Origin of the sequence: Mucilaginibacter gynuensis, assembly GCF_039541195.1 — a bacterium.
GTDB classification, from domain to species: domain Bacteria; phylum Bacteroidota; class Bacteroidia; order Sphingobacteriales; family Sphingobacteriaceae; genus Mucilaginibacter; species Mucilaginibacter gynuensis.
On the sequence record NZ_BAABFT010000001.1, the window covers coordinates 1 to 57,671 of the forward strand.

Annotated in this window: 37 protein-coding genes (1 of these 37 running past the window's edge); 34 read left to right on the forward strand and 3 right to left on the reverse strand. The window is 41.3% G+C overall.

All coding sequences use genetic code 11. The annotated features are described in order from the left end of the window. Window positions 1–176 precede the first annotated feature (176 nt). A complete protein-coding gene (locus ABD894_RS00005; RefSeq protein WP_345208912.1) occupies window positions 177–971 on the forward strand; it encodes a M90 family metallopeptidase in 795 nt (264 codons plus the stop codon). Between the two features lie 10 nt (window positions 972–981). Here the strand turns inward: ABD894_RS00005 and ABD894_RS00010 are convergent, their stop codons facing one another. Beyond that, window positions 982–2,283 (reverse strand): DEAD/DEAH box helicase, encoded by a 1,302-nt coding sequence (locus ABD894_RS00010; RefSeq protein WP_345209587.1) that lies wholly within the window; start codon window positions 2,281–2,283, stop codon window positions 982–984. A 194-nt stretch (window positions 2,284–2,477) separates the two neighbouring features. Between ABD894_RS00010 and ABD894_RS00015 the strand changes: the two genes are divergently transcribed. From ABD894_RS00015 to ABD894_RS00050, 8 genes are all read left to right on the forward strand, one after another. Beyond that, complete coding sequence (locus tag ABD894_RS00015) at window positions 2,478–4,832, forward strand: DUF7133 domain-containing protein (protein ID WP_345208913.1); 2,355 nt, start codon at window positions 2,478–2,480, stop codon at window positions 4,830–4,832. Between the two features lie 387 nt (window positions 4,833–5,219). Continuing rightward, window positions 5,220–9,368 carry a CshA/CshB family fibrillar adhesin-related protein gene (locus ABD894_RS00020; protein WP_345208914.1) on the forward strand — a complete coding sequence of 1,383 codons (4,149 nt, stop codon included), beginning with the start codon at window positions 5,220–5,222 and terminating at the stop codon, window positions 9,366–9,368. 38 nt (window positions 9,369–9,406) lie between these two features. Beyond that, complete coding sequence (locus ABD894_RS00025) at window positions 9,407–10,372, forward strand: PorP/SprF family type IX secretion system membrane protein (protein WP_345208915.1); 966 nt, start codon at window positions 9,407–9,409, stop codon at window positions 10,370–10,372. A 54-nt stretch (window positions 10,373–10,426) separates the two neighbouring features. After that, a complete protein-coding gene (locus tag ABD894_RS00030; protein WP_345208916.1) occupies window positions 10,427–12,391 on the forward strand; it encodes an OmpA family protein in 1,965 nt (654 codons plus the stop codon). Window positions 12,392–12,496: 105 nt separating this feature from the next. Continuing rightward, a complete protein-coding gene (locus ABD894_RS00035; RefSeq protein ID WP_345208917.1) occupies window positions 12,497–13,750 on the forward strand; it encodes a cystathionine gamma-synthase family protein in 1,254 nt (417 codons plus the stop codon). An 86-nt stretch (window positions 13,751–13,836) separates the two neighbouring features. Then, complete coding sequence (locus ABD894_RS00040; protein WP_345208918.1) at window positions 13,837–16,092, forward strand: GH92 family glycosyl hydrolase; 2,256 nt, start codon at window positions 13,837–13,839, stop codon at window positions 16,090–16,092. 126 nt (window positions 16,093–16,218) lie between these two features. Further along, window positions 16,219–16,674, forward strand: coding sequence for a DoxX family protein (locus tag ABD894_RS00045; RefSeq protein ID WP_345208919.1), 456 nt, complete (start codon window positions 16,219–16,221; stop codon window positions 16,672–16,674). Between the two features lie 44 nt (window positions 16,675–16,718). Continuing rightward, window positions 16,719–17,168, forward strand: a complete 450-nt coding sequence (locus ABD894_RS00050) for a hypothetical protein (protein ID WP_345208920.1) — start codon at window positions 16,719–16,721, stop codon at window positions 17,166–17,168. Window positions 17,169–17,170: 2 nt separating this feature from the next. On the opposite strand, the gene ABD894_RS00055 is transcribed toward ABD894_RS00050, so the two are convergent. Continuing rightward, window positions 17,171–18,226, reverse strand: coding sequence for a response regulator (locus tag ABD894_RS00055; RefSeq protein ID WP_345208921.1), 1,056 nt, complete (start codon window positions 18,224–18,226; stop codon window positions 17,171–17,173). A 157-nt stretch (window positions 18,227–18,383) separates the two neighbouring features. Here ABD894_RS00055 and ABD894_RS00060 point away from each other — a divergent pair, with 157 nt between their 5' ends. The 19 genes from ABD894_RS00060 (at window position 18,384) to ABD894_RS00150 (ending at window position 50,797) form a co-directional block, all read left to right on the forward strand. Next, window positions 18,384–19,274: a hypothetical protein gene (locus ABD894_RS00060; RefSeq protein WP_345208922.1), complete on the forward strand. Its 891-nt coding sequence runs from the start codon at window positions 18,384–18,386 to the stop codon at window positions 19,272–19,274. Window positions 19,275–19,411: 137 nt separating this feature from the next. After that, window positions 19,412–21,865, forward strand: coding sequence for a glutaminase family protein (locus tag ABD894_RS00065; protein WP_345208923.1), 2,454 nt, complete (start codon window positions 19,412–19,414; stop codon window positions 21,863–21,865). 949 nt (window positions 21,866–22,814) lie between these two features. Beyond that, complete coding sequence (locus tag ABD894_RS00070; RefSeq protein WP_345208924.1) at window positions 22,815–25,817, forward strand: SusC/RagA family TonB-linked outer membrane protein; 3,003 nt, start codon at window positions 22,815–22,817, stop codon at window positions 25,815–25,817. Window position 25,818: 1 nt separating this feature from the next. Further along, window positions 25,819–27,357, forward strand: coding sequence for a RagB/SusD family nutrient uptake outer membrane protein (locus ABD894_RS00075; RefSeq protein WP_345208925.1), 1,539 nt, complete (start codon window positions 25,819–25,821; stop codon window positions 27,355–27,357). Between the two features lie 32 nt (window positions 27,358–27,389). Continuing rightward, the gene (locus ABD894_RS00080) at window positions 27,390–28,478 is read left to right on the forward strand and encodes an ATP/GTP-binding protein (RefSeq protein WP_345208926.1); all 1,089 of its coding nucleotides are present in this window, start codon (window positions 27,390–27,392) and stop codon (window positions 28,476–28,478) included. Between the two features lie 3 nt (window positions 28,479–28,481). Further along, window positions 28,482–29,606 carry a DUF5007 domain-containing protein gene (locus tag ABD894_RS00085; protein WP_345208927.1) on the forward strand — a complete coding sequence of 375 codons (1,125 nt, stop codon included), beginning with the start codon at window positions 28,482–28,484 and terminating at the stop codon, window positions 29,604–29,606. Window positions 29,607–29,627: 21 nt separating this feature from the next. Then, window positions 29,628–32,780, forward strand: a complete 3,153-nt coding sequence (locus ABD894_RS00090; RefSeq protein ID WP_345208928.1) for a SusC/RagA family TonB-linked outer membrane protein — start codon at window positions 29,628–29,630, stop codon at window positions 32,778–32,780. Window positions 32,781–32,791: 11 nt separating this feature from the next. Next, entirely contained in the window at window positions 32,792–34,315 is a 1,524-nt protein-coding gene (locus tag ABD894_RS00095) for a RagB/SusD family nutrient uptake outer membrane protein (protein ID WP_345208929.1), read from the forward strand. Between the two features lie 20 nt (window positions 34,316–34,335). Then, entirely contained in the window at window positions 34,336–35,073 is a 738-nt protein-coding gene (locus ABD894_RS00100) for a hypothetical protein (RefSeq protein WP_345208930.1), read from the forward strand. A gap of 38 nt (window positions 35,074–35,111) precedes the next feature. Further along, the gene (locus ABD894_RS00105) at window positions 35,112–36,728 is read left to right on the forward strand and encodes a DUF5008 domain-containing protein (protein ID WP_345208931.1); all 1,617 of its coding nucleotides are present in this window, start codon (window positions 35,112–35,114) and stop codon (window positions 36,726–36,728) included. Window positions 36,729–36,773: 45 nt separating this feature from the next. After that, on the forward strand, window positions 36,774–38,474 hold the full coding sequence (locus ABD894_RS00110) for an alkaline phosphatase family protein (protein ID WP_345208932.1): 1,701 nt from the start codon (window positions 36,774–36,776) through the stop codon (window positions 38,472–38,474). 29 nt (window positions 38,475–38,503) lie between these two features. Continuing rightward, a complete protein-coding gene (locus ABD894_RS00115) occupies window positions 38,504–39,949 on the forward strand; it encodes a PA14 domain-containing protein (RefSeq protein WP_345208933.1) in 1,446 nt (481 codons plus the stop codon). 34 nt (window positions 39,950–39,983) lie between these two features. Next, entirely contained in the window at window positions 39,984–40,814 is an 831-nt protein-coding gene (locus ABD894_RS00120; protein WP_345208934.1) for a PKD domain-containing protein, read from the forward strand. A gap of 266 nt (window positions 40,815–41,080) precedes the next feature. Further along, window positions 41,081–44,296, forward strand: a complete 3,216-nt coding sequence (locus ABD894_RS00125) for a SusC/RagA family TonB-linked outer membrane protein (protein WP_345208935.1) — start codon at window positions 41,081–41,083, stop codon at window positions 44,294–44,296. Window positions 44,297–44,306: 10 nt separating this feature from the next. Further along, window positions 44,307–46,187 carry a RagB/SusD family nutrient uptake outer membrane protein gene (locus tag ABD894_RS00130; protein ID WP_345208936.1) on the forward strand — a complete coding sequence of 627 codons (1,881 nt, stop codon included), beginning with the start codon at window positions 44,307–44,309 and terminating at the stop codon, window positions 46,185–46,187. Window positions 46,188–46,205: 18 nt separating this feature from the next. Next, entirely contained in the window at window positions 46,206–47,282 is a 1,077-nt protein-coding gene (locus tag ABD894_RS00135) for a DUF3823 domain-containing protein (protein WP_345208937.1), read from the forward strand. 64 nt (window positions 47,283–47,346) lie between these two features. Continuing rightward, complete coding sequence (locus tag ABD894_RS00140) at window positions 47,347–49,191, forward strand: glycoside hydrolase family 2 protein (protein ID WP_345208938.1); 1,845 nt, start codon at window positions 47,347–47,349, stop codon at window positions 49,189–49,191. 2 nt (window positions 49,192–49,193) lie between these two features. After that, window positions 49,194–50,207: a glycoside hydrolase family protein gene (locus tag ABD894_RS00145; RefSeq protein ID WP_345208939.1), complete on the forward strand. Its 1,014-nt coding sequence runs from the start codon at window positions 49,194–49,196 to the stop codon at window positions 50,205–50,207. Between the two features lie 128 nt (window positions 50,208–50,335). Then, complete coding sequence (locus tag ABD894_RS00150; RefSeq protein ID WP_345208940.1) at window positions 50,336–50,797, forward strand: DUF4268 domain-containing protein; 462 nt, start codon at window positions 50,336–50,338, stop codon at window positions 50,795–50,797. Between the two features lie 23 nt (window positions 50,798–50,820). Here ABD894_RS00150 and ABD894_RS00155 read toward each other — a convergent pair whose 3' ends face one another. Continuing rightward, window positions 50,821–51,501, reverse strand: a complete 681-nt coding sequence (locus tag ABD894_RS00155; RefSeq protein ID WP_345208941.1) for a metal-dependent hydrolase — start codon at window positions 51,499–51,501, stop codon at window positions 50,821–50,823. 133 nt (window positions 51,502–51,634) lie between these two features. Here ABD894_RS00155 and ABD894_RS00160 point away from each other — a divergent pair, with 133 nt between their 5' ends. The 6 genes from ABD894_RS00160 to ABD894_RS00185 form a co-directional block, all read left to right on the forward strand. Then, on the forward strand, window positions 51,635–52,417 hold the full coding sequence (locus ABD894_RS00160; RefSeq protein WP_345208942.1) for a HipA family kinase: 783 nt from the start codon (window positions 51,635–51,637) through the stop codon (window positions 52,415–52,417). After that, on the forward strand, window positions 52,407–52,790 hold the full coding sequence (locus tag ABD894_RS00165; protein WP_345208943.1) for a DUF3037 domain-containing protein: 384 nt from the start codon (window positions 52,407–52,409) through the stop codon (window positions 52,788–52,790). The genes ABD894_RS00160 and ABD894_RS00165 overlap by 11 nt, the downstream gene beginning before the upstream one ends. 221 nt (window positions 52,791–53,011) lie before the next feature. Then, window positions 53,012–54,235: a Pycsar system effector family protein gene (locus tag ABD894_RS00170; RefSeq protein WP_345208944.1), complete on the forward strand. Its 1,224-nt coding sequence runs from the start codon at window positions 53,012–53,014 to the stop codon at window positions 54,233–54,235. Continuing rightward, window positions 54,222–56,258: a polyphosphate kinase 1 gene (ppk1, locus tag ABD894_RS00175; protein ID WP_345208945.1), complete on the forward strand. Its 2,037-nt coding sequence runs from the start codon at window positions 54,222–54,224 to the stop codon at window positions 56,256–56,258. The genes ABD894_RS00170 and ppk1 overlap by 14 nt, the downstream gene beginning before the upstream one ends. Beyond that, the gene (locus ABD894_RS00180; RefSeq protein WP_345208946.1) at window positions 56,255–57,145 is read left to right on the forward strand and encodes an SdiA-regulated domain-containing protein; all 891 of its coding nucleotides are present in this window, start codon (window positions 56,255–56,257) and stop codon (window positions 57,143–57,145) included. Before ppk1 ends, ABD894_RS00180 begins: the two co-directional genes overlap by 4 nt. A gap of 9 nt (window positions 57,146–57,154) precedes the next feature. Then, on the forward strand, window positions 57,155–57,671 hold the 5' portion of the coding sequence (locus ABD894_RS00185; RefSeq protein WP_345208947.1) for a phosphatase PAP2 family protein. It continues 116 nt past the right edge of the window; the window shows 517 of its 633 coding nt (coding positions 1–517); the start codon lies at window positions 57,155–57,157; its stop codon lies off the right edge, out of view.

The window sequence follows — 57,671 nt, forward strand, 5'->3', positions numbered from 1 at the left end:
ACAGTTGAAAGCTGATGAACAACTTTTCCTGGTGGCTTTTCTTCCCTTGCATATTACAAGATAAGAAACACCTCGCCTTTCATTATTAATGTCTTTTCAACATTGTGTTAGTTGTGCAACAGCCACGTTATCTGTCAGTATAAATTTGTAGCATTGGCTATTAATTTTTCTGTGAAATGAACATCGTCCTCATCATAGCAATAGTTGCCTTAATCGCTTACCTGTTTTTACGCAAAAAGGCCAAGCCGGAAGTGGCTGCTGCTGAAGCACAGCCTGCTAATTACAAAGAACTTCTGGAAACGCATATTTATTATTATCGTAAGCTTGATGATACGGCAAAATCCCGCTTTGAGCAATATGTAAACAACTTTTTAGCAGAAACCCATATAGAAAGTGTAGGCACAGAGATAAATGATATTGACAGGGTAATGGTTGCCTCAAGCGCGGTAATACCGGTTTTTGGTTTTGGCGAGTGGCGGTATAAGAATCTTACCAACGTAATTGTTTACCCCGATACTTTTGATAATGAATTTCAATTTGAAGGCGGCAGCCGCAATATTATGGGTATGGTAGGTTCGGGTTACATGAACGGACAAATGCTGTTGAGCCGCGCCGCGCTTATCAAGGGGTTCTCCAAAAACAACGGAAAGGAAAATACGGGAATCCACGAGTTTGTGCACCTGCTTGATAAATCTGACGGGGTCACGGATGGCGTCCCCGAAAACCTGATAGCACACGAATACGCCATGCCCTGGCTGCAAATGATGCATAGCGAAATGCGCCGTATTGAAGCCGGAAAATCAGACATCAACCCTTACGCGCTCACCAACGAGGCCGAATTTTTAGCGGTAGCTTCCGAATACTTTTTTGAAAAACCGGAACAGTTGGAAAGCAAGCACCCGGAACTATACAAACAGCTAAGCCGCATGTTCGGGCAAGACCCTGCATCCCCCGAAAATATAATTACTTAGAATAACCGGGTTATCGGGCTATATCTATTTTTACCTTTTTATTCTTGATCTTTTCACCCCTGATCTCCTTCACAACATCTTCAATACGGTCGCGTTTTACAGCAGCGTAGGATGAAAAGTCGAGCACTTCAATCAGCCCCAATTCATCTTTAGCCAGTCCGCCTTTTTTAAGCAGTAGGCCAACAATATCTACCTTGTTTACCTTGTCTTTTTTACCGGCGGCAATGTACAGGGTAGCCCACGGGGCAGGCGGCGGTAGTTTAGGTTTAGCAGGCAACTCTTCGGCAGGTGGCAGGTCTTTTAAATAAACAGGTTTTTCATCCGGATTGAGCAGCAGGTACGATGTGCCTGTGGCATGCATGCGCGCGGTACGACCATTACGATGCAGAAAAGCCTCCTCGTTATGCGGCAGCTGATAATGTACCACGTGTTTTATTTCGGGGATATCCAGCCCACGGGAAGCCAGATCGGTGGTGATAAGCAAATAGTGACTGCCGTTCCGGAATTTAAGGAGGGCGCGTTCGCGGTCTTCCTGTTCCATACCACCATGAAAAATATCGTGCTGTAAGCCCCAATCCCATAACATATCGCTGATGCGGTCAACCGCCTCGCGGTGGTTACAAAAAACAAGCGTTGCCTCGCCGCCTATTTTACACAGCAGCGCGAACAGCGCCTCCAATTTATCGGTCGATTCCGCTATTACTACCTTATGTTTAATATCGGGGCTTGATGAGCGATTGTTGAGGTAATTGAGTTTGGTGGCGTTACGTATCCCGGTAAATGAAGGGATCTCGTCCATTTGCGTGGCCGATGTAAGGATGCGTTTTTTAATAGCAGGCAATTGCTTTATAATGAAAGCCATATCTTCCTGAAAGCCAAACTCCAGCGCTTTATCAAACTCATCGAGCACTAATGTTTGTATGGTATTGGTAGTAAAACTTTCGTGGCGTAAATGATAAGCGATACGGCCGGGCGTGCCAATCAGCACCGCGGGTGGTTGCGACAGGTTATTCATCTCCACCTTTACCGGGTGACCGCCATAGCAGCAGTTCACCTTAAAGCCTGTACCCATGGTTTTAAAAACCTGCTCAATTTGCAGCGCCAGTTCGCGCGAGGGTACCAGTATTAAAGCCTGCACAGTCGGCACGGTAGCATCAAGCGTGGCCAGTAGCGGCAGCAAAAAGCCCAGTGTTTTACCCGAACCCGTTGGCGAAAGCAATATGATATCGTTCTTTTTAGCTGCTTCAATGGCAGCTTGCTGCATTTCGTTCAGGGTATCTATCTTCAGATTTAACAGGGCTTGCTTTATCATGGCTACACAAATTTCAAAAAGCAAAGATAGCTTAAATATACCGCCGCCGCTTTGTTTATAGTAATCGCCGTTAACTACTATCAACACAGGTTAATACGTAAATTATCAATCATGTTACATTCATTTACTTCGTGTTATCGCATATTTTTGGAACTTTACGGTGTTTACTATAACCTAATTACAAGCACAGGGGAATGACCACATCCAACAAAAAAGATAGAACCAAAATATTTCGCAATCCTTTTTCAAAAAAAGCCTATATCTGTATGGCGCTGGTCATGGTAGTTTTTACTTTATACCGATGCCAAACCTACAAACCCGTAACCAGCGTAGTGCAGCCGCCTGCACCTAAAAAAGATACTCTAGATTTTAATACGTCGAAAGTTTTGTCTGCCGGGGAGTCGCTTGGCAAAATGAAATTGGAGCCCGGTTTTAAAGCCGAACTTGTAGCGGCCGAACCAATGGTAAGCACCCCCGTGGCCATGACCTTTGATAACCGCTGGCGGATGTGGGTGGTAGAAATGAACGGCTACATGCCCGATACGTTAGGCACCGGCGAAGACGCGCCCAGCGGAAAAATAGTGATACTGGAAGATAAGAATAACGATGGCATAGCAGATGAACGCAAAGTATTTATTGACTCGCTGCGTTTACCACGGGCATTGTGCCTTATTGAGGATGGCCTGTTAGTGGCCGAACCGCCATACCTGTGGTATTATAAAATAAATGGCGATAAGCCGGGCAAGCGCACTTTAGTTGATGCCCATTATACCGAAGATGGCAACGTAGAGCATCACCCCAATGGTTTGTTACGTGCGCTGGATAACTGGATATACAATGCCAAATCGAGCAAGCGTTACCGCAAATACGGCGATAACTGGGTGATTGAAAAAACGCATTTCAGGGGGCAGTGGGGTATAAGCCAGGATAATTACGGCAGATTGTATTATAATGACAACTCGACTAATTTACTGGGCGATTATTTTTCGCCGGGCTTAGGTTTAACCAATTCCGATCAAAATAACGTAGCCGGTTTTATTGAGCGCATAGTGCCCGATAACCGTGTTTACCCCATAAGGCCTACACCGGGTGTTAACCGTGGCTATGTAACCGGTACGCTGGATGATAGTCTGCGCCTGATCAACTTTACCGCCGCCTGCGGGCCACTTATTTATCGTGGCGACCTGTTCGGGCCTGCATATTTACAAAACGCTTTTGTGGCAGAGCCTTCAGCCAATCTCATTAAGCGCGATGTGTTGAACGGGCAAGGCAATGTGATGAAAGGTATAGAAGCCTACAAAGGCCGCGAGTTTTTGGCCAGTACCGATGAACGTTTCAGGCCGGTGAATTTATATGATGGCCCGGATGGTGCCTTGTATGTGCTGGATATGTATCGCGGTATCATTCAGCATAAAACCTATCTTACAGATTATCTTAAAAAGCAGATCAATAAGCGTGAACTTACGCAGCCATTATCCTGCGGTCGTATTTATAAAATAGTGCCGACAGGTAAAGGAACCTTCAACCGTATCCTGGCTACAAATGGGATACAATTGGCAGAGCAGTTAGGCGACCCTACCGGCTGGATCCGCGACAAGGCGCAGCAAACCATTATTGATAACAAGTTAACCGATGCCATACCTTACTTACATGCGGCCTTAAAAACAACCGATAATAACCTGAAAGTAATACACGCCTTATGGACGCTGGAAGGTTTGCACGTGCTTAAAACCGACGAAGTTATTGCAGCCATCAACAACCCGGATTGGGACATACGCACGCAGGGTTTAAGCGTAATACCATCGGTTATCACCAAAACAAATTATAAACAATATGTAGCAGCGTTACAGCAGTTACTGCTTAAAAATGATGATCAGGCTGCGCCATACATAGCTTTTGTGTGTAATGCCATTTATAAATTTGATAAAATAGCCGCCAATAAACTGTTAAAAGATGTAGCGAAAACTTACCCCTCAAATGTTTTTGTTGCCGATGCGGTGATCAGTAATTTGCAGGATAGGGAAGTGGCTTTTCAAAAGGAGCTTGCCGCCGTTGTTCCTGATAGTACGCTTGCCATCAACAAACGTCTTAAAAAAGTAATTGCCAACAGGGCCGAAAAACTCCGCAACCACGATCCCTTACAATTGAAAAAAGAGTTCCCGAAAGGGGCCGCTATTTTTGCAAGTACCTGTCAAACCTGTCACGGAGCAGATGGTAACGGCATCAGGTCTTTAGCGCCGCCTTTTAATAAATCCGAATGGATAAATGGCGATAAGAAAAAGCTGATCTCCATAGTGCTTTATGGTTTGACCGGTCCGGTACAGGTAGATGGTCACCTGTATAAAGCGCCCGAAATTACAGCCGATATGCCGGGCATTGGTAACAATACCGAGTTTGCCGATGAAGATATCGCGCAAATACTAAGCTACCTGCGCCGTTCATGGCAAAATAATGGCGATAAAGTATTGGCCAAAGAAGTAGCCGAAGTACGCGCAAAAAATAAAGGCCGCGAAAAGGCATTTACTGTGGATGAGCTGAATAAGCTGTAGATCTTACTGCCTGATAATAGTTTAGGAAATGCCATACCGAATGATCGGTGTGGCATTTTGCATTAAATGTGTCTCTAAATATGTATAGGGCTATTTCTTGAAAAATAGGCGCAACATTTTTTTTAGTAAAATAGTATAAGGAACTATCAAAAATTGAAAAAATATTAAACTTAAACTATATTTCGCCTGAATTATAACCTAATCATCTCAACACAGTGTCTTCATTGCAACAACACTGAAACCCTGAATAAAATGGATAACCTTAAACAGCCCGGGTTACCTTTATTTGGGTATTTTGCTGATGTGTTTTTCGGCTGCAAAGCTATGGCTATAACTGATGCGGTATGCAGGGTGCCTGCGTATATTAAAACGATGTAATAATACACTATGACCAAACGATACTTATTCAAAGTAATTTTACTGTGTGTTTTGCTTTGCCAGTTCTTTACAAAGGCGTCGGCCCAGTATGCTATTGGCGGTAGCGCGGGTACAAGCCTCGCTCGCTCGGTATACTGGCTCACCTGGGATAAGCTGGCCAATGGTTCAACACTTATTACCCAGCCCGTAGGTGCCGATGCTTCCAATATCATCAATGGTACTTACGTATGGCAATTTTCGCCAACGGTAAGGATAACCGCGGTTATCAGCAATGAGGTGTCGTCAAATAGTCAGCACATGTCGGTTTATACACCGGGCAGTTACAGTGGCGATGGTTTAGATCTTATTTATTCGGGCAATAACCAGCCCAAGCCCGATTCAAGAGGTGTACCGTCATCGGGCTTAGCAACACCTTACGGCCAAACAGTAAAGTTTGATATCGATATTAAAGTAGCCATACTCATCAACAATGTATGGACTAACGTGGCCTATCCGGGTATGATCATTGCCGATGCCGAATCTATCGATGCGGGCGGCGAATTTATCTCCGGCGATACCCCTAATTCTATTGCCTGGCAGCTGCTTAACAAACGTACTCAAAACAGCGCGGCCGATGATCATTACAAGTTAGATCTTTCTAACGGCGGTAAATCATTTAAACTCTATGCAGATCTGCTTCCGGGTAACTTTGGCGTGCAGGCGGTAATGTTCGCGCATAATGCCAGCAAGCTGAACAATGTATCGATGAAAGGTTCGGGACTTACGGCTATGGCTATAGGTTTCGTTTTACCGTTCGATTTGGGCGATGCTCCGGTTGGCTATGGTACTACCGGGCATTATATCGACAGCTTCCAGATCACCGATTATTATGCAGGCGACGGCACTTACGCCGTGGTTGATTATAATACCACACCGCTTGTACCGCAAGCTACCGTTTACATAGGCGCCAACAATGTTGATGCCGATGGTTTGCCTAATGGCACCCCGACCGCCGACAGCGATAATTTGATCGGTAATAATGATGAAAATACATTCACCCCTGCCAGCCTGCCCGATGTACGGGTAAACCAGGCCGGCGATATCGTATTTAATATTCCGGTAACCAATACCAAAGGCGTACCGGCCACGCTGCGCACCTGGCTCGATTTTAACGGCGACGGCGTTTTCGGTGCCGATGAGGTGATCAGCGTTACGGTGCCTGCCAATACGGTCAACAAAACATTTACGGTTACTTTTCCTAACGCGTTCTTTGTTAATAAAATAAAGGTGGGTAACCTATATGCACGTATCCGTGTTACTACCACTAACCTTATTGATGATATTGCTACCACGCAAGACGAGAGAAGCATCTCTTTCGCGGCTGACGGCGAGGCTGAAGATTACAAGCTGAAAGATATATTGGGCATTACCATTTCGGGTACTGTGTTTAATGATGGCAATGGCGGTTTAAATAATGTTATATCGGGTACCGGTATCAATAACGTAAGCGGTAGTCCGTTGTATGCTTATTTGGTAGATGATAAAGGCGTTATCGTCAATAAATCAGCTGTAGGCGTGGGCGGGACTTATTCATTTCCTAATTCAAATAATGGTACCTATACCGTGGCTATTTCTACCAATGATGTAGTAATAGGCGGAGCGCTTGCAGAAGTATCGGCCAATTTGCCTGCCAACTGGAAACCATCGGGCGCGGCCTACGGTGTAAACAATGCCGAAAATACAGGCATACAAACCGGAACGCCAAACTTACAGATCAAGGTTAAAACACCGGGTACCAGTCTGAATGTAACAGGTGTAAGTTTCGGGTTGAACCAGATACCATTGGCGGTTGACGATAACGGTACCACCACAGCCGGACAGGCTATTACGCTTACCATCCCGGCAAATGATACGGACGCCGATGGAACAATTGATAAAACCACCGTACTGCTGGTTGATCCGGTAGATAATTTGAAGAAAACATCGGTTACTATAGCAGGGCAGGGTACTTACACGGTAAATACCGCTAACGGCAATGTTACCTTTACGCCGCTGCCTACTTTTGCAGGTAAAGCTATACCGGTACAATATTCTATAAAAGACAATTTCGGGTCGGAGAGTGTTAACGCGCTTATCTCTGTAACCGTAAAACCAACCGGTGTAAACGATACCGATTTTACCGCCATAGGTGTACCTGTAACCACCGCTGTTAAAGCTAACGACGGACAGGACGCGGTTGCTACCACTGTTACCCCTTCGCCGGGGGCGCATGGTACTACAGCGGTTGATGCTACAGGCAGGGTAATTTATACACCTGCTGCCGGTTACGTGGGTACTGATACTTACACTTACATTTTAACCACAGCCGATGGCGTGGTGTCTGATCCGGTTACGGTTACCATCAGCATAAAACCAATGGGTGTAAATGATGATGTAACAACGCCCATTAACACCCCGGTTACCACTACTGTTACCGCGAATGATGGCCCAAGCGGCACAGGCGCGACCATTACACCAACTAACGGATTACACGGCACCACTACCGTTGATGCTACAGGTAAAGTAACTTACACGCCAAACACGGGTTATATAGGTAAAGATACCTACACGTATACGATCACCAAAGGCGGTGCAACATCTGATCCGGTTACGGTAAATGTGAACATTAAGCCTGTGGGTGTTAACGACCAAGATGCTACGCCGATAAACACGCCGGTAACCACTGCTGTAAAAAGTAACGATGGTGCCAGCGGTGTTGGTACTGTAGTGAAAGCTACGCCGGGCGCTAATGGTGTTACCACTGTTGATGCCGATGGTAAGATCACCTATACACCGGTTGCCGGTTTTGTAGGCAATGATAAATATACATACACGCTTACTACGCCTGATGGTGTGGAATCTGACCCTATTACGGTTGATATTACGGTGTACTCATCATCAATGACCTTAACTAAGCGTGCCACCAACACGGGCAGCAAAGCAGGTGATATAATTAATTACACCCTGGTTGTAACCAATACAGGTACATCTATCCTAAACAATGTTAAGGTGGCCGATGCGGGCGTGGATGCAGGCAGTATCAGTCCGGCAAATATCGCTTCGATAGCGCCGGGCGCGACGGCTACCGTAACGGCAAGATATACGCTTACGCAGGATGATGTAAACGTTGGCAGGTACAGCAACCAGGCATCAGTATCAGGTACCGATCAAAATGGTAAAGCCATCAGCGATCCTTTATCTGATGATCCTACAACCTCTACTACTGATGATCCTACAGTAGTGCTTATTACGCAGGGTGGCAAAATTGAAGTAGTAAAAACAGGCGTACAAACCGCCAACTATATCAGCTATACCTTCGTGGTGAAAAACACAGGTAACGTTACCCTTACCGATGTTACCCTTACCGATGGCAACCTTGGCCTTACCAATACGCCGCTAACTATACCGGCAGGTGGTTTATTACCGGGTGCGAGTATCACTACACCTGCATTCAGGTATACGTTAAGCCAGGCCGACAGAGACGCGGGCGTGGTAAACAATACGGCTACGGTTAGCGGTTTAGATCCCGTAGGGGCTACGGTTTCAAACAGCGCGGGTATTGCCACTACGGTGCCTGCATCACCGGTAGCTATTAATGATGCCGCGCAAACCAGTCTGAATAAAGCGGTTAATATAGATGTATCTAAAAACGATGATCCTAAAACTACCGAGTTTAATTTAGGTTCGGTTGAAATAACTAAACTGCCCGAACATGGTACGGTAGAGGTAAGTGCCAACGGTATTGTAACCTACAAACCAAATGCGGGTTATACCGGGCCTGATACATTTAACTATCGCGTGAAAGACCTTTATGGTATTTACACTAACGAGGCTGTGGTAAATATTACCGTTACCCCAACTGCCGAACTTAAAATACCTACGCTGTTTACGCCTAACGGTGACGGCATAAACGATGTGTTTGAGATCCGTGGGTTGGATGGCAGTCTGCAAAATAAACTGACAATAGTAAACCGCTGGGGCAATGAGGTTTATAAGCAAACCAATTATCAAAATAACTGGGCAGGCGACGGCCTGAATGAAGGTACTTATTACTACTTATTGCAGGTTAGGGGAAGCGACAGTGATAACTGGATAGTTTACAAGGGATATATAACATTAATGCGTTCGTTGAAAAAATAAGCCGGCACATAACCGGGCTATTATAACATATATAAAGTATGAGAAGATATTTAACATTATTAGCGCTGATGCTAAGCACCAACTGGTTATACGCCCAGCAAGATGCCCAGCAAAGCCAGTATATGTTTAACGGGATATACATTAACCCTGCGTACGCGGGCTATAAAGAGAACCTTAACCTGCACGCCTTTTACCGTTCGCAGTGGACGGGGATTGATGGCGGGCCGGTAAGTATGTCGTTAGCGTTAGATGCTATTGCCAATGATGGCAATGTGGGTTTGGCTTTGCAGATCTCTAATGATAAGTTGGGCGCGCAAAGCAATCTGGCAGCGTATGCTAATTATGCTTATCGCCTGCGTATGAACGCCGATGGCAGTTCGAGGCTGGCTTTGGGTTTTGGTATAGGGGTGGTTCAGTTAGGTATTAACGGAAATCTGTTAAATCCTAATGATCCCGAGCCGGATATGTTCGCGGGAACGCAAAGCACCATAGTGCCTGATGGCCGGGTGGGGGTATATTATTCTGATAATAAGTTTTACGCGGGTTTATCTGCCGATAACCTGATATCACAATACATTAAAGTACGGCAGGATGGTTACATCCCGCAACCTAAACCTCATTATTATTTAACCGCCGGTGTGTTGTTGCCGCTATCGGAGGATATTAAGTTTAAGCCAAGCATCCTGGTAAAGGATGATCGTGGCGGTCCAACCAGTTTGGATATTAACGCGTTTATTTTACTCGGCGAAAAGCTATGGGTGGGTGGTTCGTATCGCCAGCGTGTAAAACTGTACAGCAAAGATTATTTGCAGCGCGATTTGAGCAGCCTTAACTCTGCCGTAGCGGCATTGGAGGTATTTGCCATGAAGAATTTACGTGTAGGCTACTCGTACGATTTCTCGGTAGGGCCATTGAAAGGCTATAGCGGCGGTACGCACGAAATATCAATAGGCTTTTACTTTAAAACAAGCAAAAGCCGCATGCTAACGCCAAGGTATTTCTAAAAACAGCTGTAATTATTGAAGTTTCAGATTCTTGAATAAAAGAATTAGTATAACATGAAAAGAATTTTAACCGTTGCCAGTTTAATTGCATGTGTAATGCTGCTTAGCCTTAATACAAGGGCACAGTCGGCATTAAAACAGGCCGATGAGCAATATAACCTGTATAATTATAGCAAGGCTGTAGGCTATTACCTTAAAGCTTATAAGAAGGACTCTACCCTGTACATTGCCGAGCATTTGGCGAACAGCTACCGCCTGATGGACGATTATAACAATGCCGAAACATGGTATGCAAAAGCGGCGGCAACAAAAGGCAGCGGTGCCGATGTGTTTTTGAAATATGGCGATATACTAAAAAGCAACGGGAAATACATTGAAGCCAAAGTACAATATACACGTTATTATGTGCTGCGTACTGATGTTGACAAGAACCAGTTACGTGTATTAACCGCGGGCTGCGACTCAGCTGTTAAATGGATGAAGTCACCAACCGGTGTCGATTTAAAAAATGAGCAAACCCTGAACAGCGCTGAATCTGACTGGGGCGCGAGTAATTATGGCAATAATATTGTATTTACTTCCGACAGGTTTGGCAAAAAAGGCGGGCCACAGCATCCACGTAAAAAAGGTCTGTTGTATTTCGATCAGCATAAAGGACCCGATACCGAAATTTATGGCTGGACAGGCGATAACTATCTGAAACTTTACCAGGCCGGTAAAACCGGGAACTCTACCGATACGGTTAACTTCTTCCCGTTTTCGGCGGGTACCGAATACCATGTAAGCGCGCCCTCTTTTACCGCTGATGGCAATGAAATGTACTTTACACTTACCAAAATACCGGCTCAGTGGAATGATACAGCGCGGATAAAAACCATTAAGCTGGAGATCTATTCGAGCAAAAAGAACGCGGGTGCTAACACTTGGAGCGCGCCTGTTCCGTTTAAATACAATAATCAAAACCAATATTCGGTTGGCGATCCGTTTATTACCCCTGATGGCAAAACGCTTTACTTTGTATCAGACATGCCGGGTGGCTTGGGCGGTACTGATATTTATTACAGCCAAAAAGATTCTGAAGGTAACTGGGGCGGCCCGGTAAATCTAAAGTCGGTAAACTCGACAGGTAACGAGCGTACACCGTTTATTGATGAAAATAAGGATATCTATTTTTCGAGCGATAACGGCATCACATTAGGCGGACTGGATATATTTAAAGCCATCCATACTACTGATGATAAATTCGGCCCGAAACAAAACCTGCGTTACCCGGTAAACTCACCGAGAGATGATTTTGCTTATGTTGTTTATGGCGGCACTACGGGCTACCTTTCATCGAACAGGTTAGGTGGTGTAGGCAGCGATGATATTTACAGCTTTACGCAAAAGCCTGTAGCTGCTATCCGTTTAGAGGGTGTTGTGTATGATAAGAAGAGCCGCCAGCCCGTTGCAAATAGTTTGGTTACCTTAAGTAAAGTTGGCAGGGTTACCACCAATGCAACCGGCAGGTTCAGCTTTAATTTACAGGAGAATGCAGATTATACCTTAAGAGGAGAGAAGGCTACTTACTTGAGCGATAACCAATTAGTTAGCACAAAAGGCATTACAGAAAATAAAACCATCCGCAAGGATCTTTATATAGATAAGATAGAGCTGAACAAGGCGATCAAGATTGAAAATATCTATTATGATTTTGATAAATCGAACATCCGCCCGGATGCCGCTGTGGAATTGGATAAGCTGATAAAAGTGCTGAAAGATAACCCAAATATCGATATAGAGATAGGCTCACATACAGATAGTAAAGGTAACGATGCTTATAATATGGCCTTATCACAACGCCGTGCAAATTCGGTTGTACAATACCTTATTACTGTTGGTGGTATAGATGAAAGCCGTTTAAGTTCACGTGGTTACGGCGAAAGTCGGTTGCTGAACCGTTGTTCAAACGGTGTTGATTGCAGCCCGGCCGAACACCAATTGAACCGCCGTACGGAGTTCACAATTGTAAAAATGTGATTTTAGTAATATTAATAGCGATTTAAGTATTAATTATTCTGTATTGTTTCGTTATTTTGAGGATTGAAGATGAAAGGCATGCTTATGCCTGCAAAATAACGCTACATGAACGATAACGAGAAAAAAGGATTCACTACAACTATACTACATTCCGACCGCCTGCTTAAACCGGAGCACGGCGCATTACACCAACCAATACATACAGCGGTTACCTGGGGATTTGAAGATGTGCAAGGGCTGGTAAACGTATTTCAAAATAAAGCAAAAGGTTACGCCTACTCACGCCAGGGTAACCCTACCGTTACCGCTTTAGAGCATAAGGTAACGCAAATGGAGCAGGGCATAGCTACCATAGCTTTCTCTACAGGTATGGCCGCCATTACGGCTACCATTATGGCGTTGATAAAAAGCGGCGATCATATTATTGCCAGTTCATACCTTTTTGGTAATACCCGCAGCATACTGCAAACCTTTACTGATATTGGCCTGGATATTTCTTATGTAGATGCTACATCGGTAGAGAACATTAAAGAAGTATATACCGATAAAACCAAAATGGTATTGGTAGAAACCATTGCCAATCCGGCCACACAAGTAGCCGATTTGATTGCTATCGGTGATTTTTGTGAAGACAAGAAACTCTTATTTGTAGTAGATAACACCATGACCTCGCCGTACCTGTTTCGCCCGGTAACGGTTAAGGCAAGCTTTGTTATCAACTCCCTAACAAAATATATTGGCGGCCATGCCAACGCGCTTGGTGGCAGCGTTACCGATACCGGTTTGTTCGATTGGGCAAACTATCCTAATATCGCCCAAATACTTCGCGATTCTATAAAACCGCAAATGGTGGGTATTACCCAAATACGTAAACGCGGTTTAAGGGATGGCGGTGGTACATTGGCTCCCGAGGCTGCGCACAATATCTCTGTAGGTTCTGAAACTTTGGCTTTACGCCTGGAACGTGCTTGCAGTAATGCTGCCGCGCTGGCCGCTTTCCTGGAGCAGCACCCGCTGGTAAGTAAGGTGTATTATCCGGGCTTAAAAGATCACCCGCAGCATGAGCTGGCTTCTCAATTATTTCATCGTTATGGCGGTTTAATGAGCTTCGCGCTGGTTGATGGCGTTGATCTATTCGCTTTCCTGAACAGGCTGCAACTGGTGATCAAATCGAGTAATTTAGGCGATACACGTACGCTGGCTATCCCGGTGGCACACACCATTTTCTTTGAGCTTGGTGCCGAGCGCCGTGCCGAAATGGGGATCCCTGATTCGATGATCCGCCTGTCGGTAGGTATTGAAGATCAGGAGGATCTGATCGGTGATTTCCGCCGCGCGCTTGAAGCATCAGCCATATAATCAGCCGGATTTAATACAGTGCTTGCAATAAAGAAATATAGCACTAACTTAGCAGTACATCTGTTAAATTATAACCGCTTGCCTGTATGAAATTTCTTAAACTTAGCTTCCTGTTATTAATGGGCCTGCATTGCTCTGCCCAAACTGTAAATAACCAGTCACCGGTTGTTGATCATGTAAATACCATTATAGGCACGGCGTTTAAAGGGTTTAAGGAAGGGCTTGAAGGCGGCGGTACCATGCCCTTTGTGAACAGGCCTTACGCCATGACCAACTTTTTGGCGCAAACCGCCGAAAATAAAATGGGCATCATGTCGTACCTGTACGAGAATAAATCCGTTATCGGTTTCCTGGCATCGCATCAGCCTACCGTTTGGATGGGCGATTATGGCTACGTATCGGTAATGCCGCAAATAGGCAAGTTGAGCGTGTTGCCAAAAGATAGGGCACTCAATTTCAGCCATGATAATGAGGTTACCCGCCCGTATTACTATAAGGTAACTATGGATGCCAAAAACGGGCAAACCATTGATGCCGAAATAACCGCGGCCAGCAAATCGGGCATATTCCGTTTCACATTTCCTAAAACGGATACGGCACGCATCATTCTGCAAGGCATCAACCTAAACCCCGAACTGAACGACTGGGCAAATGATGTGGGCGCACGCCTGAAAAGCCTCAAAGGTTACGTTAGCATAGATGCTATCAATAACGAAATAACAGGTTACAATCCCGATAGGCAATCAGCCCAATTAGGGCCCGAACTGCCTAACTTTAAAGGCTACTTTGTAGTTAAGTTCGATAAAAAGTTCAGCTCGTATGGCACATGGTCGGGTTCAGAAATACACCCGGGCCAAGTTGAGCAAACAGGTACCCGTATGGGCGCTTACTTTAACTTTGCCGGCGAAACTCAAATACAGGTTCGGATAGCTACCTCGTTCATCAGTATTGAGCAGGCGCGTAAAAACTTACAGCAGGAAATTCCCGACTGGAACTTTGAGCGTGTACAAAATGCCACCAAGGCCGTTTGGGAGAAGGAATTAAGCCGCTTTACAGCCAAGGGAATGGATAAAGACCATAAAGCGATATTCTACACGGCTTTATACCATTGCATGCTTTTCCCGCGTGAGTTTTCAGAGGATGGACACTATTATAGTCCGTTTGACGATAAGATCCATGAGGGAACATCTTATACCGATTATTCTTTGTGGGATACCTTCAGGGCATTGCATCCGCTGTTAACCATTATTCAACCTAAAAGGGTGAATGGCATGGTGAACAGCCTGGTGCAAAATTACCAGGAAGGCGGCTGGCTGCCCATGTGGCCAAATCCAACCGAAACCAATATTATGATAGGCACCCATGCCGATGCCGTAATTGCCGATGCTTATGTAAAAGGCTTCAGAGGCTATAATGTAAAAGCCGCTTATGATGCCGTTCGTAAAGATGCTTTTGTAGCGCCTGAAGGAGACACCCTAAAAAAATGGGGCGACCGCGACTTGTGGACGAGCTACGAAGCACGCGGTGGTTTAACTTACTACCATAAATTGGGCTATATCCCTGCCGACAAGGTGAAGGAATCGGTATCGCGCACTATTGAGTACAGCTTTGATGATTACTGCGTGGCGCAAATGGCTAAAGGGCTTAATAAGATGGCAGATTACAAGCAATTGATTGCCTGGAGTAAATATTACAAGAACCAATACAATCCCACTACCGGTTTTATGGCACCTAAAAACTCGGCAGGCGAGTGGCTGGCTAATACCAACGAGGGCTTTACGGAGGGCACTAACTGGACGTATACCTTTGGCGCCTTGCACGATGTGCCGGGTATGATCGCTATGATGGGCGGGAAGGATAAGTTCAACAAAAAACTCGACGAAAACTTTAATGAAGGTCACTATCGCTCTGATAATGAGCCGGGGCACCATTACATCTATATGTATAACTATAGCGGTCAGCCGTGGAAAACACAGGCATTGGTACGCGAACATACCTCGCAACAAAACTACCGCAATGCCGCCATCGGTATTAACGGTAATGACGATTGCGGACAAACATCTGCCTGGTATTTATTCAGCATAATGGGGTTTTACCCGGCAGTGCCTGCTTCGGGTGTTTATGCTTTGGGCGCGCCGCAATTTCCGGAGATCAGTATTAAGTTAGAAGACGGTAAAACGTTTACGGTTAAAGCCGTTAATTTATCTGATGCCAACAAGTATGTAAAATACGTTACGCTGAATGGCAAACGCCTTACCTCATTTGAGCTTAAACACGCCGATGTAGTAAAGGGCGGAACGCTTGTTTTTTACATGGCAGCTACGCCTCAAAAAACCTTTTAAAAACAGGTTGGCGGTCAATGTAGTGCTAAGGTAAGTTTTAATGATATAACCTGGTGTTAATATGGTTTTTAAGTGGAGAGATGCTTATATTTGATCAGGCAATTCTCCACTGCCTGTAAACCAATTATGAAACTCATCAGCAACATTGAAACATGGGGCGATAGTCATCACCCTAAGTTACTCGATTTTATTCGGATACTTTTAGGTATATTTTTAATGCTTAAAGGCGCGGCCTTTTTTCACAACATGCCCTTTCTGCGGGATATTATTGTTGAAACACGCAGCATCAACGCCTCTGCCGATACGGTGGAGTATATGTTATACTATATCACCTTCGCGCACCTGGCTGGCGGTGCACTGATATTTTTAGGCCTTGTAACGCGCCTTGCCGCCCTTATACAGCTGCCGATAGTATTTGGCGCGGTATTCTTTGTAAACGTGCTTAAATCAACCGTAAATTCCGAATTGTGGCTTTCTATAATCGTACTGGCATTGCTGGTGCTGTTTATCCTCATTGGTTCGGGGCCGTTATCGCTCGACAGAGTTTTATCGATAGATAGAAATAAAGATGAGGCGGTTTAATGATGTTAGCGTTAAGATGACATATTTGTGTAAACCATATCTGTATGCGCTTAAGTAACCTGCTCATTATCCCTGTAGTATTATCGGCATGCAGCCGCCCTTCAAGCCAAAACGATCAACCCATATTAGGCACCTGGCGGTTGGTAACGGCCAAAAATATCACAAAGGGTGATACCGTAACCACTTTCCCGGTGGCAGGGCAGGAGATGATCAAGATGTTCAATAACGAGCGGTTCTCATTTTTTAAGCATGACCTGAAGCAAGGTAAAGACACAGCCAACGCTAATTTTGAGTCGGGTAACGGTACTTATAAACTAACAGGGCAGGACTACAGTGAGCACCTGGAATATTGCAATTACCGTGAATGGGAAAACCACGATTTTAAGTTCACCGTCAGCATAAAAAATGATACTTTAATACAAAAGGGTATCGAGCGAATTGACAGCCTGAATGTTAACCGCGAAATAGTGGAGACTTATGTCCGCTTAAAATAGCATCAGCTTTTTATCTTCTTTAACTCCTCGCTGTTAATAATTTTAATGGTGCTGCCTTTTTTGGTAATGAGGCCTTCGTTCTTAAAATCGGTAATAATGCGGCTTACGGTTTCTGAAGCCATACCGGCAATGGCGGCAAGGTCTTCGCGCGAGATCTTTATGGTGCTATTATCTTCATTGCCCAGTTGCTTTAAAACACGCAGCAATACATCGGCCATACGTTTACGTACCGAGTTGTAGGCCAACTGTAACAGTTGCTCTTCCTTTTCCCGAACATTGTTCGAGAGTATCCTGATGAACATATTGGCCAGGCCAGTATTCTTACTCAACAGGTAATCAATAATATCCTTCGGGATAATGCATATCGTACTATCTTCAATGGCTTCAGCCGTTTCGCTGTAAGGTTCGTTAAGTAGCAGTGCCTGCATTCCTAAAAAATCATCCGGGTTATAAATACCCGTTACCAGTTCGCGCCCGTATTTAGTGATCTTTATGGTTTTAAGCCTGCCGCTAATTACAAGGTATAAGGCAGGGGCGTTATCGCCCTCGTAATACAGCAATTGTTTCTTTTTTACTGCCCTTATTTTACGCTCCGAAAACAGGTTGCGAATTTCAGTCAGTTCTTCTGTTTTCGAAATGAGTGTATTTAAGTTATCTAAACACTTGCTGTAAAACTCCTGTTGTTTTTCCTTTTTTGTGAGTCGGCTTTCAATAGCGTTCAATAACTCATCCTCGTCGAAAGGTTTAGTAAGATAATCGTCGGCACCCATTTCCATGGCGCGGCGCATATCAATACGTTCGTTTTTGGCTGTAATAAAAATGAAAGGTGTGGTTGCAATATCAGGGTTCTGATTGAGGGTGTATAAAACGCCATAACCGTCGAGTTCTGGCATCATTATATCGCATAATATTAAATCGGGCTTCTGAAATTGTGCCTGTTCAACCCCCTTGCGACCGTTTTCGGCAAAAATTACATCGTAGCCTTCAAGCTCCAAAATTTTGCCCGTAGCTTCCCTTATATCAATACTATCTTCTATAATTAATATGCAACCTTTCATTTAAATCAGGGAAATTGGCAGAAAATTATCAAGTTCGTAAATATTCTTCAATTATACTAATAAATTAATAAATGTACACAATTTCAATTTGTGACCATCGTCATATTTTAATCAAAGCATTTTTGTAACATTTACGTTATCACGACCCCTGATAGCTATGAAAACTATTGTATACCTAACCGATGCAGATGAGATTGCATGTACCGTAGCCAAATACGCCCTCGCCACGGCGTATAAACTAAAAGCTAATTTATTATTATACAGTTCCATTTCAATAGACGAAAGATACCCCATTCCGGATGAACAAACGGATGAATACGTGGCTTGTAAAAAGTTAAAAAAAGCGAATATAGAGGTCGGGTTTACCATACTCCGCAGCCAGTTAGAAGTAGATCTTCAGCAGAATTATCCTGCTGATGGTTTTATACCGGCAATTGATTATGCCTGCTGGGAGGGGAGCTTCACCGAGAGTGTTAGTGTGCTTAGTTATAATAAAGACATCCTGATGATGGTATTAGCGAATAATGAGCACGAAACGCTCTATGGATATGTAAGCGATGCTGATTTTCAGCAAACGCTTGATGCTGCGAAATTGCCATTATTAATTGTGCCTGAAAATAATGCGGTTGGTGGTTTTGATAAGATACTCTTCGCAACAGACGGCCGCTATAACGAGATTGATTATATACAATCGCTAACAGGTTTTGCCAAATATTTTGATGCCTCTATCATAGTAAGTGCTATTGGTGGCAAAAATAAGCTCACAAGCAATCAAAAAGCACTTAAACTGTTTATGAGCGATCTTGCCTTTAAGCTCAACTTTGGCCGGGCAAGTTATTACGAATTACCTGATAATGTAGATGCACCCTTGGAGTGGCTTATCGATAACGAACAGGTAGATCTTATTGCGGTAGCTCATCGCAAAGGAATTTTTGCCGACAGGTTGCTATCTATGGGTATCAGTAAAGAAAAAGTATCCCAACTCAATATTCCTATGCTTGTTTATTCGGGCGATAAAGCATCAGTATTCAGCACGGTTAACCTGTAATACTTATCATATATACTGTAGTGTAAGGGGCTGTACAATTGCCGAAATTTATGTTGAATATTTAATCTACATAAATTGTATAGTTTACAAATAAAGTGTTTAATTTGCTGAGCCAACTAAACGTTTTAGCACATTGCATGAAAAAAACCTTACTCTTTATCTTATTTAGTTATTCTACAGTATTTGCCCAGGAACGTAAGGCACCTGCCTATCCCTTAGTCACTCACGATCCTTACTTCAGCATTTGGTCAACCACCGATAAGTTAAATGAAAGCACTACCCAACACTGGACTGGAGCTAACCAATCGTTAAACGGTTTAGTAAGTGTAGATGGTAAAGTGTACAGCTTTTTAGGTAAGCCCGAAAAAGTGTTTAATACCATATTACCGGCCGCCGATGAAAAACCTTTGCCATTAAGTTATACAGAAACCAAACCGGCCGATCATTGGACCACTATTGATTTTGACGATACCCAATGGCAAACAGAAGTCGGCCCGGCAGGCAGCGAACCTTCACAGGCAAAAACCCTGTGGAAAAAAGATGAGATATGGGTAAGGCGCGTATTTACCCTTAGCCAGATCAACAGCAATAAACTTTACCTTAAAATAAGGCACGATGATAATGCTACTGTTTATTTAAATGGTAAAGAGATATATAACGTTAAAAAACTTGCAGGCAGCTTTGTATATATCCCTATTGATGCCACTGTAAAGAAAGCGCTGCATAAAGGCAAAAACGTGTTAGCGATATATGCGTTAAACACAGGTGGCCCATCGTACCTTGATGCAGGCCTGGTTGAAGAACCTAATAATAAGGACGCCGTGAAGTTTGTTGATGCCGTGCAGAAAGGCTTCCAGGTTAACGCCACGCAAACCAGCTATCAGTTTACCTGCGGTAAAATAAACCTCGATGTTACTTTTACATCGCCATTGCTGATGAATGACCTTAATCTGTTATCGAGGCCTGTTACCTATATTTCTGCCAGGGTTAAATCTAACGATGGTGCAACGCACCAGGTGAAGCTTTACTTCGGTGCATCAGGTAACATCGCTACCCACCGCGATTTTCAGGAACTGATGGCTGATAAGTATACAGCTAAAGGTTTATCCATACTAAAAGCCGGTACTGTAGAGCAGCCATTGCTTAAACGCACAGGCGACGATGTACGCATTGACTGGGGATATATGTATGTGGCCGTGCCCGCGCAATATAATAGCATACAAAGCATCACGACCTCCGCAGATGCTTTAAAAACCTTAGTAGCTAAGCCAGTAAAAAAAACAGCACACGTTACAGGCGAAAAATTGATATTGAATACTGTTATACCGATGAGGGCAGTTGGCAGCGTGGCCAAAGAGCAGTTTATACTGTTGGGTTACGACGATTTGTATGCTGTACAATACTTTAAACAAAACCTGCGCCCGTGGTGGAATAATAGCGGAAAAGAAAAGATAGAAAACCAATTGGCACTTGCCGCCAAAGAATACAAACAAGTAACGCAAAAGTGCGTAACTTTTGATAAACAACTTTATGCCGATGCGCTGAAGAGTGGGGGAGATGTATACGCTAAACTTTGCGTATTAGCTTATCGCCAGGCTATATCAGCGCATAAACTGGTGAAGAGCCCGGAAGGGGAAATCCTCTTCCTGTCGAAAGAAAATTTTAGTAATGGCTCAATAGGTACGGTAGATGTAACCTACCCGTCGGCCCCGTTGTTCCTGGTATATAACCCTGATCTGTTAAAAGGTATGATGAACGGCATTTTTTATTTCAGCGAAAGCGGTAAATGGAATAAGCCTTATTCATCACATGATTTAGGTACATACCCGGTAGCGAACGGACAAACCTATGGCGAAGATATGCCGATTGAAGAATCGGGTAATATGCTGATACTCGCGGCAGCCATTGCCAAGGTTGAGGGTAACGCCGATTATGCCAAAAAGCATTGGAAAACCATAAGTATCTGGGCCGAGTATTTGAGCAAGAACGGGCTCGATCCGGCTAATCAATTATCAACCGACGATTTCGCGGGGCATTTGGCGCGCAATGCCAATCTTTCGGTAAAAGCTATTGTGGCATTAGGCGGATACGGCATGATGGCCAGTATGCTTGGTGAAAAGGCCACAGCAGATAAATATACCGCCATGGCTAAAGATATGGCGAAACAATGGATGACATTGGCTGATGCTGGCGATCATTATGCCTTAACGTTTGATAACAAAGATACCTGGAGCCAAAAGTATAACATGGTTTGGGATAAAGTGCTTGGCCTTGGCTTATTCCCGCAGGAAGTGTATGATAAAGAGGTGAAATACTACCTTACTAAACAAACACAATATGGCATACCGCTGGATAGCCGTAAAACTTATACCAAGTCTGATTGGATATTGTGGTCGGCAACGCTGGCCACCAACATTGACGACTTTAAAGCATTGATAAAGCCTGTGTATACTTACGCGCTGGAAACCCACGACAGGGTGCCCATGAGCGACTGGCACGAAACCAAAGATGCCCACAGAATGAACTTCACCGCACGTAGTGTTGTAGGTGGTTTTTACATCAAAATGCTCGAGCAAAAGCTGAAGAAATAATACCCGTTTTACATAAAAATAATACCTATTATAATAGGTGTATAATAAAGGCCCTGATACAATTGAACTTTCAAATTGTTTTAGGGCCATTTTTTGTTGATAAAGATGGTATTTATGACCATGTTTTATACCTCCTTATTTACGCTGTTTAGCAAGTATAAAACATGATTTATTATGCTTCTTAAATAAGCAATAATCTAATGTCAAACATTCAAGTTGTATTGACAACTTTTTTAGATGCTACTTAATTGAAAATACGTTTTATCTGCTGTGCACAACTGATTTAGCCTTACTATACTATTTTAATACGGTTGTTAAATTAATGACGAATGCATTTGGCTTTTAGCGATAAAATATAGTAGTTAAACAATCAAAATATACATAATAATGATACCTATTTACCGTGTAAAAAGTGGTGCTTCGCTGCTAAATTGTTTAAGTGCTTTTGATGGATAATTTTGGCAGAACTGTAAAACCTACATTTTAGTATATCAAAATTGATACAGAAAGGTAAAAAACATGCTACAATAAGCCCAAATTAGCTTGCTAAAACCTTTAATTTTGGCATTTGTAATTGAAATATTACTATTTAATGACATGCTTTTTTGCAAAGTTTAATGGTTGAAATGGGGTATTATGATGAATATTTTAAATTTTTTAAGCCCAATAAATAAATTTTGATAAATCAATTTTGTTAATATATATTTGTTAAAACCGATTATAGAATATCATAATCAATTGAATTGTTTGACGGATTAGTGAGCAGTTTTTTATTGATGACAATTTCCTTTTTTAATATAAACTTAAATGATAGAGTATGACTAAACTTTTTACATTACACCACTTCTTCTGGACATCCCACAATCGCATAAATAGCTTGCTGTTTTCGTGATGTTATAATCTTCTCAACAATTTTTTTTTATCTAATCAATTTAAAGATCGATTAATTATGCGATACTTATGGCTGTGCTTTATAGTTTTCACTGTAATTATAAATGCATCTACTGGCTTAGCTAAGGGTAATGGGGTAGGGGGAAGCAGAACAGAATTTTCAACCTTTGTTCACAAACCTAAATCCAAATCGTCTCTCCGTAAAGACACCACGGTAAAAGACACCTTACTAAAAGAAAATGCTAATGCTGTAAAAAAGAAAACTGTTTATAACAGTTTAACTGACAGCGTTACCAAAAAACCTACTGACCTTTACTTATTCCCTGCTGTATCATTGCAGCAGCTTATTAAAGGCTCATATGCAGGTTTGTACGTTCAGGAGCCGTCAGGCGAACCTGGTAGTGTACAAAATATGTTTATTCGCGGTGCTCCTATGCCGTTACTATCAAAAAAGGATGTTTATCAATCACAACCTCTTGTAATATTGGATGGTGTTCCGCTTATAGGTGAACACCCATTTGCGTTTGATATACAGCAATACGATTACAACCGTATTGGTACTGCAACAAACCCTTTAGCAAATATTGATATGGACAACATTGGTTCAATTCAAGTTTTAAAGGATGTTGCAGCAACTGCTATTTATGGACCACGTGCTGTAAATGGTGCTATTATATTAACCAGCAGAACGCCTGATGTTGCACGTAGCATTACTTTTAACACATACATAGGTATGGTTCAAAGGCCAAATGTTACAACTATCAATGGTAAATACGAAAACGCTTTCAGACAAAGATTTTATGATCTGTACACGACCAACGGAAGGTATTCAGACGATGAAAATTATCCTATTTATTTGAGCGATTCGCTTAATACAGTATACAGCGGTAAATCTGACTGGACAGACCTTTATTACCGTAATGCTATGATCTACGGTATCAATTTCGGTATCACCGGTGGTTCTGATCGTGCTAACTTCCGTTTCTCTTTAGGTAATATGAAAAACCAGGGCGTTGCTGACAATACCGGTTTAGACAGGTACAGTGCAATGTTCGGTATTAACATGAAACCTTTAAAATGGTTGTTATTCTCGGCAATGGTTAACGCAAACAGAATAGAGCGCGACAGAAACAGAAACTTGCGCGACCGTTTTGCACAAATCAACTACTTTCCGGATTTGAGCGCTCCGCTTGCACCTAATAAAGATTACTATATCAATTACCTTGATCAGTTCAAGAAAGGTTTTGACGATAACAAATCAAATATTATTGAAGGCTACGCCAGAATAGGTATTGAGTTAGGTAACTTTAATTACAGCAGTACATTCTCTGTTGATTACAACGAAGGCTACCGTGATATATTCTACGCGCGTACTTTATTGCAAGGTAATAGCTATGCATCAAACTACTATGGCTTTAACCAACGCCTTAACTTTGAAAACAAGGCCACATATGACCTTACCTTAAATAATATACACGAGTTTCATTTTACTGTAGGGCAATCCCTTCAATGGGACACTTATAAGTATAGTAATGCCTATGCTTATAAAGGCGCCAATGATTACATAAAAATCAACTTGTTACAATCCGATCCGCTTAGAAATGATTATTTAACTCCGGTGGCATTTCCTCGTGAGCTTACCTATCGTTTCCTTGATAAAACCGGTGATAATCTTGTGTCTTTTTATGGTAAAGCTGATTATACTTTTAATAACAAGTATTCATTTACCGGAACGTTACGTGCAGATGGTTCATCAAACGCGCAACCTACTGATAGGTGGTTTTATTCACCAACTGTTGGATTTGGCTGGAGTGTTAAAAATGAGTTTCTGAAAAAGAACGAAACAGTAACCGACCTGGTATTCCGTATCAGTGCAGGTCGTATCGGTCGCCTTAATGTATATGACAATTATGCACAAGGTCCGCAATACACAGCATCAGTTGGTTACACAGGTAATTTAACTGTACCCGGTTACAACGCCTTTGGTGTGTTAACCAGGCCATATACTGCCGGCTGGATAGGTTATGGTATTCCATGGGCTTATTCAAATCAACTTAACATTGGTTTTGATGGTGGCTTATTTAATAACCGTTTACAATTCTCGGTTGATCTGTACTCTAAAACTGATAAAGATCAATTGTTAGCTATCCCATCATTTGCTGAATATGGTTACAAGCAATCAATTGAAAGCGGTATGGCTGTAAACAACAGAGGTATTGATGTTACCATTAAAGCAGAAATATTGAAAAAGAAAGATTTTTCATGGTCATCTGCAATCAACCTTAATCACAACAGTAATAAATTGAAGGCTTTGCCAAGAGGACTGGATGAAATTATTATAGGTAACAGATTCTTTAAAGTTGGCCAACCGGTTGATCAGTACTGGCTTTTAACTAATGATGGTATTTACAACGCAAACAGCGAAATTCCTGTAGTTAACGGGCAGCCTTTGAAATACAATGGTACAGCTTTACAAGCAGGCGATCCGCGTTGGAGAGATTTAAATGGTGATAATGTTATCGATAATAACGATAAATCATTACAAGGACACTCTCTGCCAACACTGTCTGGCGGTTTGGATAATAATTTCAAATACAAACAATGGAGCCTGAATACCAACCTGTACTTCAATTTAGGCAGAAAACTGATTAACCAGGAAATGGCAAACAGGTTTGACTTTATTAACCGCGAAGGTAATGCAGATGTAAACTCGGTAAAGGAAATCACATTTTGGGAAAAGCGAGGTGATTACACCAAATATCCGCTATATAATCCATGGAGTACGGTTATACCTTACCGCGTAGATCAGGATCTTTTCCTTGAAAATGCATCATTCCTGAAATTACGTTCGGTATCATTAGGCTATGACCTTACCGAATTCTTAAAGAAAAAGAAAATTGGCATCAAGAGGTTATTTATTTACGGTAGTGCAAATAACGTATTAACAATTACTCCTTACACAGGTCAGGATCCTGAATTGGTAAGTTATGATGGTTATGATACAGGTTATGGCCAGCCTCTGCCGAGAACATACACATTCGGTGTTAAAATGGAATTATGATATGAAAAGTAATTACAAAAATATCCTGAATATAAAGATGAAAAAGATACTATACATAACCCTTATGTCGCTGGTGGTTTTTACCGGTTGTAATAAGGTGCTTGATAAAGAGTCGGTGAGGGTAGTAGGTGAGGTGAATATGTGGAACACCGTAGAAGATGCCCGTGCAGGTATCATGGGTGTTTATGCGCTTACCCGTGCTGCCCTGTCAGATAATAACGGCCATTGGATATACGGCGATGTACGTACCGGTGAGTTTATGAGCCCCAACAGGCAAGATCTGAAAGCAGTGCGAACTAACACGCTAAATGCTTCGTATCCTGTAGTTGAAGCACTGTCTGACTGGACAAGGTATTATGCTATTGTTAATGGCGCAAATATTTTTCTTGAACGTATTGCCGAGGTTAGGGCCAAAGACAAGCGTTACACTGAAAATAACATGACAGTAGATATTGCACAAGCACGTTTTCTCAGAGCGTTCGCTTATTTCTACATGGTACGTATATGGGGAGATGTTCCTTTTATAACAGCTTCACACGATGGCCAGTTTGAGGATAAACCACGTGAAGACAAGAATAAAATACTTACCTGGGCCGAGCAGGAAATGCTAAAAGCCGCTGCTGATTTGCCTTTTGCTTACAGTCGTGGCGATATTCAGCAACAGGGTGACTACTATAATGAGGGGAGTGGCCGATGGGGAGGAGCCCTTGCTACTAAAAATACAGCATATGCGGTATTGGCTCATTTAGCTGCATGGCAAAGTGATTATTCAAATGTGGCTACTTATGCCAAGTTTGTAGAAGACAACTATGGCAGAAGCGATATTGGCTATACAGGAACAGCTGACCTAACCAATTCTAACGGGTTCTTTTTTAATAAAAATCCCCGCCAAATGTTTGGGTTTAACTCGGATTGGGGCCATATAGATGGTTCAGTAACCGGCCACATTGAGGAACTTACCCTGGCAGAGCCATTAACAACCAAAAAAGTTCCGGATATTTTTATGCCAAAGGATACGATATTAAAGATTTTTGATGTACCTAATGATGAACGCTTTAGTATCGATACTTTAGGACAAGCCCGTTCTGAACGATATTTCACAAACTTTAATGGTAAGTATCCTATTTTCAGCAAGATAAAAGCAATACAAGGCGGCACGAATGATCCTAACTTCAGATATTTTACCAGTGCACTTGTTTTTACCAGGTTGGAAGATATCGTACTGCTTCGCGCCGAGGCGTTGGCTGTTCTGGGTGATCGGAATGGTGCTTTAAATGAATTGGTGAATGTAATGGCTAGAAGAGGGATAACTACTATTAATATAGGTGATAAGGAAATGATAGATATGGTATTTGAAGAGCGTCATCGTGAATTACTTGGCGAAGGACAAAGATGGTACGATTTGATCCGTTATAACAAGATCAAGCAAAATAACCCAGGCTTCCTTAATCTCATAAATTCAGGTGGTATTTATTGGCCGGTTTCTCGTAAGCTTCTTTCACAAAATAAACTGCTAACTCAAAATCCTTATTGGAAATAAACCAAGCATATATGAAAATGAGAACACGATATATGAAAACTTTAAAACTATTATTGGTTTTATCGGTACTGGTATCTGCCTGTAAAAAGGATGGCGGGTACTTCAAATCTACTGATGGCAATCGGAAATTTAATGGTACAACATTACAATATCTGCAAAGCAAGCCGGGGGTTTATGATTCATTGCTGTCTGTTGTAAAGAGAATGAGCTTGGAAGAAACGCTTACTGACAGTAACGTTACACTGTTTGCGGTTACAAATCCAAGCTTTCAGTTAGCACTTACCAACTTGAATACTTTAAGGCGCCAGTCTGATAAAGATCCTTTGTTTCTGTCAAACATTGATGGGATACACTTGGATACAATGGCCTCTTATTACATTATAAGAGGTAAAAAAACTTCAGACTCATTATTACTGCAAGATGGTTTAGACCTGGAGGGCGTTAGATATGGTTATCCAATGCACGCTAAAGTTACCAGGGCATCAGCTTCGGGATATACTGAGGGCGGGCCTGAAGTTATTGAATTTAGCAACACTAAACACAGTAAGTTTGTCAGGTTTTGGTCAACCACTACAACCGGCTCAAATAATATTCAAACTAATAATGGTATAGTTCACGTAGTGAGCCCCGATCACATCTTTGGTTTCGATGAGTTTGTTAAACGTCTAACCTTCGTTCCACCTCCACCAAATTTAATTACATTAATAGGTGGTAAACTTAAAGTATTACGTGATAACGGCGGCGGTCCAGACAATGGCGAGGGTTCTAAAAAAGTTATTGATGGTGATGATCATACTAAATTTCTTGCTGAACTGCAAGGACGTTTATGGATACAGTATGAGCTTAATACTCCCGAAGTATCAGGTGTTTATACACTTACATCAGCAAACGACGCAAATGAGCGCGACCCAAGAGCATGGACTTACGAAGGTTCACAAGATGGTGTTGACTGGACAGAACTTGACAGGGTGAGTAACTTCTTCTTTGAAGAAAGATATCAAACTAAAGTATTCAGATGCTCTAATACCACAGCATACAAATTTTATCGTATAGATATAACAGAGTTGAGAAACGGTGGACTTTTCCAACTGGCTGAGTGGAGTATTAATAAAGCTAAATAAGCAATGGAATATCAAAAAATTAAAACAATTCGAAACATGCGAACATATTTTAAAAAAGAGTTTATCTGTCTCTTGTTTGCTGTAGTCGCTATAAGTAGTGGCTGTAAAAAAATATTTAATTTACCCGATCAAAAAGAATACTTAAGTTCAAATGTTAACTTCAATAATAAACTTCTTGAACCAATAATAGGGCGTGCTAACCTAATAGGGGGTTTTAATGGTGATAACTCTACAGCGCCAATCACTTTTGAAATTATAAACGCACGTTATGGCGATGGCCGTCCGGTTACTGATATTTTTACAAAACAGCCAACCTATGTATGGACGGCTGCTTATACAGGTTTAGAAACAAGTATTGAAGAAATTGAAGCAAAAAGAAAACTTGAAGAACATTCCATATTTGAAATAAGATCATCCGGAGAGTTTATTTTATGGCCATCGGCAACTAATGAATTATTAACGCCAAGGCCCACCGATAGTACCAATTATCCGCAAGACACACGATTTTTTGATGTAAGGATCACAAATTCAGGTGGTAGTACAGTTATTAAGGACATTCAATTACGCCCTTACAGAGAGCGCCCTTATGAACCATCGAATGATTTTAATGCCTTTACAGGTGGTGTAGCGCCAGACCCTAAAGCACCTAACAACAAGAACGGACGTGATTATATCAGGCCTTTTCTTAACAATGTAATAGGAGAAGTTACTGATAGGCCTCTGGAAAGTAATAATGATAGAAAAGATGTGGTGGTGTATATACGTCCTTTTACAGGAGGTACAGGCAACTCGCTACGTTTCAAATTTTTAGATAAAGATTCTTTAGCAATTAATCCAGCACGGTTTGGTGAAACAAGATGGGATAAAATTGTGCATGGTTTTAATATGCAAAAAACAGATGAATATGTGCAGTATGATGTTGCATATCCAATTCCTCTTGTCGAGATATCAACGGTTTATGCACCCGGAGGTTCAAGAGACCATGCCGAGTTCAGATATTCGAGGATAGGCTTTGGCGGGTTGAGGTCAACATCAACGTTCGGGATAGATTTTGCCTTATATAAAAAAGGCGACTGGGAAATTGTATTCCATTTTAAAACAGACAATCCAAAATTCAAGGACGAATAAGAGACTATTAAAGCCAACACAATGAGAAGACATATACTATATTATGCAATGCTTATTGTTTGCATGATCTGCTGCACAGATCTGTATTCGCAAGCACAAAACGTCACTATTACCGGCTCTGTTATTGATAAAGCAACAAATACAGAATTTCCGGGCGTAACAGTGGTGATGGAAAAGCCATACAAAGCACTAACCCAAACAGATGCAAAAGGTAAATTTACAGTGACAGCGCCAGTAAATTCAACGCTTGTATTCACGTTTATCGGTTATGTTTCACAAAAGGTAAAAGTTGAGGCTAACATGAAACCGCAAACCGTATTTTTATCTGAAGATAGAAAGGCGCTTGAGGAAGTTGTTATTGTGGCCTATCAAAACAGGCAAAAAGAAACAACTACAGGTTCGGCTGTTACTATCAGAAGTAAAGATATTCAGGATATTCCGGTATCAAACGTTGAGCAATTACTGCAAGGTAAGGTTGCCGGTTTGAATATTCAGAATAATACAGGTGCACCTGGTTTCAGAGGATCGGTGCAAATACGCGGGTTATCTACCCTGAGTGTTACCGGTAGTGGCAATGAATCATTTTTGCAGCCAACATCGCCATTATATATTATTGATGGGGTGCCTTTGGATGCTGATAAGGCGGCCGAATTTGGTTTTCAAACCCAAGGCCCGGGTGTTAGTCCGCTATCACTTATACCACAAGAAGATATTGAAAGTATACAGGTATTAAAAGATGCCCAGGCAACTTCAATGTACGGTTCGCGTGGTGCGTATGGTGTAATTATCATTACTACCAAACGTGGTAATTCAAAAGTGCCAAGGGTTAGATACACAGGTAACTATTTCGTTGATCAACCACCAAAATTGCGTGAAACTTTGGGTGGTAATTCTGAAAGAAGTTCGAAAATAGCACAGATATTGTACAACGCAACCAATATTGATGAAATCAGAAGAATAGGTTTAACCTCTTTCCTGGCTGACAGTTTGAATGCTTATTACAATAACTCTACTAACTGGCAAGATGTATTTTATGCTACTACCTACAATCAAAGTCATAACGTTGGTATGGATGGTGGCGATCCTAAATTCAACTACAAAGCCAACGTTGGTTATTTCTCTCAAAAAGGGGTTATCAAAAATACAGGTTTTGACAGGTATAGCTTAAACATGAACATGCAGGTTAGGCCAAATGATAAATTTGAGTTTAACGGATTCCTGTTCGGTTCGGTAGGTAGCCAGGCAAAAGGCGATGGTTTAGGTATACTACAATCAGGTGTTGCAGCTAATGGCCAGGCATCTTCATTATTGCCTCCTCCATCATTTTATCAGGCTTCAACAGGTGTGTTATCGGCCCTACGTACCGACAATAGTAACAGTACCCGTAACTTAAGAACAAACGTAAGCGGTCGCTATGAATTTATTGCCGGCCTGGCTGTTTCTTCAAGCATTAGCTACGATTACACTTCCAATGCCGAATCAACATTTACACCGGCAGCTGCCAATGGGCAATTTGCGAAAGTCTATGATTTTGAAGGTCGCGATTTTACACTATACAATCGTAATGCCATAACATATGCTAAAACATTTGGTACTGATCATAACATTTTCGTTAACACATTCAATGAAATTTACAAGCAAGGCTCTCAGGCAGGTATCATCCGCCAGGAAAGAACCCCTAACGATCAGTTACAGGGCCCTATCGGTTATGACTCGTATTACTCAAGAGGTGGTGGTGTGTTATCAACTTATAGAAATGCTACAATTGCTTCATTTGCAGGTTCATTCTCTTACGACTTTAAAAAGAAATACGTTGCAGAGTTGTCTTATCGCTTAGACGGTACCTCATCAAATGGTTTAGAAAATCCATACTCTAAAAACCCTTCGGTAGGTTTGCGTTGGAATTATAGTAAAGAAGATTGGTTTAAAGATTCACAATGGCTATCATATGGTGGTTTGAGGTTAACATGGGGGCAAAATATCAACCCATCAGGTAACCTGCAAAGTATCTATGGTATTTACAACCTAAACGGTAACTTCAATAATAATCCAACCATTGGTATTAATTACGATATTATACCTAACCCTTTCTTAAAACCTACTACAACCACGCAGTGGAACTTAGGTTTTGATATGGGTTTATGGCAAAGTAAAGTGGAAGTTAACTTTGATACCTATTACAAAAAGGTTGACAATATATTGTTTGACAGAGGGTTATCAAATATCACCGGTTTTGGTAAATTGGTTAGTAATGGTGTTGCACTTGCCAATTACGGTTACGAGTTAATGATTACCGCAAGACCGGTTCAAACTAAAGATATAACCTGGAGCATTTCAGTTAACGGAGCAATTAACCGCGATATACTATTGAAATTACCTGCCGAATATAACGGGCAGTATATTAGATTTGAAACTGGTGATTACCGCCAACACAATGTATACAGGGTAGGTACTAATACATTATCAAATTATCTCCGCATCAACGAAGGCGTATATTCAAGAGATACAGATGTACCTGTTGACCCGCTTACAGGTAAAAAGTACCAAACTAACGGTACATTCTTTCAGGGAGGCGACCCTAAATTTAAAGATGTTAACGGCGATTATATACTTGATGACCGCGATTATCAAATTACCGGAAACTCACAACCATTACTTACCGGTGGTTTTTCAACCAACTTTGTGTATAAAAGTATAGGATTAAATGTGTATGGTACATTCACAGCTAACAGAACGATTTTAAATAATGCGCTTTCTGATCGTATGGCCATAATGCGTGATCCTTATGATTTGAAAGCCGTTGTACCACTGGGTAGCTATAACATCTGGCGTCAACCAGGCGATCAGGCAATTTATCCAAACTTGTATGATTATTCAAGATTTGGCGCCATACAACCGCTCAGACCAGATCAAACCCTTTGGCAGGAAGATGGTACTTATTTCAAGATCAGCAACGTAACACTATCCTATACCTTTAGCCGTAATTTTGTGAAAAGATTTGGTTTTAATAACGTAAGGATTTATGGATCAACCAACAACCTTATTACATTCTCTGGCTATTCAGGCCCTAACCCCGAAAACGTAACTACGCTTGGTCGTGATATTTCTAACGGATATCCTGTACCGCGTACTTATAACTTCGGTTTAAACTTAGAACTTAATACAGGTAAATAAAGCAGAGGATCATGAAAAAAATTGTAATTTACATTTTAGCAATTGCAGGGGGTTTAAGTTTACCTTCTTGTAAAAAGTTTTTAGATATACAACCCATTGATAAGTTAACAGGTAACAACTTTTATCAATCAAAAGATGATGTTATAGCTAATATATACGATATGTCTCGTATACTGTTTGGTAAGATCAATGAAACCCATTATGCAGGCGCTGTAGGCGAATATCGTTCGGGGGAGGTTTTGTATGAAACGCAGGCAGATGGCGGTGTTTCCCGTTCATATGTTGAGGTATTAGGCAGAAACGACCTTTTGGAGCTACTTCGTGGCGGCCGTCCCTGGGATTTTTACAACTTCCGCGCTATACCCGATTGGACCGGATATTACAAAGTAATACAAGGGGCAAATATTCTTATCCAAAAATTAGATGCCGGCATACCCGGTGTAAGCGCTAATGATATAAAGCAGTTTAAAGCCGAGGCAGCATTTATACGTTCATTATCTTATTTTATGATGGTGAGGTTATATGGTGATGTAGTTTACTACACAGATGCTTTTCATACTGAGCCGTTGCCTCGTGAAAATATGGTATCGGTATTAAATAAATGCATAGCTGATCTTAAGCAATATAAGGACGATGTTCCTTTTACGTACGGCGACCCTGCACTAAGAGGCGTAAGGGCAAGCCGGGGCAGTATTATTGCATTACTGATGGAAATGAACATGTGGAATGCCGGTTTTGACAGGGCACGTGCAAATCAGTATTATGAAGAAACTGCTGCATACGGTAAAGAACTGGTTGAAAGTAATGCTTACAAATTGCTGAATATTGAAGATTGGGCAACTGTAATAAAAGGCAGGTCAGAAGAAAGCTTATTCGAATTTTACCGAAGCGTTAACTATGGTGATGAAAATACAAATGTTGCGCCAATTGGTGATATGTTTTTGCATTATCCATATAAAAGACCAGAATATACCCACCGTGTAAGTTTTGCTTATTTCAGAGCTGAATACATGCAAATGCTGTATCCTCAAAATGGTGATAAACGTGCCTCAATATGGTACAACGAGGATATATACGCTGACAATGGCAGATTTATGATGACAAAATTTGCAGTTAACTCATTTGCTACAGGTGAAGAAGATAGAAACCCTGATAATACATTCATGATTTTCAGGTATGCTGGTGAAATATTACTGGCTGCAGAAGCAATGGCAGAGTTGGGTGACCGGGATGGTGATGCTGCTACCTATTTAAACATGGTACGCCTAAGGGCAGGTGCCCCCCTTTTTAACGGTACAGGCCAGGAATTAAAAGATTTCATTTTCCTTGAACGCTCACGTGAGCTAATGGGCGAAGGACATCATTATTTTGATTTGGTACGCACCAGGAGGATACTAAGCAGTACATGGTCATATAACGTTTTAACTTTAGATAAGTTTAACCGTGGTGCATGGACATGGCCAATTGATGGTAATGCAATAATTAATAACCCATTTATGGTTTTAAATACTTATTGGGTTAACGGTGGTAATTAATTAACACATACATTATAGTAGTGATGATAAAAAATATGAAAAATCTGATTATTGTTTGTGCTTGTTTGTTGCTGGCACTCAATAGCTGCAAAAGAGATGGTTATTACGAAGATGGAGGTAAAGCAAATCCTAATTTTAATGGGGATATGCTTGCTTATCTTGAATCAAAACCGGTGCCGTTTGATACTATTGCGCAAATAGTTAAGCTTGCCGGTTTAGAAGAAACATTTCGTACCTCAGAGTTTACCTTTTTTGCACTTGATGATGATGTTATAAAAAGAACCATCGGTGATAAAAATGATGTAGGTTCACTAAACTGGCAGTTGTTTTTTGTTGGCAAGGATACGGTTAAAGCGCTATCTGATATCAACCCTTTAATCTGGAAGAAATATTTGCAACGTTATATGTTTACCGGTGTAAACAGGCTTAAAGATTACCCGCAGATAGATTTAGGCTTGCAAAGTCTTTATCCGGGTGGGTTGTATTACTCGCTAAGCGGAACTGTATGTAATATAGGTGCCGTATATAATGATGTAAATGGTGTTAAATATTTAGGTTACAGAAACTTATCTTTAAGTTATGTGTATGATTTATCTAACCCTGATGATAAGAGCAATCCAATAAAGATCTCCTCATCAGATATTAAACCTAAAAACGGAATTGTACATACACTGTCTTTTAGTTTTGGATATTTCGGTTTTAATCCTAATGATTTTATGCTCGAAGTATATAACTCAGGCCTTACTACATCTAATTAAAGCGATGGTATAATTGTTTACATACAATGAATTTGAAGATGAGAAAATTAAAATTTATAATAACCATAATTGCTTTATCCACTGTAGCGATACAAGGGTGTAAAAAGGAGCAAACGACTTTTGAAGACCCCTATGCTGACGCTAAATCACCATTGGGTATAGAAATTAACCGCAGTTTGGCACCTGTACCTGCAAACGGCGAATCAGGTACTGTAGTTACCTTTCAGGCAAGGGGTTTGAAACAATATGAAGGTAAATTAAAGTTTATGTTTAACGGTGAAGAAGGTGAAGTTACCGAAGTTACCGAATCAACCATAAAAGTTAAGGTTCCGGATGCAGGTAGTACAGGTGTAACTTCTATATCGGTATCTGATCAATTAGTTATAGGGCCAATATTTACAGTTAACGGATTGGTAAATATTGATCCTTCTTTTAGAGCTACAGCGGGTACAAACGGTGTAGTTAACCAGGCATATCCATTGGCTGATGGCAGGTACTTTGTAATTGGAGGTTTTAATAATTATGACAATAAGGGTACAACCACACCTTTAAACAGAATAGTTAGGGTTTCTGCCGATTTTGAATTTGACCGTACCTTCAGAACTGGCAAAGGTGCTAATGGCCAACTATCAAAAATCATTGAAATTAGTAATAATAAATACGTTATTTCAGGTGGTTTTAGTGGTTATGGCGGCAGACCTGATAACATAAGCAATATCACTACTTTAAATATTAACGGTAGTATTGATACTATGGGGATTAAAACCTACAGAAGGCCCGGTTTGCTTGATACTATTAAATTTTTCCCTCGGTTTAATGGCGGTACCAATGAGTATATTGATAAAATATACAAGCATCAGAATAAGATATTGGCAACAGGCCGTTTCAGGTATTATGTAACCAGAACTTATACCGAAGCCAGCTATGATTTTCAACGTGATACCGTAATACTTGATAGTACAGAAATACGTCAGATAGTTCGTTTTAACCTTGATGGCTCACTTGATAAAAGCTTCCGTTTTAATGCAACCACCAATAAAGGTTTGCCGGCAGCAAATGGCCCGATAGATTCATATATGCACACAACGGGTGCTTTAAATGAAAAGCTGGTTATTTTCGGGAATTTTACAACTTTTGATTCAAGCCCTGCAAACCGTCTTGTACGTTTAAACGTAGATGGGGGTATTGATAATACATTTAATGTAGGATCAGGAACCGATAACTCAATCAATTATTTAACTTATAACAGCGTTACAAAAAAGTATCTGATTACAGGTGCCTTTAGGTCATACAATGGTAAACCGGCTTTGGGCATTGCATTGCTAAATGAAGACGGTACCCTTGATGAATCATTCCAGGCAAAATCATATGAAGGTGGCTTTTATGGTTTTTCAAAACAGTTGGATAATGGCTGGATAGTAGTAAGTGGCAGTTTCAAAAAATACAATAATGTAACGCGCAGCGGCTTCATGATCATAGATAACAAAGGCGACTTTGTTCCAAAATATAATGCAACAGGTCCGTTTGGAGGATACTTAACAGATATTGTTGAAACCAAATCAGCCGACGGTAAAAAAGCACTGTTACTATTAGGTGGTTATTACCGCTTTGATAACCTACCGGTTTACAATATAACCCGGGTAACTATAGAATAAATAGTGAACAGACAGACTAAATCATTAAATTAAGAGATGAGTGATATGAAAAAATTCCAATTATTATTTCTTTTCCTCCTTGGTGCTATACTTACAACAACTATAATATCTTGTAATAAAGATTTTGTAAGAACATTGCCCGGAGATAAGTATCAGGATACGGCCACGGTAAAATATGGTAACCGAAAGGTTTTATACCTGATAGTTGATGGCGCAAGAGGTGTATCAGTGCAAAATGCCAATACTCCAGTTTTGCATGCTTTAACTAAAAACTCTATTTACACATGGGTTGGCTTGAGTGATCCTGACGCTACGGCACAGGCCACTAATTGGGCCAGTATGCTAACCGGTGTTAAAAAAGAAAAACACTTTGTTTTAACCAACGATTTTTTAAACAGCAATCTTCAAAACTATCCGGTTCTTTTTGAAAGGATAAAAGAGATCAATACTAATGTAAAAGTTGCTTCTTACACATCATCTGCAGCATTTAAAAACAACCTTACCGATGGTGCTGATGTAAGCGAATTGGTAACTACTGATGCAGAAGTTAAAGATGCCGTTATCAACAATCTTAAAACTGATACAGCTTCACTAATTGTTGGTCAGTTTGGTGATGTTAATGCTGCTGGTGCTCAATATGGCTACGATAATTCTTTTGCACCATATAAAAAATCAATTGAAGATTTTGATGGTTATGTAGGTGAAATACTAACCGCTTTAGAAGGACGTGAGAACTACGATAACGAAGAATGGCTAATTGTAGTTGCATCAAGTGCCGGAGGTAAATTTACAATACCAGCCAATGATAATGATAATACTGTATTTAGTAATACACTGGCTAATACTTTTACTATTTACCATAATACTAAATACAAAACACGCATTATAAGTAAACCATTTACTGGTAACCGTTATTTGGGTAAAACGGTTAGATTGTATGGTAAAGATGTAAGGGCCGAAATTGACACAGTTGATGCTGAATTATTTAATATTGACGATACGACCAGGTTCACAATTGAATTAAAGGTAAAAAAGAACGAAGACGAATTTTATTATCCAAGTATATTGGGTAAAAGAAGAGAATGGTCTGGGGGCCATCCAAGTGTAGGCTGGGTAATTTACCTGGAAGGTAAATATTGGTACTTTGAATGGAGGGGCACTAAAGATGGTGACTATCGCCAATGCCGTGGTGGTGATTTAAGAAAAGGCATATGGGAAAACGTTTCAGTAAAATGCGAAAAACGTGGCACACAAAGGTTTATACGTACCTATACTAATGGTGTATTTAATAATGAGTTAGAAATCACAGCCTCTGGTAGCCTTAGCAATCACGATAAACTTAAATTGGGTTTTCTTAATGGTAACGGCCATGGCGAACCTAATGTATATGTAAGTGATATTCGTTTCTTTAAATTTCCGGTGCCTGATAATGTTATTGCAAATTATGCCTGTGAAACTTCAATTGACGAAAGCCATCCGGATTATAATTTTCTTGCTGCTTACTGGCCTGCAACTGATGGTCAAGGTAGTATAATAGCAGATGTTGGCCCACAGGCCCGCGATTTTAATCTGATTGGCGCTTATCAATGGACAGATTTCAACGATATTATATGCCCGCCATCGGCAGCTGCCCTGGCAACATTTGTACCGCAAACGGTAGATATACCCTCGCAAATAATAAATTGGTTTAAAATATCAAATCAACAAAGATGGGGTCTTGACAGTAGGGTTTGGTTAGATCAATAATTGAGGTTAGACTTGTAAATTACTAAATTATGAAAAAGATTAATTACAGTGTATTTGTAGGGCTGTTGGCACTGTTGGCAGTATCCTGTAAACAAAATAAGCTTGACGATCTTAGTGCGATCAAGACAGATGCAAGAAGCATATCCGGTGATGGTGTAATAACAGCGGGTATCACCAAAACTAATGAATCAGTAAGTGTGCCATTTAAAATTGCACTGTCAGGTGCTGCAACAAAAGCATTTCAAATAGGTATAACTTTAAATGCTGATACCGTAAATCAATTAATAGCCAACGGAGGCTTACCTGAAAATACCATTTTAATTCCGAATGGATCTGTTGATTATCCTAATGTAATTAACGTTACATATGGCTCAAAAGAAGGTATGGGTACCGCTATTGTTAGGTTAAGTGCACTAGAGCGTAATTATGGAAAAAAGCTTGCATTTGCCTTTAAGTTAACTTTGCCCGGTAAAGGAAATACCGTAAACCCGGTAAGTTCAAATATTTTGATTGTGCTTGACACAAAGGAATTGATCAAGGAAGAAGAAATGCACTATCTATCATTTGCAAATACAGTAAATGGCAGGCTTAATATTAGCTATCCACAACATGGCTATACCGTTACCGCGGCAGGTATTACTATACCGTTAATAGTAAATTTAGCCGGCCAGTCAGGTGCTGCATTTGACTTTAAGATCAAATTGAATGTAGATACGATTGCTACTTTAGTTGCTAATAACCAGTTACCTGCAAGCGCAATTCATTTACGTTCAACAACAGTACCTCCCGAATATACTATTGACACAGCTATACGTATCCCTACAGGGGCAAGTTCAGGGGTAGTTCGTTTAAACATACCATGGCCTGTATTTGATGCTAACATTATTCCTAACAAAACATTTGCTTTTGCATTAAGTATCGTTAATCCAACAAAGCATGTTTTACAACCAACTAACAGTAAGGTAATTGTGGTAGTGTCTCCCGACGTAGTAAAAGATAACAATTCTTATATTACAGGTAAGGGCACGGGTTTAAAGGCAGAATATTTTAGCAATAATCAACAACTTGATTTTGATGGTAGAAAAGCCGATAAAGTTAGAATTGACGAAACTGTAGATTTTGGAGGTGATGATTGGCCAAGGAATTTAGGTATTAGTTTAGATAATTACTCAAGCCGTTGGACAGGCGAATTCCTGGCACCGGTAAATGGCGAGTATATTTTTTACCAAACAAGATGGGATGATGGTAGCCGTTTATACGTAAACGATGTAACACTGGTAGACGATTTTACTACTTCATGGGATAGGCCTGAAAGGTTTGGTAAAATTGTTTTAGAGCGTGGTAAGCGTTATAAAATTGTAGCTCACCATCGCGAAAATGTTGGTGGCCAGCAAGCCCGCCTTGAATTTGAAGTTCCGGGAGTTATTAATGGAAGGCGTATTATTCCAAGAAGCCAGTTATACCCTGCACCATAAATATTAATAACATTATAACATTAATTATAATACAATGAAAAAACTATTTAGCATACTATCGGTACTGTTATTGATAGCAATGATAACAGTACAGTGTAAAAAGGATAAAAAAGTGGTGGTGCAAGAGCCGGACGAGCCTAAGCCTACAGCAGGATTTGAATACGTAGTGCCTGATAGCACTAAATTTTTAGAATATCAGTTTTCAAGCTCTTCAAGTAACTATAAAGAGATATTATGGCAGTTTGGTGATGATAGTACATCTGTTGATACAGCGCCTTTTCACACGTACGCGTTTCCGGGTATATATTTTGTAACACTTACAACACGTAATGGTCAAAACTACTCGGCAAGTAAACAAATAAGGCTTAACATAGTTGACCCTACCTTTGATGCTACAAAAGTTGGCCCCAATTACATTAAAACAGTTGGTGGTGTATTTACAGTATCCCGCGATAATGGCGGCGGGCCTAACTCTAACGAGGGTTCATTGAAGGTTATTGATGAAGATAGGGAAACCAAGTTCTTTCAATCGGGTTTTGCAAATGATTTGGTTATGAAGATAGCGTTAGATACTCCTAAAGTTGCAGGTGCTTATACACTTACATCTGCAAACGACAGCCGGGATCGCGACCCAAGTATGTGGGTATTTCAAGGATCAGAGGATGACGTTAGGTGGATTGAGTTGCACAAAGTTATAACACCTCAGTGGACTGATGATCAAAGAAAATTTCGTAAAATTTATCACTTTAATAATAAGGGGTTAGTTGCCTACAAATATTATCGCATACGTATAACGCGTAATAATGGTAGCCGCGATTTTCAATTAGCCGATTGGACGGTAAATCAAAAACAACCTAACAAATAGCATAAACACTAATTTAATAAAAGGGGTAAGGCTGTGAGGCACTTACCCCTTTTTTGTTATGCATACATTTGCTAACAAATAACTTTGCTGGGCTGAAAAAAACTATCACGAAAGATAATTTATATCATTCTTTTTCTCGTAATATGATACTTTTTGTTGAAGTATTGATACGATTTGACTAATAGGCAAAGTGTAAAAACCCCGTAATTTACGCTTAAACCAAAAGTGTTAATCGTACAGTTAACACTTTGCCAATTAAATCATTTATGAGAAAAAATTTACTACTGAAAAAGGATGCCTATTCCTTTTCAAATGGTCTCCAAAGGAAGACCCGGCTTTTGAAAGCCCCACTCGTTTTTTTTCTTCTTTGTTTACTTTTTGCCATTAGTCCGGCATTTGCGCAAACAAAAGTCACGGGTACCATTGTTGATGAAACAGGGGCGCCTCTACCCGGTGTTGCGGTGCGAGTTAAGGGTACCGAGGTAGGTACCAGTACAGATGCGCAGGGCAAATACACTCTTTCAGTACCGGGCGCTACCAGTGTTTTAGCAGTATCTTTTGTTGGTTATACCACTCAAGAAATTACGGTTGCCGCTAAAACAGTAATTAACATCAGCTTAGAACCTGCAAATGCGAGTTTGCAAGAAGTGGTGGTAACGGGTTACACCTCACAAAAGAAGGAGTCCTTAACTGCTGCAATTTCATCAGTAACCAGTAAGGATATTGACCGTGTACATGCCGGCGCAAACGTAAGTACTACATTGGCCGGTAAAATACCCGGTGTGTCGTTCAAAGCAGCAGAAGGTCGCCCAGGTGCAAGCGCGGCTATATCTATCCGTAACTATGGCCCCGCTTTATTCGTAATTGATGGTATACAGCAGGATGAAGGCCAGTTCAACAACCTCGCGCCCGGTGACATCGAAACTATTACCGTACTGAAAGATGCATCGGCCTCAATTTATGGCGTACGTGCAGCAAATGGTGTAGTGGTTGTAACAACCAAACGTGGTAAGCTTAACGAAAAAGCATCGTTAAATTTCGATTTCTACACAGGTTGGCAAAACTGGACTCGTTTCCCGGACGTATTGACCAACTCTTATGATTATATGAAATATCGTGCTGAGGCCGAGGTAAACCTTACAGGCACAACGAGTATTACACCTGCAGAGCTTGAGAAATATAAACAAGGTACTGAGTATGGTTACCAAAGCTTCAACTGGAAAGACTTCATTATTAAAGGCAACGCGCCTATAACCAATATTAGCGCTAACTCATCTGGCGGTTCTGATAAAACTAATTATTACTTTTCTGCTACACACGTCTTTCAAAACTCAGTTTTAGGGCGCGAATTCTTGTTTAAACGTACCAATATTCAATCAAATATTGAATCAAAGATAACTGACCGTGTTAAGGTGGGAGTTATGATTAACGGGCGGATAGAGACCCGTGACAACCCTGGTGTACCTGGACAGGATGATTATGGCAATGCCAAATTTGCCATTTTAAGAAATACGCCTCTTGAAAGGCCTTTCGCTAATGATAATCCAGAATATATTAACGACATTAAGCATAACGAAACAAACTGGGGATATTTAACGCTTAAAAATGCCGGGCATTACCGTGAAGACTGGAGAGTTTTACAAACAAACTTTACACTTGATTACCAAATACCGGGTATTAAAGGTCTTACTGCAAGAGGAAAATATTCTTATTATTTGGCAGATCAATTGCTGAACAATCATGAATATACCTACAAAACATATACTTATGACCCGGCAGCAGATACTTATGCTGCAACAGGTGGTAGTACCAACCCATGGCGCGAACGCAGGCAACGTAAAGTAATCAATACTACTTTACAAGGATTATTAGAGTATAACAACACTTTTGGCAAGCATACTATTAATGCCTTTTTAGTTGCTGAAAGATTAAAAAACACCGATTTAAATAACTGGGTGCACGCTGTACCTACAACTAACGTGCTACCGCTTATTTATTTCCCGACGGTTGATACTTATGACGATCTGCAAACTGATTTGAACAGGGTTGGCTATGCTGCACGTGTGAGTTATAACTATGGTAACAAATATTACTTTGAAGGATCAGCTCGTAGAGATGCGTCTTCATTATTTGCTCCGAGCGCACGTGTAGGATATTTCCCATCAGGATCGGTAGGTTATCGAATTACTGAAGAGAAATTTATTAAAAATTTACTGGGTGACAAATCGGTGTTAAATGATTTGAAACTAAGAGCTTCTTATGGCGTATTAGGTGATGACCGTGTAGCACTTGATTATTTTGCATATATACCGGGTTACTTATATAACCAAGGGACAAACATACTTGATGGCAATGCCATTGTTGGTTCAAAAGACAAAGGTGCGCCAATTACCAACGTATCATGGACACGTAGTAAGATTCTCGATATTGGTATTGATTATAGCATGTTTAATAATAAACTTACAGGTGCAATAGAATATCACAATCGTAGACGTACAGGTTTATTATATCCACGTTATGACGTATTGGTGCCAACTGAATTGGGTTATGGTTTACCATCTGAAAACTTAAATAGCGACCAGGTTAGAGGGTTTGAATTTTCTGCTAATTATACTAACAAATTTGGTGAGCTTGCTTATGCAATTGGTGGTAACGTTGGCTATGCCCGCAATACAGATCTTACTGTTTATAAAGAGGTGTTTAATAACTCTTTAGACAGATACATGAACGGTAAAACTAATAGATACTCTCAAAGATATCCAGGCTATGAAGTTCTTGGTCAATTTCAAACACAAGAAGAAATTAATAACTATCCTGTAAATATTGACGGTAAGGGTAATAGCACCTTACTTCCGGGAGATTTAATTATTAAGGATAATAATGGCGACGGACGCATAGATGAGTACGATAGAAGAACAATTGGTTTCTCTAATACGGGCTTACCGCTTATTAACTTTGGTTTTAGCATTACATTAAATTATAAAGGCTTCAATTTAGCCGCCGACTTCTCGGGTGGTGCCGGTTATACCTGGTTGCAAAACTGGGAAACGAGATGGCCCTTCCAAAACGATGGTAACTTCAACACCATATTTGAAGACCGCTGGCATCGTGAAGATCCGTATGATGTGAATAGCGCATGGATACCCGGCAAATACCCTGCATTGCGCTTTAACAGAGGAGGAGATTCTAATAATAACAATAGTACCGCCGATGGTGGCCGTGTAGGTACCGGTAATAACACCTTCTTTACACACAATGTTAAATACTTACGGGCCAGAACCATTGAATTGGGTTATTCATTGCCGAAAAAATTATTGGATAAGCTTAATGTAAAAAGCTGCCGCGTGTTTGTAAATGGATATAACTTGTTTTCAATTGATAACCTTAGTAGTTATGGTATTGATCCTGAAGTAAACGATGATAATGGATTACAATACCCTCAAACCAAAATTGTGAACGTAGGTATGAAATTAAGCTTGTAAATGTTAAATTATGAAAAAGAAATTATCAATTATATTAATGGCTGCGGTGCTTGGCACTTATGGCTGTAAAGACAGTGAGTTCTTAGATATTGCGCCAACTAATACCTTAACTGTTGATCAAATATTTCAGGATGCCAACCAAACATTATCGGTAATGGCTAACCTATATAATCGTTATGCAGATTTTTCTACCGTAAAAGATTGGGCTACCATGGCCGATTTCAATGAATGCTTCGTATCTGACGGCGGCGGTTTTAGTAAAAATAACGGATGGGATTATAACAGCTGGTATACCTGGGATTATAACTACATCCGCGATTTAAACCTCTTTATAGAAAGAGCTACCGCATCAACAGGTTTAGCTCAGGCTGATAAAGATCGATTTATAGCTGAAGCACGTTTTTTAAGGGCATCTTATTATTTTGAAATTGTTAAACGTGTAGGTGGTGTGCCTTTAATTTTAAAATCGTTAACTTATGATTTTAGCGGCGATCCAACCTATCTGCAGTCGCCAAGAAACAAAGAAGCCGAAATTTATGATTTTGTGATTAGCGAGGCTGAGGCTATAAAAACTATCTTGCCAAAAACACCTGATACAAAATCAAGGGCTACCGCAGCTGCTGCTTTAGCTATGGAATCAAGAGCGGCATTATACGCTGGTTCAATTGCCAAATACGGTGCATCAACACCTAATGTAAGTTTACCAGGAGAAGAGGTAGGTATACCATCCGGCAAGGCCAGTGGTTATTACACTACAGCATTACGTGCTGCTAAAGAAATTATTGATGGAAGTGTGGGAGCGTATTCACTATATAAAAAGAAAGATGATCTGGCTGAAAATTTTGCCAGCATATTTTTAGATAAAGGAAGTAATACCGAAGTTATTTTTGTGGATGATTTTAAATTAAAATCTGGCAAAGTACACGGCTTCACACTTTCAAATCAGCCTCGTTATGGGGCTCAGGAAGAAGAAGGTGGCCGTATAAATCCATCACTGAACTTTGTTGAAACTTTTGAGAAACTGGATAATTCCTACGCGCCTATTCCAATTACCAGCAGTAATGGTCAACCTATTGTTTATACAAATCAACTTGAGCCTTTTGCAGGCCGAGATGCCAGGTTAGCCGGTACAGTGTTATTACCAAGTATGCCTTTCAGAGGGCTTAATAATGATATATTTGCTGGTGTACAACTTACCAATGGTACTGTTATTACGGCTGATGATAGAGGACTAAAAAGAGATGTACCCGGTAAAGGCCTTATACAAGTTGTTGGGTTTGATGGGCCTATTAACAATAAAGTATTTACTGCACAAAGTGGATTTTATATTCGTAAGTACCTTGATCCGGCACCTGGTGCTGGCCAACGTGGTGTAAATAGCGAAGTATGGTTTGTAAGATACCGTTATGCCGAGGTATTATTGAATGCAGCAGAAGCTTCTTTTGAGTTAGGGGATGCAACATCAGCAGCTTCATACATAAATCAGGTACGTGCAAGAGCTGGTTTGGTTACTCCACTAACATCTTCTCAAATTACTTTTGATCGTGTTGTTCATGAGCGCCGTGTTGAATTGGCATTTGAAGGTCATTTATTATTTGATTACAAACGTTGGAGAATAGCTCATCAGGTGTTTGATGGTAACACTATGACTGAAGCTGATCTGCTTAGCAATATTGGTAAAGCCACCAAACGTAGTACGCAACCTTATGGTTTGTGGCCTTATAAATTAATTGATCCTAACGGACCAAATGATGGAAAGTGGATTTTTAAAATTGTATTACCAAGTGAAGTTCAGGGTAGTGACAGATTTTTATTTGGAAATTATTATACCCGTATTAATACCAACGAGATAAGTAACAATCCAAAACTTATTCAAAATCCAAATCAATAACTATAAATTTAACGAGAGATGAAGATCAAATATATTTTAAGCATTGCTGTATTATCTATTCTTGCAGGATGCAAAAAAGATAATTACGATGCGCCGGGCCTCCGTTTAAACGGACGTGTGGTATACCAGGGTGAAGCCATTAACGTAGAACAACCTTTTGAAAATCCTGCAAATATTGAATTATGGCAACCGGGGTTTGGTAAGCTGGCAGCTATACCAATGCCAATAGCACAAGACGGTTCGTATTCGCAGGAGTTATTTGCCGGCAACTACAAGTTAACTATGCAACCGGGTAATGGTCCCTGGATGTGGAGAACTAATGCGGCAGGCAAGCCGGATACTGTTTTTCTTGATTTTAAAGGCAATCAAACACTCGATCTGGAAGTTACACCGTATTACCTGATCCATAACTTTACCAATGCAGTAAAGGGTAGAAACATTATCGCGAATTTTAAGGCAGATAAAATTATTACCGATGCCAACGCTAAGGATATCGAATATGTAAATTTGTATGTAAACAAAACGCAATTTGTATCAGGCGGTTATAATATCGCTTCAAGAAGGTATAACAATGATGCGATAATAGATCCGTCAAATGTTACCTTCAACAAATTTATACCAACTTTATCACCTACGCAGGATTATGTTTATGCCCGTATAGGTTTAAAAATTGCAGGTGTAGATAAGTTGGTTTTTTCGCCGGTACAAAAAGTTCAATTACAGCCAATTGCTAATTATCAGCGTATCCAGGCAGAAACAGGCACATTGGTTAACGCAATCACTGATGACAAAAATACATATGTTCAAGGGATGACGACTGTAGGTAGTTCTGTTACTTTAACATTTACAGCGCCTGCTGCAGGTAATTACATGGTAAATGTTGTTGGCGCATCTGATATAGCAGGCACTACACAAACTATTACTATTGATGGTGTTGCCAAAAAAGTGGTTTATCCTAAACAAGGGGCTACAGATTTTGATATTGTGCCTATTGAATTTACATTAACCGCCGGTGCACACACAGTAGTTATCAGTAAAACCGCTACCGACCCGGGTGCGGCACAGCTGGACTATGTGGATTTCTTTACCTATTAATTAATCATCATATTAAATCGGGAGAAAGCAATACCTAAGTTGCTTTCTCTCATTATTTAAACTCATGAAAAAAACAAACATCTTGCTTACCGGCATCCTGTTGCTGCCTTTTACCTTTGCATCGGCGCAAACAAAATGGGCCTTTGTTAAAGACAAAATTGTATCGCCATGGGCCGAAAAGGTTGACCCAAAAGCACCGCTACCCGAGTATCCGCGTCCGCAACTGGTGCGTAGTAACAACTGGAAAAACCTGAACGGTTTGTGGAGCTACGCCATCACACCAAAAAGTGATAACGCGCCTTCAAAATATGATGGCAGCATTTTAGTGCCTTACGCTGTTGAGTCAGCCTTATCAGGCGTTGGTAAAACCGTGGGTAAGGATAGTGTGCTTTGGTATAAAACAACCATCAGCATACCATCTACCATAAAAGGTAAAGATGTATTGCTGCATTTTGGCGCGGTTGACTGGCAAACAGAGGTGTTTGTGAACGGTAAAAGTGCAGGTAAGCACGAAGGCGGTTTTGATCCGTTTTCGTTCAATATTACCTCATTGCTAAAAGGTGGCGCTAAACAGGAGATAACCGTACGTGTTTGGGATCCGACAGATGATGGCCCGCAGCCACGTGGCAAGCAAGTGAAAAAGCCTGAAGGTATATGGTACACACCGGTTACCGGTATTTGGCAAACCGTTTGGATTGAAGGTGTACAAAAATCATACATCGCCTCAACCAAGCAAACACCTGACATTGATGCCCATACGTTAACGCTTAATGCTGACGTTGCTAATGCGCAGGCAGGTGATAACATTAAGGTAGAGGTACTTGATGGCAAAACCGTAGTAGCACAACAGCAATTTAATGCTAAAGAAACCACGGTTATCAAGTTAAAGAATGAAAAACTGTGGTCGACTACAAGCCCGTTCCTGTATGATCTGCATATTACCCTTGTACGTAATAACAAGGTAATTGATGATGTAAAGAGCTATTTCGCTATGCGCAAAATATCAATGGGACCCGATGCCAATGGTATACAGCGTATGCTGCTGAATGATAAATTCGTATTCCAATACGGTCCGCTTGATCAGGGCTGGTGGCCTGATGGTTTGTACACCCCGCCAACAGAAGAGGCTATGTTGTACGATATTGATGAACTTAAAAAGATGGGCTTCAATATGATACGTAAGCACATTAAAGTTGAGCCTGCCCGTTATTACAATTATTGCGATAAAATGGGGATGTTGTTATGGCAGGATATGCCGAGCGGAGATTTAGGTAATGGCTGGGAAAATCGTCCGGGGATATTAGACCATGGCAGTGATAAAGATCGTACACCTGAATCAGAAGGATACTACCGTAAAGAGTGGGCTAAGATTATGGCCGATCTGCACAACTTCCCTTGTATTGTGGTATGGACTCCGTTTAACGAGGCCTGGGGACAGTTTAAAACTGTAGAAATTACCGAGTGGACGATGAAGAATGATCCATCACGATTGGTGAACAGCGCCAGCGGTGGTAACTTTTATACAACAGGTCATATTGTTGATTTGCATAATTATCCGCACCCGGCAATGCCTCGTCCTGATGTATTTGGTAAAAACCAGATATTGGTATTAGGTGAATTTGGCGGTTTAGGTTTACCCGTAGAAGGGCATACCTGGCAGGTGAAAAACAACTGGGGATATCAGAACTTTAAAAACGCCGATGAGATGTTTAAGAGGTACTCTACTTTCACCGACAGGTTAGCAGAACTGATTCCGCTGGGATTATCTGCCGCTGTATACACTCAAACTACCGATGTTGAAGGCGAGATAAACGGCTTTATTACTTATGATAGGAAGGTTATAAAAATGCCTACCGATAAATTACTGGAGATCCACAAGAAATTGTACAACCCGGCTTTAGTTAAATAAGTATGCGTTATTTAAACAGGTTTTGTGTTCTGTTGAGTGTAATACTGCTAAGTTTTAATGCTTCGGCGCAAGACAAAGCAATACATAAAGCGCCATCGCCATTATTTCGCGACCCGATTTATGATGGCGCTGCCGACCCGATAGTAGTGTATAACCGCGGTGAAAAAGAGTGGACGATGATGTACACTCAACGCAGGGCCAACATGCCTTTGCCCGATGTAGCTTTTTGTTACGGTACAGGTATCGGCATAGCTACCTCAAAAGATCACGGGCAAACATGGGCATACCGTGGCACATTAAACCTGGAATTTGAACACGGTACCAATACCTTTTGGGCGCCGGAGGTAATTTACGATAATGGCACTTACCACATGTTTGTCACTTACATTCAGGGTGTGTACAGCCATTGGGGTGGCAATGCCCGTTTGGTACATTATACCAGCAAAAACCTGTGGGACTGGAAATTTTTGGGCGATTTAAAACTCACCCAAAACATCATCGACCCAACCCTGATGAAGCTACCCGATGGTAAATGGCATATTTGGTACAAAAACGCCAACAGCAATACCCAAACGGCAGAAAGTAGTGATCTGGAAAACTGGAAGCTTGACCCCAAGGTAGCCATTGGCGGCCAGCCGCATGAAGGGCCAAAGATATTTAGGTTTAAAAATTATTACTGGATGATCACCGATGAATGGGTAGGGCAGCGCGTTTACCGCTCAACAGATGCTAAAACCTGGGAAAAACAAGGGATGGTGCTGGATAAACCCGGTCACCGGCCGGAAGATACGCCAACAGGCGCGCATGCTGATGTTGTAGTGACGGCAGACCATGCCTATATCATCTACTTTACCCATCCTGGGCGCAAAACCCACCAGGATGATGGCGGACATGATAAAGATGGCGGGTTTACTTATTCAACCAAGCGCACCTCTATCCATGCTGCCGAATTAGAGTTTGAGAACGGCACCTTGGTATGCGACAGGGATAAACCATTTGATTTTTGGCTGCCCTGATTACATTGCCCTAAAAACAATAGTATATCCGGAACGTCTGTAATGTATTTACAGGCGTTTCCTTTTTTAGGGGCATGTAAGATAAAATGATTTTCTTTGCACTTGAATCAAATAACAAGGGGTAAACATTGTATTCAAAAGACGAAGCATCGCAACTTAAACAAGCTTTCTGGACAACCTTTGGCCAGTACATAGCGCCGCAGCCTTCTGCCGATGGTTTGCGTATTAACTGGGTAAATTATAAAACCGGGATAAAGAACCTGTTTTTCAGGATGCAGGCCGATAACAAAACGGCTATGATCGCTATAGAAATAAAACACCCAGATTTAGATATACAGGAGCTATTCTTGGAACAGTTTAAAACGTTAAAGCTGGTTTTGGAGGATGCCCTTAATGAGGAATGGGATTGGGAATTGCACGTGCCTGATGAAAATTATAAAACTATCAGCCGCATCAGCACCCAAATTACGGGGGTAAGCGTATTCAAAAAAGAAGACTGGCCGCAACTGATATCGTTTTTCAAGCCCCGTATTATAGCGCTCGATGAGTTTTGGAGCACCGCGCAATACAGTTTCGAAATGTTCAAATAACAGAAACAGCCAGTCTCTTTATATTATAATTCTATAGTTTCGTTTATCTGCGGCAATAACAACGTTTTGCCAGATGCTGTAAATTGCTCAACGGCTTTATCGGTATCAATAGTAACTGCCGGGAAGGTATTATAGTGGATACCAACTATCTTATTACATTCCACAAAATCAGCGGCATAGATAGCATCGGTTACATCCATGGTATAGTTGCCGCCGATAGGCAATACGGCAAAATCAAGCTTGGCCCATAACGGAATCAGTTTCATATCCATAGTTAAAGCGGTATCACCGGCATAGTAAAAACTGCCCGATGGAGTAACAAATACAAAGCCAAGCGGGTTACCGGCATACGAGCCATCAGGGAACGATGATGAGTGGATAGCATTAACACCTTTAACTTTACCAAAAGGGAATTCGATAAAGCCGCCATGGTTCATGCCATGTACCGATTCAATACCATTACTTTGCAACCAGCCCGCTATTTCGGCAGAGGCTACACATTTGGCACCTGTTTTTTTAGCAATTTCGATAAGGTCGCCTACGTGGTCGCCGTGCCCGTGAGAGATGAATATGTAATCGGCCTCAATTTTTGCTATTTCAACGTCTTTAGCTAAAGCATTACCGCTGATGAATGGGTCGAACAGTATTTTTGTTCCTTCTATTTCTATAAGCACGGATGCGTGCCCGTAAAAAGTTAGTTTCATACTATTATAATATGGGTTTGTTGTTCAAACATACATATTGCGCATAGGTTTTAGATGATAAATATTTTTGTTGCCATATACTTTACTGTCGATTGACAATAAAATATACTTTTGTACCTACATCAACGCAATAATGAAATACACCCCGCCCGAATTAAGAACGGTTAACGTGATACGCTATGTAACGCCCTTGCGTGAAGGCGGCTCAATGCCTGCCATAGCCGAGGCTGATGATGAGTTTTTATACGTGCTTAAATTTCGAGGTGCCGGGCAGGGGGTAAGGGCGCTTATTGCCGAGCTGATAGGTGGCGAAATAGCCCGGTTACTTGGCTTGCGTGTACCCGAACTGGTATTTGCCAATTTAGACGAAGCCTTTGGCCGCACCGAAGCAGATGAAGAAATACAGGATCTATTGAAATTCAGTGTAGGGCTTAACCTGGCGCTGCATTACCTGTCGGGCTCTATCACATTCGACCCTACGGTAACTACAGTAGAGCCCAAACTGGCATCGCAAATTGTATGGCTGGATTGCCTGCTGACCAATATGGACCGTACCTGCCGCAATACCAATATGCTGATATGGCATAAAGAACTATGGCTGATAGATCATGGCGCGTCGTTATATTTCCATCACTCATGGCAAAACTGGCGCGAGCAGGCGGTAAGGCCTTTCGTGTTGGTTAAAGATCATGTTCTGCTGCCGCAGGCCTCTTTATTGGAAGAAGTGGATGCCGAATTCAGGGCGATACTGACACCTGAACGGGTAGAAAATATCATTAATTTGATACCTGATGATTGGCTGGCTACAGATGTATTTGACAGTATTGCAGAACATCGCGCTGCTTACTTGGAGTTTTTGTTGACAAGGATTGCACATTCTGAAATATTTGTAAAGGAAGCACAAAATGCAAGATAGATACCTGTTTGAATACGCCGTTATCCGCATTGTGCCGCAGGTAGAAAGGGAAGAGTTCCTGAATGCCGGTGTAATTATGTATTGCGCTAAACTGAAGTTTTTGCAGGCTAAGTTTAACCTTGATGATGCCCGCCTGCAAATATTCGCCCCAAAAACCGATCTTGATGAAGTAAGGCAAAACCTTTGCGCTATCGAAAAAATATGCATAGGCGGTGCCGATGGCGGGCCGATAGCGAAGTTAGACCTGCCGTCGCGCTTTCGTTGGCTTACCGCGACACGCAGTACGGTGGTGCAGCCCTCAAAAGTTCATCCCGGTTTTTGTGTTGACGCCGCCGAAACACTCGAAAGGCTTTACAACCAATTGGTTCTGTAATCAATAAGTGCTCTCTTACAAGTCTTTGCATATTGCTTCTTTAAGAATATGAAACAATATATGCGCAATGCTTATTTAGCCATATTAATAATATTTGCCGGTAGTAAATGTTAATTACTACATATAAAATGTATGTATTGTCAAAATGATGCACTATTAGCGTTTATTATTTAAATACACGATATTTATATTGATTTTAATACCCGAAAAACAGCCATAAAATGAATTATAAAGAGTTGCTTGATGAAATAAGAGCGTATGTGATCTCATTTTTTTCGAAGCATAATAACCCTAAATTGGTATACCATAATCTCGATCATACAAAGAGTGTGGTGGCCAATACTATACAAATAGCCAATCATTACCAGTTAAGCGATGAGGATTTTTTCATCGTGGTAGCGGCAGCCTGGTTTCATGATGCAGGTTACCTGGTAGATTGCCAAAAACACGAGCAAAGCAGCGCCCAAACAGCTACCGATTTCCTGAAACATAAAGGAGTTGATCCGGCTGTGATAGAAAAGGTTGCGCAAACTATATTGGCTACCCAAATGCCGCAAAAACCGGTTAACTTATTAGATGAAATACTTTGCGATGCCGATCTGTTCCATTTAGGAAACGATAATTACCGCAAAAAAAGCAAGCAGTTACGCGAGGAGTTCTCTTTGCTGCTTGATAAAAAACTGGATAAGGACGAATGGCGCCAAAAATCTATCGACCTGATGCAGAGCCATCGTTATTTTACCGATTACGCGCGTTTATTGCTCGACGATCAGAAAGCGAAAAACCTGCAGGAGTTGAAGAAAAAGCAGGAAGAAGCAGTGGCCGAGCCTGCTGCCGAAACGCCAATTGTGCAGGCCGGCACTGTATTGATAGAGCCGCATGAAGATCACGAAAAAAAGAAAAAAGGCGACAGGCCCGAGCGTGGTATCGAAACCATGTTCAGGATCAGCTCAACCAATCATCAGCGCCTGAGCGATATGGCCGATAACAAGGCGCATATCATGATCACCGTTAACTCCATTATTCTATCTGCCATCATCAGTTTGGTGTTGCGTAAGCTTGATCAGTCGAGCTTTTTGGTGATACCTACCTTTTTGTTACTGGCAGTTAGCTTGTTAACTATTACCTTCTCAATTTTAGCTACACGTCCATCTATCCCTTACGGAGAGTTTACTCTGGACGACCTCAAAAAGAGAAATGTGAACCTGCTGTTCTTCGGTAATTTCTACCGCATGTCGTTAGATGATTACAGTAATGGTATGTTCCAGATGATGGAGGATAAGGAGTTTTTATATGGTACGCTCATTCGCGATAATTACTCGCAGGGGGTGGTTCTTGGTAAAAAATACCGCTTGCTAAGGGTTTCGTACAACATATTTATGTTCGGGTTAATATTATCGGTGATCGCATTCCTCATTGCTTTTATACTAAATGGTCAAGCCTAAAAATATATTTAACGATCGCGATCTAAGCTGGCTATCGTTTAACGATCGTGTATTAGCCGAGGCCGAACGGGATACCGTGCCATTGCTGGAACGTATCAAATTCCTCTCGATATTCTCATCAAACCTCGATGAGTTTTACCGGGTACGGATGCCGGTGCTTAGCGCGTTGCAAAAAATAAAAAGCGATGAATACGGAAATGCCAACAACCTGCAAAAAGCCAGGCAGTTTATAAAACAACAGCAGGAGCGCTTTGGTAAAGTGTTTACAAGCACCATTATTCCGCAGTTGAAGGCAAACGGTATCAAGGTTTTTTACAATACCGAAATCCCCGAAGGGCTTAAACAAACCATCACCAATTATTTTTACAGTGATGTACTGGCGTTTTTGCAGCCTGTTTTTTTCAAGGATGATTCAATCGGTTTCTTCCCCGAAAATAATAAATTGTATTTTTTGGTGACATTAAACAACCCGGACAGCGAAAACCAGCAGGCCATAGTAAACATCCCTTCGGATAAGCTGCCAAGGTTTTTCTCTACTGAATTTGAGGGCGAAAAGGCTGTTCTGTTTCTGGATGATATCATCAAGAATAACTTAAATATATTATTTCCAAAGCATACGCTAACAGGTTGTTATAGTTTTAAAATAACCCGCGACGCGGAGCTTGATCTGAAAGATGAGTACCCCGGTGATGTTGCCGAAGAAGTAGAAAAGCAGCTTAACAAACGGGATCAGGGGTTAGCTACGCGCTTTTTGTATCAACCCGATATTCCTCTGAAAGACCTGCATTTACTGATCAGTCAGTTAGGCCTTATGGACGCGGTTACGGTTGAAGGCGGCAGGTATCATAATCTGAAAGACCTGATCGATTTTCCGGCTAAAATTCCGGCTTTGAGTTACCAATCGTGGCCGGCCATATTGTGGCCATCGGTTCCGCAGCAATCATTGCTTGAGTACCTGGACGATCATGACGTATTACTGAACGTACCTTATCAATCATATCACAATATCCTCCGGTTTTTCAGCGAAGCAGCCAATAACCCCGATGTAGAGGAGATTTATATCACGCTGTATCGCGTGGCTAAAGAATCGAAAATTGTTAACGCCCTCATCAGCGCGGCTAAAAATGGTAAAAAAGTTACGGTGATGATTGAGCTGAAAGCCCGTTTTGATGAAGCCAACAATATCAAATGGGCCCGCAAAATGAAGGATGCAGGGGTAAAGATCATTTACAGCATTACTGCCTTAAAGGTGCATGCCAAGGTGGCTTTGGTAAAAAGGCGCAGCGAGAACAGGATAAAATATACAGGCCTGCTGGCTACGGGTAATTTTAACGAAAGTACAGCTTCGTTCTATACCGATCATATTTTGATGACATCGAACCCCGAGCTTACACGCGAAATGGAGTTGCTGCTCATCTTTCTTACTAAACGCACGAAGCCCTCATCGGCAGATCAGATCGTTTTCAAGAACCTGCTGGTATCGCAGTTTAACCTGCAATGGCGCTTTTTAGAGTTGATAGACCGCGAGATCAATAATGCCCGCAATGGCAAACCCGCTTCTATCATTATTAAAATGAACAACCTCGAAGAGCAGGTGCTGATATCAAAACTTTACGAGGCGTCACAAGCGGGGGTTAAAATATTGTTGATTGTGCGCGGTATATGCTGTTTAGTACCGGGCGTGGAGGGAATGAGTGAGCATATTACAGTTCGCCGCATTGTTGACCGCTACCTGGAGCACGGCCGTGTATTTATATTTAACAACGATGGCCAAACCGATGTTTACCTTGGTTCGGCAGACTGGATGAACCGTAACATTTATCGCCGTATTGAGGTGTGTTTCCCGGTATACGACGCGGGCATTCGCCAGGAGATAACAGAACTGATAGACCTGCAATTACAGGATAATGTGCAGGCCGTTATGCTCGATCAGCATTTAAATAACAATCCCGTACCACAAGCAGAACCTGCCATACAATCGCAGTATGCTATTTACGGGAAACTAAAAAACAAGAACGCATGATGTATCCACATACAATATTGATTAATAAACTCATCAGGCCTGCTATATCAACCGGTGTATTGGCATTGGTGTTTATGGGTTTTTCTTGCATGCAGCAAACTAAACCTGCTAAAAGCCCCGATGGTTATAACCTGACGGCTCCGGCAAAATACGCGTTGCCTGTAAGTTTAACAGAAATATCCGGACTGGCTTTTTACAAAGGCGACCCGAAGGTTATTTACGCCCACGAAGATGAAACCGGTAAGCTATTCTATTTCGGATGGGGCGACAAGGATGTTAAGCATGTGAAATTTGGCAACCATGGCGATTATGAAGACATAGCCATTTGCAAAGAGCAGGTTATTATTTTGCGAAGCGATGGCGTGTTGTTCATTTTTCCGTTTAGCGAAGCCCGTGCCGGTAACATTACCCATGTTAGTACCCAAGCTGATATTTTGCCCAAAGGTGAATACGAAAGCCTGTATGCCGACGAAAAAACAGGCTTAGTTTACATACTGACTAAAAATTCAAAGGCCGATAAGAAGCAAAAGCAGACAAACGGTTTTATCTTTAGTCTTTCGGCCAAGGGCACAGTAACTAAAACAGGCGAGTTTAGTATCCCTGTTGATGATATCGCAAACCTTACGGATGATAAAAAAAGGATAAAGTTCGCGCCATCGGCATTGGCTAAAAATACGCGCACCAATGAGTGGTACATCGTATCATCTGTAAATAAACTGTTGGTGGTAACTGATGCTAACTGGAAGGTAAAACAAACCTATCCCTTAGCGCCGTCATTGTTTCCGCAGCCTGAGGGGATAGCGTTTGATAAGCAGAATAACCTGTATATTTCAAACGAAGGTGGTTTAGGCAGCGGCACAATTTTAAAATTTGTATACAAAAAATAATATTCTACTATGCGGGTACTGATAAAATGGAGGTTGGCTTTTATATTGATCACGGCATCTTGCTTTGGTTATAAACAAACAGGTGCACAGGGGCTTGACTTGCGGATACTTAAAGCGATCAACCCAAGCGAACCTACATCGCAGTATTGGATACAAACCAGTAATTCCATTTATTGGGCAGGTGCGGCTATACCCGTTGCCGATTTGGTATACGGTTTTGCAAAAGACAACGAGGATATTAAGCACGATGCTTATGAAATGTTGATCAGCGTGGCTACAAACATTATTGTCACCGACCTGATAAAGCGTGGTATTGACCGCGACAGGCCCGGCGATAAACACCCCGATGTAATATTTCCTAATTCGATAACACATGGCAAATCATTCCCTTCGGGGCATACCAGCCTGGCATTTGCCGAGGCTACCACATTTGCCTTTCAGTATAAAAGATGGTGGGTTACCATACCGGCTTATGCCTGGGCAACATCGGTAGCCTACTCGCGCATGTATCTTGGTAAGCATTACC

Coding starts and splice junctions, on each gene's coding strand:
- ABD894_RS00005 (WP_345208912.1), top strand. CDS start 177: ATGAACATCGTCCTCATCATAGCAATAGTTGCCTTAATCGCTTACCTG.
- ABD894_RS00010 (WP_345209587.1), bottom strand. CDS start 2,283: ATGATAAAGCAAGCCCTGTTAAATCTGAAGATAGATACCCTGAACGAA.
- ABD894_RS00015 (WP_345208913.1), top strand. CDS start 2,478: ATGACCACATCCAACAAAAAAGATAGAACCAAAATATTTCGCAATCCT.
- ABD894_RS00020 (WP_345208914.1), top strand. CDS start 5,220: ATGACCAAACGATACTTATTCAAAGTAATTTTACTGTGTGTTTTGCTT.
- ABD894_RS00025 (WP_345208915.1), top strand. CDS start 9,407: ATGAGAAGATATTTAACATTATTAGCGCTGATGCTAAGCACCAACTGG.
- ABD894_RS00030 (WP_345208916.1), top strand. CDS start 10,427: ATGAAAAGAATTTTAACCGTTGCCAGTTTAATTGCATGTGTAATGCTG.
- ABD894_RS00035 (WP_345208917.1), top strand. CDS start 12,497: ATGAACGATAACGAGAAAAAAGGATTCACTACAACTATACTACATTCC.
- ABD894_RS00040 (WP_345208918.1), top strand. CDS start 13,837: ATGAAATTTCTTAAACTTAGCTTCCTGTTATTAATGGGCCTGCATTGC.
- ABD894_RS00045 (WP_345208919.1), top strand. CDS start 16,219: ATGAAACTCATCAGCAACATTGAAACATGGGGCGATAGTCATCACCCT.
- ABD894_RS00050 (WP_345208920.1), top strand. CDS start 16,719: ATGCGCTTAAGTAACCTGCTCATTATCCCTGTAGTATTATCGGCATGC.
- ABD894_RS00055 (WP_345208921.1), bottom strand. CDS start 18,226: ATGAAAGGTTGCATATTAATTATAGAAGATAGTATTGATATAAGGGAA.
- ABD894_RS00060 (WP_345208922.1), top strand. CDS start 18,384: ATGAAAACTATTGTATACCTAACCGATGCAGATGAGATTGCATGTACC.
- ABD894_RS00065 (WP_345208923.1), top strand. CDS start 19,412: ATGAAAAAAACCTTACTCTTTATCTTATTTAGTTATTCTACAGTATTT.
- ABD894_RS00070 (WP_345208924.1), top strand. CDS start 22,815: ATGCGATACTTATGGCTGTGCTTTATAGTTTTCACTGTAATTATAAAT.
- ABD894_RS00075 (WP_345208925.1), top strand. CDS start 25,819: ATGAAAAGTAATTACAAAAATATCCTGAATATAAAGATGAAAAAGATA.
- ABD894_RS00080 (WP_345208926.1), top strand. CDS start 27,390: ATGAAAACTTTAAAACTATTATTGGTTTTATCGGTACTGGTATCTGCC.
- ABD894_RS00085 (WP_345208927.1), top strand. CDS start 28,482: ATGGAATATCAAAAAATTAAAACAATTCGAAACATGCGAACATATTTT.
- ABD894_RS00090 (WP_345208928.1), top strand. CDS start 29,628: ATGAGAAGACATATACTATATTATGCAATGCTTATTGTTTGCATGATC.
- ABD894_RS00095 (WP_345208929.1), top strand. CDS start 32,792: ATGAAAAAAATTGTAATTTACATTTTAGCAATTGCAGGGGGTTTAAGT.
- ABD894_RS00105 (WP_345208931.1), top strand. CDS start 35,112: ATGAGAAAATTAAAATTTATAATAACCATAATTGCTTTATCCACTGTA.
- ABD894_RS00110 (WP_345208932.1), top strand. CDS start 36,774: ATGAAAAAATTCCAATTATTATTTCTTTTCCTCCTTGGTGCTATACTT.
- ABD894_RS00115 (WP_345208933.1), top strand. CDS start 38,504: ATGAAAAAGATTAATTACAGTGTATTTGTAGGGCTGTTGGCACTGTTG.
- ABD894_RS00120 (WP_345208934.1), top strand. CDS start 39,984: ATGAAAAAACTATTTAGCATACTATCGGTACTGTTATTGATAGCAATG.
- ABD894_RS00125 (WP_345208935.1), top strand. CDS start 41,081: ATGAGAAAAAATTTACTACTGAAAAAGGATGCCTATTCCTTTTCAAAT.
- ABD894_RS00130 (WP_345208936.1), top strand. CDS start 44,307: ATGAAAAAGAAATTATCAATTATATTAATGGCTGCGGTGCTTGGCACT.
- ABD894_RS00135 (WP_345208937.1), top strand. CDS start 46,206: ATGAAGATCAAATATATTTTAAGCATTGCTGTATTATCTATTCTTGCA.
- ABD894_RS00140 (WP_345208938.1), top strand. CDS start 47,347: ATGAAAAAAACAAACATCTTGCTTACCGGCATCCTGTTGCTGCCTTTT.
- ABD894_RS00145 (WP_345208939.1), top strand. CDS start 49,194: ATGCGTTATTTAAACAGGTTTTGTGTTCTGTTGAGTGTAATACTGCTA.
- ABD894_RS00155 (WP_345208941.1), bottom strand. CDS start 51,501: ATGAAACTAACTTTTTACGGGCACGCATCCGTGCTTATAGAAATAGAA.
- ABD894_RS00160 (WP_345208942.1), top strand. CDS start 51,635: ATGAAATACACCCCGCCCGAATTAAGAACGGTTAACGTGATACGCTAT.
- ABD894_RS00165 (WP_345208943.1), top strand. CDS start 52,407: ATGCAAGATAGATACCTGTTTGAATACGCCGTTATCCGCATTGTGCCG.
- ABD894_RS00170 (WP_345208944.1), top strand. CDS start 53,012: ATGAATTATAAAGAGTTGCTTGATGAAATAAGAGCGTATGTGATCTCA.
- ppk1 (WP_345208945.1), top strand. CDS start 54,222: ATGGTCAAGCCTAAAAATATATTTAACGATCGCGATCTAAGCTGGCTA.
- ABD894_RS00180 (WP_345208946.1), top strand. CDS start 56,255: ATGATGTATCCACATACAATATTGATTAATAAACTCATCAGGCCTGCT.